Annotated in this window: 50 protein-coding genes (1 of these 50 running past the window's edge); 46 read left to right on the plus strand and 4 right to left on the minus strand. The window is 46.0% G+C overall.

All coding sequences use genetic code 11. The annotated features are described in order from the left end of the window. The 44 genes from flaG to ACED46_RS04995 all read left to right on the plus strand — a co-directional run. Positions 1 to 47: the final stretch of a flagellar protein FlaG gene (gene flaG, locus ACED46_RS04780; RefSeq protein WP_017066380.1), read on the plus strand. Its footprint begins 379 nt before the window's first position; only the last 47 of its 426 coding nucleotides appear in the window; its start codon lies off the left edge, out of view; its stop codon occupies positions 45 to 47. Between the two features lie 22 nt (positions 48 to 69). After that, a complete protein-coding gene (gene fliD / locus ACED46_RS04785; protein WP_017066379.1) occupies positions 70 to 2097 on the plus strand; it encodes a flagellar filament capping protein FliD in 2028 nt (675 codons plus the stop codon). A gap of 3 nt (positions 2098 to 2100) precedes the next feature. Next, positions 2101 to 2406 (plus strand): flagellar protein FliT, encoded by a 306-nt coding sequence (locus ACED46_RS04790; RefSeq protein ID WP_017060688.1) that lies wholly within the window; start codon positions 2101 to 2103, stop codon positions 2404 to 2406. Positions 2407 to 2418: 12 nt separating this feature from the next. Then, entirely contained in the window at positions 2419 to 2829 is a 411-nt protein-coding gene (gene fliS / locus ACED46_RS04795) for a flagellar export chaperone FliS (RefSeq protein ID WP_004736194.1), read from the plus strand. A 228-nt stretch (positions 2830 to 3057) separates the two neighbouring features. Further along, positions 3058 to 4524 (plus strand): sigma-54 dependent transcriptional regulator, encoded by a 1467-nt coding sequence (locus tag ACED46_RS04800; RefSeq protein ID WP_017064122.1) that lies wholly within the window; start codon positions 3058 to 3060, stop codon positions 4522 to 4524. A gap of 184 nt (positions 4525 to 4708) precedes the next feature. After that, positions 4709 to 5749, plus strand: coding sequence for a PAS domain-containing sensor histidine kinase (locus tag ACED46_RS04805; RefSeq protein ID WP_371720995.1), 1041 nt, complete (start codon positions 4709 to 4711; stop codon positions 5747 to 5749). A gap of 33 nt (positions 5750 to 5782) precedes the next feature. Further along, entirely contained in the window at positions 5783 to 7192 is a 1410-nt protein-coding gene (locus tag ACED46_RS04810; RefSeq protein ID WP_017064121.1) for a sigma-54 dependent transcriptional regulator, read from the plus strand. Positions 7193 to 7324: 132 nt separating this feature from the next. Beyond that, the gene (gene fliE, locus ACED46_RS04815; protein WP_017060684.1) at positions 7325 to 7636 is read left to right on the plus strand and encodes a flagellar hook-basal body complex protein FliE; all 312 of its coding nucleotides are present in this window, start codon (positions 7325 to 7327) and stop codon (positions 7634 to 7636) included. Positions 7637 to 7652: 16 nt separating this feature from the next. After that, the gene (gene fliF, locus ACED46_RS04820) at positions 7653 to 9395 is read left to right on the plus strand and encodes a flagellar basal-body MS-ring/collar protein FliF (protein ID WP_017060683.1); all 1743 of its coding nucleotides are present in this window, start codon (positions 7653 to 7655) and stop codon (positions 9393 to 9395) included. Next, complete coding sequence (gene fliG / locus ACED46_RS04825) at positions 9388 to 10449, plus strand: flagellar motor switch protein FliG (protein WP_017060682.1); 1062 nt, start codon at positions 9388 to 9390, stop codon at positions 10447 to 10449. Before fliF ends, fliG begins: the two co-directional genes overlap by 8 nt. Before the next feature lie 124 nt (positions 10450 to 10573). Next, entirely contained in the window at positions 10574 to 11374 is an 801-nt protein-coding gene (gene fliH / locus ACED46_RS04830; protein WP_017060681.1) for a flagellar assembly protein FliH, read from the plus strand. Next, on the plus strand, positions 11374 to 12693 hold the full coding sequence (fliI, locus tag ACED46_RS04835) for a flagellar protein export ATPase FliI (RefSeq protein WP_017060680.1): 1320 nt from the start codon (positions 11374 to 11376) through the stop codon (positions 12691 to 12693). The genes fliH and fliI overlap by 1 nt, the downstream gene beginning before the upstream one ends. Positions 12694 to 12712: 19 nt before the next feature. Then, a complete protein-coding gene (fliJ, locus tag ACED46_RS04840; protein ID WP_017060679.1) occupies positions 12713 to 13150 on the plus strand; it encodes a flagellar export protein FliJ in 438 nt (145 codons plus the stop codon). 182 nt (positions 13151 to 13332) lie between these two features. Further along, positions 13333 to 15420, plus strand: a complete 2088-nt coding sequence (locus tag ACED46_RS04845) for a flagellar hook-length control protein FliK (protein ID WP_371720996.1) — start codon at positions 13333 to 13335, stop codon at positions 15418 to 15420. A gap of 90 nt (positions 15421 to 15510) precedes the next feature. Further along, positions 15511 to 15999 carry a flagellar basal body-associated protein FliL gene (fliL, locus tag ACED46_RS04850; protein WP_017060677.1) on the plus strand — a complete coding sequence of 163 codons (489 nt, stop codon included), beginning with the start codon at positions 15511 to 15513 and terminating at the stop codon, positions 15997 to 15999. A 7-nt stretch (positions 16000 to 16006) separates the two neighbouring features. After that, on the plus strand, positions 16007 to 17053 hold the full coding sequence (gene fliM, locus ACED46_RS04855) for a flagellar motor switch protein FliM (RefSeq protein WP_017060676.1): 1047 nt from the start codon (positions 16007 to 16009) through the stop codon (positions 17051 to 17053). 29 nt (positions 17054 to 17082) lie between these two features. Then, positions 17083 to 17493: a flagellar motor switch protein FliN gene (gene fliN / locus ACED46_RS04860; protein WP_004739851.1), complete on the plus strand. Its 411-nt coding sequence runs from the start codon at positions 17083 to 17085 to the stop codon at positions 17491 to 17493. Next, positions 17493 to 17933 (plus strand): flagellar biosynthetic protein FliO, encoded by a 441-nt coding sequence (fliO, locus tag ACED46_RS04865; protein WP_017060675.1) that lies wholly within the window; start codon positions 17493 to 17495, stop codon positions 17931 to 17933. Before fliN ends, fliO begins: the two co-directional genes overlap by 1 nt. Continuing rightward, positions 17920 to 18849: a flagellar type III secretion system pore protein FliP gene (fliP, locus tag ACED46_RS04870; protein WP_017064117.1), complete on the plus strand. Its 930-nt coding sequence runs from the start codon at positions 17920 to 17922 to the stop codon at positions 18847 to 18849. Before fliO ends, fliP begins: the two co-directional genes overlap by 14 nt. Positions 18850 to 18860: 11 nt before the next feature. Then, positions 18861 to 19130 (plus strand): flagellar biosynthesis protein FliQ, encoded by a 270-nt coding sequence (gene fliQ, locus ACED46_RS04875; protein ID WP_029235191.1) that lies wholly within the window; start codon positions 18861 to 18863, stop codon positions 19128 to 19130. A 6-nt stretch (positions 19131 to 19136) separates the two neighbouring features. Next, positions 19137 to 19919: a flagellar biosynthetic protein FliR gene (gene fliR / locus ACED46_RS04880; RefSeq protein ID WP_017060672.1), complete on the plus strand. Its 783-nt coding sequence runs from the start codon at positions 19137 to 19139 to the stop codon at positions 19917 to 19919. 9 nt (positions 19920 to 19928) lie between these two features. Next, the gene (flhB, locus tag ACED46_RS04885; protein ID WP_017064116.1) at positions 19929 to 21059 is read left to right on the plus strand and encodes a flagellar biosynthesis protein FlhB; all 1131 of its coding nucleotides are present in this window, start codon (positions 19929 to 19931) and stop codon (positions 21057 to 21059) included. Positions 21060 to 21269: 210 nt separating this feature from the next. Next, positions 21270 to 23372, plus strand: a complete 2103-nt coding sequence (gene flhA / locus ACED46_RS04890) for a flagellar biosynthesis protein FlhA (RefSeq protein WP_371720997.1) — start codon at positions 21270 to 21272, stop codon at positions 23370 to 23372. Between the two features lie 27 nt (positions 23373 to 23399). Continuing rightward, positions 23400 to 24962 (plus strand): flagellar biosynthesis protein FlhF, encoded by a 1563-nt coding sequence (gene flhF / locus ACED46_RS04895; RefSeq protein WP_136979577.1) that lies wholly within the window; start codon positions 23400 to 23402, stop codon positions 24960 to 24962. Positions 24963 to 24975: 13 nt separating this feature from the next. Further along, positions 24976 to 25863: a MinD/ParA family protein gene (locus ACED46_RS04900; protein WP_017060668.1), complete on the plus strand. Its 888-nt coding sequence runs from the start codon at positions 24976 to 24978 to the stop codon at positions 25861 to 25863. Further along, a complete protein-coding gene (locus ACED46_RS04905) occupies positions 25856 to 26590 on the plus strand; it encodes an RNA polymerase sigma factor FliA (protein WP_371720998.1) in 735 nt (244 codons plus the stop codon). Before ACED46_RS04900 ends, ACED46_RS04905 begins: the two co-directional genes overlap by 8 nt. Positions 26591 to 26632: 42 nt before the next feature. Beyond that, positions 26633 to 27001 (plus strand): chemotaxis response regulator CheY, encoded by a 369-nt coding sequence (gene cheY, locus ACED46_RS04910; protein ID WP_016767062.1) that lies wholly within the window; start codon positions 26633 to 26635, stop codon positions 26999 to 27001. Between the two features lie 105 nt (positions 27002 to 27106). After that, positions 27107 to 27838 (plus strand): protein phosphatase CheZ, encoded by a 732-nt coding sequence (locus ACED46_RS04915; RefSeq protein ID WP_017064113.1) that lies wholly within the window; start codon positions 27107 to 27109, stop codon positions 27836 to 27838. Positions 27839 to 27847: 9 nt separating this feature from the next. Further along, positions 27848 to 30040, plus strand: coding sequence for a chemotaxis protein CheA (locus ACED46_RS04920; RefSeq protein WP_017064112.1), 2193 nt, complete (start codon positions 27848 to 27850; stop codon positions 30038 to 30040). Between the two features lie 13 nt (positions 30041 to 30053). Next, complete coding sequence (locus ACED46_RS04925) at positions 30054 to 31178, plus strand: chemotaxis response regulator protein-glutamate methylesterase (protein WP_017060664.1); 1125 nt, start codon at positions 30054 to 30056, stop codon at positions 31176 to 31178. 10 nt (positions 31179 to 31188) lie between these two features. After that, positions 31189 to 31971, plus strand: coding sequence for a ParA family protein (locus tag ACED46_RS04930; protein ID WP_017064111.1), 783 nt, complete (start codon positions 31189 to 31191; stop codon positions 31969 to 31971). After that, positions 31958 to 33076 (plus strand): chemotaxis protein CheW, encoded by a 1119-nt coding sequence (locus ACED46_RS04935; RefSeq protein ID WP_371720999.1) that lies wholly within the window; start codon positions 31958 to 31960, stop codon positions 33074 to 33076. Before ACED46_RS04930 ends, ACED46_RS04935 begins: the two co-directional genes overlap by 14 nt. Before the next feature lie 72 nt (positions 33077 to 33148). Beyond that, complete coding sequence (locus ACED46_RS04940) at positions 33149 to 33643, plus strand: chemotaxis protein CheW (protein ID WP_017064109.1); 495 nt, start codon at positions 33149 to 33151, stop codon at positions 33641 to 33643. After that, positions 33643 to 34155 (plus strand): DUF2802 domain-containing protein, encoded by a 513-nt coding sequence (locus ACED46_RS04945; protein WP_017060660.1) that lies wholly within the window; start codon positions 33643 to 33645, stop codon positions 34153 to 34155. The genes ACED46_RS04940 and ACED46_RS04945 overlap by 1 nt, the downstream gene beginning before the upstream one ends. A gap of 278 nt (positions 34156 to 34433) precedes the next feature. Then, positions 34434 to 35051: a cytochrome c biogenesis heme-transporting ATPase CcmA gene (ccmA, locus tag ACED46_RS04950; RefSeq protein WP_017060659.1), complete on the plus strand. Its 618-nt coding sequence runs from the start codon at positions 34434 to 34436 to the stop codon at positions 35049 to 35051. Between the two features lies 1 nt (position 35052). Continuing rightward, the gene (gene ccmB / locus ACED46_RS04955; protein ID WP_017060658.1) at positions 35053 to 35721 is read left to right on the plus strand and encodes a heme exporter protein CcmB; all 669 of its coding nucleotides are present in this window, start codon (positions 35053 to 35055) and stop codon (positions 35719 to 35721) included. Between the two features lie 148 nt (positions 35722 to 35869). Then, positions 35870 to 36610: a heme ABC transporter permease gene (locus ACED46_RS04960; protein ID WP_102332830.1), complete on the plus strand. Its 741-nt coding sequence runs from the start codon at positions 35870 to 35872 to the stop codon at positions 36608 to 36610. Between the two features lie 14 nt (positions 36611 to 36624). Then, positions 36625 to 36831, plus strand: a complete 207-nt coding sequence (ccmD, locus tag ACED46_RS04965; RefSeq protein ID WP_009848525.1) for a heme exporter protein CcmD — start codon at positions 36625 to 36627, stop codon at positions 36829 to 36831. Then, positions 36828 to 37310 carry a cytochrome c maturation protein CcmE gene (gene ccmE, locus ACED46_RS04970; protein WP_008218324.1) on the plus strand — a complete coding sequence of 161 codons (483 nt, stop codon included), beginning with the start codon at positions 36828 to 36830 and terminating at the stop codon, positions 37308 to 37310. The genes ccmD and ccmE overlap by 4 nt, the downstream gene beginning before the upstream one ends. Then, complete coding sequence (locus tag ACED46_RS04975) at positions 37307 to 39277, plus strand: heme lyase CcmF/NrfE family subunit (RefSeq protein ID WP_371721000.1); 1971 nt, start codon at positions 37307 to 37309, stop codon at positions 39275 to 39277. The genes ccmE and ACED46_RS04975 overlap by 4 nt, the downstream gene beginning before the upstream one ends. A gap of 5 nt (positions 39278 to 39282) precedes the next feature. Then, positions 39283 to 39834, plus strand: a complete 552-nt coding sequence (locus ACED46_RS04980; protein WP_017060653.1) for a DsbE family thiol:disulfide interchange protein — start codon at positions 39283 to 39285, stop codon at positions 39832 to 39834. Continuing rightward, complete coding sequence (locus ACED46_RS04985; protein WP_065583667.1) at positions 39831 to 40322, plus strand: cytochrome c-type biogenesis protein; 492 nt, start codon at positions 39831 to 39833, stop codon at positions 40320 to 40322. Before ACED46_RS04980 ends, ACED46_RS04985 begins: the two co-directional genes overlap by 4 nt. Beyond that, positions 40322 to 41542, plus strand: coding sequence for a c-type cytochrome biogenesis protein CcmI (gene ccmI / locus ACED46_RS04990; protein ID WP_371721001.1), 1221 nt, complete (start codon positions 40322 to 40324; stop codon positions 41540 to 41542). Before ACED46_RS04985 ends, ccmI begins: the two co-directional genes overlap by 1 nt. A gap of 124 nt (positions 41543 to 41666) precedes the next feature. Further along, positions 41667 to 42452 (plus strand): VacJ family lipoprotein, encoded by a 786-nt coding sequence (locus ACED46_RS04995; RefSeq protein ID WP_371721002.1) that lies wholly within the window; start codon positions 41667 to 41669, stop codon positions 42450 to 42452. 89 nt (positions 42453 to 42541) lie between these two features. Here the strand turns inward: ACED46_RS04995 and ACED46_RS05000 are convergent, their stop codons facing one another. From ACED46_RS05000 to ACED46_RS05015, 4 genes are all read right to left on the minus strand, one after another. Beyond that, a complete protein-coding gene (locus ACED46_RS05000; RefSeq protein WP_371721003.1) occupies positions 42542 to 43846 on the minus strand; it encodes an outer membrane protein transport protein in 1305 nt (434 codons plus the stop codon). Positions 43847 to 44142: 296 nt separating this feature from the next. Continuing rightward, a complete protein-coding gene (locus ACED46_RS05005) occupies positions 44143 to 45393 on the minus strand; it encodes an outer membrane protein transport protein (protein WP_229649396.1) in 1251 nt (416 codons plus the stop codon). Between the two features lie 297 nt (positions 45394 to 45690). Beyond that, a complete protein-coding gene (locus ACED46_RS05010; RefSeq protein WP_017060647.1) occupies positions 45691 to 46419 on the minus strand; it encodes a DUF3379 domain-containing protein in 729 nt (242 codons plus the stop codon). After that, positions 46412 to 46960, minus strand: a complete 549-nt coding sequence (locus ACED46_RS05015) for a sigma-70 family RNA polymerase sigma factor (RefSeq protein ID WP_017060646.1) — start codon at positions 46958 to 46960, stop codon at positions 46412 to 46414. The genes ACED46_RS05010 and ACED46_RS05015 overlap by 8 nt, the downstream gene beginning before the upstream one ends. A 553-nt stretch (positions 46961 to 47513) precedes the next feature. Here ACED46_RS05015 and fadI point away from each other — a divergent pair. Together fadI and fadJ are read left to right on the plus strand one after the other, a co-directional pair. After that, positions 47514 to 48821, plus strand: coding sequence for an acetyl-CoA C-acyltransferase FadI (fadI, locus tag ACED46_RS05020; RefSeq protein WP_371721004.1), 1308 nt, complete (start codon positions 47514 to 47516; stop codon positions 48819 to 48821). Then, positions 48821 to 51037, plus strand: a complete 2217-nt coding sequence (gene fadJ, locus ACED46_RS05025; RefSeq protein WP_371721005.1) for a fatty acid oxidation complex subunit alpha FadJ — start codon at positions 48821 to 48823, stop codon at positions 51035 to 51037. Before fadI ends, fadJ begins: the two co-directional genes overlap by 1 nt. The last annotated feature ends 216 nt before the right edge of the window (positions 51038 to 51253 follow it).

The raw sequence follows: 51253 nt of genomic DNA on the forward strand, positions 1-51253 counted from the left end.
TAGCAGCCCAAAACTCGAATAGTCGAATATTTGAGGTGAAGGTTTAAGTCGTATTATTGAGGTGATTTAATGAGTTTTGGCCCAATGGGGATTTCGTCTGGCATGGATATCAATTCCATGGTCAGCAAAATTGTTGATTCGGAGCGTGTACCTAAACAGCAACGAATCGACAATGAACGAACGCGAATCGATACCAGCATTAGTGCCTATGGAAGACTCAGAGAATCCCTTGATTCGATGAAAAACCTGATGACAAACTTTCGTCAGGAAAAAGCTTTTGCTGTGCGAACAGTGGAAAGTACCGATGAAGCGCTTGTCTCTGCAACCGCGACTACCGAAGCGATCGCTGGCAAATATGCCATCGATGTGTTGCAGCTTGCCCAAAGCCATAAAGTGGCTTCTGATGTACTGTCAGAGGACATGAAATTTGGCCCAGGTAAGCTGCAGGTTTCGCTTGGTGATGACAGCTTTGACGTGCAAGTTGGCGACAGATCGAGACTTATCGAAGTTGTTCGTGGTATCAACGGTGCAGATAGCAACCCAGGCGTTCGTGCATCTATTATCAACGATGTCGAAGGTCCAAGACTTATTATTGCCTCGAACCAGTCTGGTTCAGATCAGCAGATCAGCATTAATGTTGAGTCAGATGCTGCCAATCCCTTAAAAAAACTCGAATACAAAACGCTTGAAGAACGTGTTAAAGCGCTAGAGAAAGCGCGCGTTGCTGCTCAAGATATTCTAGCTCTAACCCCTGCAGGAAAAGCCGTTGAACTCATCGATGAAGTGATCGCTAGCGATGACCCAAATGCGAATGAAACACTCGATAAAGATGGCAATATCATCCCAGCAGCCCAAACCGATTCTACTTCAGATGTTGACGGAGACTCTAAAAGTCTCAGCTACGGTGAGCAAGCAGCCGCCGACGGCCAAGCCGCCCTAGACGCAGCTCAAGCGGCAAAGTCTGTGATGCCTGAAGATAATATCCCTGGCTGGACTGAAACCGCGTCAGGTACGCTTTTAGATTCTTACTACACACCAGAACTTGAGCTTGATGAAAAAGCGATAGAGAAGGCACCCGATGTGCCGGGGTGGTCAAATGCTGCCTCAGGTACTCTGACCGATTCATACGTGACACCGAAAGAAGCCCAACAAAAGCTTGAGGCTGAGCAAGCGCGTATCGAAGAGAAGATTTCACAAGAAAAAGCGGAGTTGGCTGAGAAAGTTCAAAAAGGCGAACTCACCGCAGAGCAAGCCAAGAAAATTGAGCGTGCCAAATTAGAACCCGAAGAGCGCGAGCTCTTAGAGAAGGTCGATAAAGCGCAAGCAGATCTTGAACAAGCACAGCAATCTTTTGATACCTATAGTGGAATGACTGAAGTTCAGGCTGGCCAAGATTCTATGGTTGTCCTAGATGGTGTTGCTCAACTCTCTAGTAATAACAATGTGATTGAAGATGCCATTGAAGGTATTGATATTACGGTGAAAGGAAAAACGCCAAAAGATAAGCCGCCGGCAGAAATTGGTGTGGAGTACGACCGTAACAGTGTTCGCCAAGATATCGAATCCTTTGTGAGCTCTTATAACCAGTTCTATCAAGTGTCGAAAGACCTCGCGGGTGTTGATCCAACGACTGGTCAAAAAGGCCCGCTCTCTGGTGACAGTACAGTGCGTAACGCCGACTCCCGATTGAAAGGGGTGTTCTCATCAAGTATCGAAGGTGCGCCAGACAATCTAAAGTCTTTGACTGAATTCGGTATCACCACCACAAGACAAGGCTCGCTAGAAATCAACTACGATATGCTTGACCGTCAACTCAACAATAACTTTGATAAGTTGGGTGAGTTCTTTGGTGGCAACAACGGTTTCGCCAAAAAAGTGGAAGATGCGATTCAAGGTATCACAGGTATCACGGGTTCAATCCGTACTAGAGAAAAGAGCTTGGTCGAGCAAAACTACCGTTTGGTTGATGACCAAAGCGCGCTCGACCGCCGCATGGACAGCCTAGAGAGCCGTACCCACTCTAAGTTCACAGCCATGCAAGATGCGACCAGTAAGATGCAATCTCAGCTGGGCAGTATGATGAATGCGTTGGGCTAATAGATGAATAGCCAGCTACAAGAGCTTTGTGAACTCGATCAACTAATTATCTCTAAACTGGAATTTAGTGAAATTAATGCTGAAGAAATAACGCAGCTTGTCGATAACAGAGAACAGTTATTGCAAAACGTGCTTCAAATAATCGACTCACATCCCGACGTTAAGCAAAGTTCTGAATGGTTTGAAGCCATTACCAGAACCAGAAAGTTAGTCGAATTGATGCAGTCTGAGACGAGTCGAGTAGGTAAGACCCTACATAAATACCGTCACGGCGCTAAATCAGTTCAACAATACAAAAAGTTTTTATAGAAGAGGTTTACTATGCGCGGTTCTTTACAGGCATATAAAAAGGTATCAGTGGATAGTCAGCTAACGGCTGCCTCACCGCATAAGATTGTACAAATGCTAATGGCCGGTGCTATCGAGCGTTTGATTCAAGGCAAAGCGGCAATGCAAGCAGGCAACATCCCAGTGAAAGGTGAGCGACTTGGTAAGGCTCTAGATATCATTATTAGCCTACGTAGTTGCCTATCTATGGACGATGGTGGCGATATTGCGAAAAACCTAGATCAACTTTATGAGTTCATGATCACGCAAATTTCTGCGGCAAATCACAAAAATGACCCACAGCCTATTGATGATGTTATCGATATTATTCGCGAAATTAAGAGCGCTTGGGACCAAATTCCGAACGAATATCACAACTTGACGTCCGCTGACGTAGGTATTTAAAGAAAAATTGCAGTTTTAACCAATCTCATATCCCTTGATTGGTTGGTTGCCTTATTTTTTTAATCAAATAAAATAGAAGCCATTAGATAGCCTAATGGCTTTTTTCGTTGCTGATTTCCTAAATTTGTCCACGTAGACCATAATCATTGATACATCTCACTGTTTTATAGACTACGTTGCTCACCGTTTTTCCGCATCGCACCAAAATAAAGGCAATAATTCCTACTTATGCAAGGTTTGGCAAAACTGCTTGTCGTCGACGATAACGCTCAAGATCGTCACAATTTAAGCACAATATTAGAGTTTGTAGGAGAGAGCTGCGAAGTAATCAGCTCTGAACAAGCACGTAAAGTTGACTGGTCACTACAGTGGGCCGGCTGCATTATTGGTACCATTAAAGGTAAAGGCTTCAACGCATTACTGAATGAGAAGCTTGTTCACGCCAATCACATCCCTTTACTGGTGATTGGCAAAAACAATCACCCGGTTGACGAGTTGACTAACTATGTTGGTGAGCTTGAACTTCCTCTTAACTACCCGCAATTAAGTGATGCATTAAGACACTGTAAAGACTTCTTAGGCCGCAAAGGTGTTCAAGTTGTGTCTTCGGCACGCAAGAACACCCTGTTTCGCAGCCTAGTAGGACAAAGTGCTGGCATTCAAGAAGTACGTCACTTAATTGAACAAGTCTCTTCTACGGAAGCGAACGTGCTGATTCTTGGTGAATCTGGTACAGGCAAAGAAGTCGTAGCGCGTAACATTCACTATCACTCTAAACGTCGTTCAGGGCCTTTTGTTCCTGTAAACTGTGGCGCGATTCCACCTGATTTGCTTGAAAGTGAACTGTTTGGTCATGAGAAGGGCGCATTTACTGGGGCGATTACCGCACGTAAAGGCCGTTTTGAATTGGCTGAAGGTGGCACACTGTTTCTTGATGAAATTGGCGATATGCCGATGGCGATGCAAGTTAAGCTGCTACGAGTACTGCAAGAGCGATGCTTTGAGCGTGTAGGTGGCAATAGCACCATACAAGCTGATGTTAGAGTGATTGCGGCAACCCACCGCAACCTTGAAGATATGATCGACGATGATTCGTTCCGTGAAGATCTTTACTACCGCTTAAATGTATTCCCGATTGAAATGCCGGCGCTTCAAGATCGTAAAGAAGATATTCCACTGTTGCTTCAAGAGCTGATGACTCGAATGGAAGCGGAAGGCAGCATGCCTATCTGTTTCACGGCTCGTGCTATCAACTCTTTGATGGAGCATTACTGGCCAGGTAACGTTCGTGAACTAGCGAACCTGGTTGAACGAATGGTTATCTTGTATCCAAACAGCTTGGTTGATGTGAATCACCTGCCAACTAAATATCGATACAGCGATATCCCTGAGTTCCAGCCAGAGTTTAATAGCTTTGGATCTGAAGAGGAGCAAGAGCGTGATGCACTTGCTGACTTATTCTCAGAAGATTTCAGTTTTGATCAGCAAGATGATATTGCCGACAATGCTAATGCGCCTCAAGAGTTACCGCCAGAAGGGGTTAACTTGAAAGAGCTACTCGCGGATATGGAAGTGAATATGATCAATCAAGCGTTGGAAGCGCAGGGCGGCATTGTTGCTCGTGCTGCTGACATGCTTGGAATGCGTAGAACCACTCTGGTTGAAAAAATGCGTAAATATAACTTGCAGCGATAGTGTCCAGTTTTCGATGAAAACGAAAAACTAGCACACACTTTTTAGCTATTTGGTAACTCTAGCTAAGTGAACAGATAAACCATAGTCGAGTTGTTGCTTGCTTAACTATGTGATAAATATAGCAAATAGCCTGACTCGTGTTGTACGTCTCAGGCTGTTTTAGTATTTGAGGCAAATTTTTGACATGCGCGTATCTAACGAACCAGAAAATCAATCACACCTAGATTCTGTTGAACAGCAGGTTGAGCGCTATAAGCAAGTACTCGACGTGATGCCAGCAGGGGTTATCTTGTTAGATACACACGGCGAAGTGAGAGAAGCGAACCCTGAAGCGCATCGTATTCTTGGTGTTGAGTTGGTTGGCGAGAAGTGGTTTTCAGTGATTCAAAGTGCCTTTGACCCAAAAGACGATGACGGTCATGAGATCTCATTGAAGAACGGGCGAAAAGTGCGTTTGGCGATTTCAGCCTCTACCACGGGTCAGCTGATTTTGATTACCGATCTGACCGAGACCCGACTATTGCAGTCTCGCGTGAGTGATCTTCAGCGTTTGTCTTCATTAGGTAGAATGGTGGCCTCGCTTGCCCATCAAGTGCGAACGCCGCTTTCAAGTGCGATGCTGTATGCATCAAACCTTGCCGCGCCAAATCTGCCGCCGGCAACAAAAACGCGTTTTCAATCTAAGCTTATGGATAGATTGCATGACTTAGAGAAGCAAGTGAACGACATGCTGTTGTTTGCCAAAGGTGGTGACAACAAAGTCGTTAAGCCATTTACTGTGGCTGAATTGATCACTGAATTTCACCCTATGGTGGAAGCGGCATTGAAAACTAACCAGATTGATTATTGCCAAGAAGTTGAGGGCGAACAGACTCAAATGTTCGGCAACGCCAATGCTATCGCCTCAGCGTTAAGCAACCTAGTGTTGAACGCGGTTCAAATTGCGGGTAAGGAATCGCAGATCGATGTGTTTTTTAGGCCCGTAAATGGCGAGCTTAAGATATCAGTGCAAGACAGTGGCCCCGGCGTACCGAAAGAGCTTCAAGGTAAAATAATGGAACCCTTCTTTACCACTCGTTCACAAGGTACAGGTCTAGGCTTAGCGGTTGTACAAATGGTATGTCGAGCACATGAAGGCCGACTGGAATTGATATCAGAAGAAGGCGACGGCGCATGCTTTACCATGTATCTACCGCTTGAAAGAAGTGCTTCTTCTGAAGACTAATAAGTTTTAACTGAATTTACACTGGAGAATCCTATGGCTCAAAGCAAAGTGTTAATCGTCGAAGATGATGAAGGTCTACGCGAAGCCCTTGTCGACACACTCGCGCTTGCTGGCTATGAATGGCTGGAAGCGGATTGTGCGGAAGATGCTCTGGTCAAATTAAAATCGAACTCCGTTGATATTGTCGTATCTGACGTGCAGATGGCGGGCATGGGTGGCTTGGCACTATTGAGAAACATTAAGCAGCATTGGCCAAATTTGCCGGTATTGCTAATGACAGCGTACGCCAACATCGAAGATGCCGTTGCTGCAATGAAAGAGGGCGCTATCGACTATATGGCAAAGCCATTTGCGCCAGAAGTGCTGCTCAACATGGTCAGCCGTTATGCGCCTGTAAAGTCGGATGACAACGGCGACGCTATCGTTGCTGATGAAAAAAGTATCAAGCTAATGATGCTGGCTGATAAAGTTGCGAAAACCGATGCCAACGTCATGGTGTTGGGCCCGAGTGGTTCTGGTAAAGAGGTGATGTCTCGCTACATTCACAATGCTTCTAGCCGTAAAGACGGTCCATTTGTTGCGATTAACTGTGCCGCTATTCCAGATAACATGTTGGAAGCGACCCTGTTTGGTTATGAAAAAGGCGCATTTACTGGCGCTATTCAAGCTTGCCCGGGGAAATTCGAGCAAGCGCAGGGCGGTACAATTCTGTTGGATGAGATCAGTGAAATGGATCTTAGCCTACAAGCCAAACTACTGCGTGTTTTGCAAGAGCGCGAAGTTGAGCGATTAGGTAGTCGTAAGAGCATCAAATTGGATGTTCGTGTATTAGCGACCAGTAACCGAGACCTTAAACAGTATGTTTCTGAAGGGAATTTCCGTGAGGATTTATACTACCGCCTGAATGTATTCCCAATTTCTTGGCCACCACTGTGTGAGCGAAAAGGTGATATTGAGCCTTTAGCTAAGCACTTAGTTGAGCGTCATTGCACCAAACTTGGTATGCCTGTACCGGTTATGTCAGCGCAAGCGATCAGTAAACTCGTCAATTATCCGTGGCCGGGCAATGTTCGCGAATTAGACAATGTGGTACAGCGTGCGTTAATATTGAGCGAACAAGAGAACATCTCTGGTGAGCACATTCTTCTTGAAGGTGTCGATTGGCAAGACGCAAGCAGCCTACAACAAATCGTTGAAGGCACTGACGTAGCTGCGCCAGAAATCAAGCCGATTGCCGAAGCAAACCCAATCAATAAAATCGCGGCTAGCAGCGAAGGGTTAGGTAATGAGCTTAGAGATCAAGAGTATGCGATCATTCTTGAAACCCTGATTGCATGTAATGGTCGACGCAAAGATATGGCTGAAAAACTGGGTATTAGCCCTCGTACACTGCGTTACAAGTTGGCTAAAATGCGCGATGCTGGAATAGATATCCCAAACTGAGGATAGATTAGTAGTGTCAGCTTTCTGACTAGTGTAATACGATATCTAGTCAATTTAATGTGTGGCACGCTAATTGCTCTGTCAATAATATAGCTAAATAGATGGTCATAATTTTGACTCCTGAGGTAGTAGATGAGAATAGATGGTTTACAAGGCGAAATGCAGGCGATGATGGTCGAAGCTGCCAGCGCGCGTCCCGCAGCAACGGGGCAAGCGGTCGGTGCAGATTTTGGCAACATGCTGACTAATGCCATCAATAATGTGAACTCATTACAAAAGACCTCAGGTGATCTTCAAGCTCGTTTTGATAGTGGCGACCAAAGCGTATCCCTATCGGACGTGATGATTGCTCGTAATAAATCTAGTGTGGCTTTTGAGGCGACGATCCAAATTAGAAATAAATTGGTCGAATCGTACAAAGAGCTGATGAATATGCCGGTATAAGTTAGGTAGTTAAATAGTGGCAGATAATAGTCAAACAACAGATTTAACCGTAAGCGATAGCAACGACCATGCACTTATTGCAGGCTCTGAGCTAGACGGAGAAGGGCAAAATCCCGATCTAGGTGAACGCAGTTCATCGAAGTTCGATATGGCTGTCGGTGATCTTGATTTACTTCGTCAGGTCGTCTTAGTCCTTTCTATCTCTATTTGTGTAGCGCTGATTGTGATGCTGTTTTTCTGGGTAAAAGAGCCAGAAATGCGTCCATTAGGGGCTTACGAAACAGAAGAATTGATCCCCGTTCTTGATTACTTAGATCTGCAAAAGATCGATTACACGCTTGAAGGCAATACCATCTCAGTACCGGCGAGTGAGTACAACTCATTAAAGCTTAATATGGTACGAGCGGGTTTGAATCAAGAGCGAAACGCGGGTGATGACATCCTCATGCAAGACATGGGTTTTGGTGTATCACAACGTTTAGAACAAGAACGCCTTAAATTAAGCCGCGAAAGACAACTTGCCAAAGCCATTGAGCAGATGAAACAGGTGCGTAAAGCTCAGGTTTTATTGGCCCTGCCGAAGCAGAGTGTTTTTGTACGTCATAATCAAGAAGCCTCTGCTTCTGTATTCCTAACTCTAAAAACAGGTACTAACCTCAAGCAGCAAGAAGTTGATTCTGTTGTGGATATGGTGGCAAGTGCCGTTCCGGGAATGAAAACCTCACGTATTACGGTGACCGATCAGCATGGCCGATTGTTGAGCTCAGGCTCTCAAGACCCTATGTCAGCGGCGCGTCGTAAAGAACACGAGTTAGAGCGCAATCAAGAACAAGCGCTGCGTGAAAAAATTGACTCCATCCTGATTCCTATTCTTGGGTTTGGTAACTACACCGCTCAGGTTGATATCCAGCTCGATTTCAGTGCTGTGGAGCAAACCAGAAAACGTTTTGATCCGAATACACCGGCGACTCGAAGTGAATACACCTTAGAAGATTACAACAATGGAAATACGGTGGCGGGTATTCCGGGTGCGTTGAGTAACCAGCCTCCAGCGGATGCCTCAATTCCACAAGATGTGGCTCAGATGAAAGACGGCGCGATGACAGGTCAAGGCTCTGTTCACAAAGAAGCGACTCGAAACTTTGAGCTAGACACCACCATCAGTCATGAACGTAAACAGAGCGGCACGGTTAATCGTCAGACGGTTTCTGTTGCGATCAAAGACCGCCAATCCTTGAACCCAGATACGGGTGAAGTGGTTCATACGCCAATCCCAGCGAGCGAAATCAATGCGATTCGCCAAGTACTGATTGGTACGGTGGGCTTTGATGAAACTCGTGGTGATTTGCTCAACGTATTAAGCATGCAGTTTGCACCTCAAGTAACAGATGTTGTTGCTGATGTGCCAATCTGGGAGCATCCAAACTTCAATGATTGGGTTCGTTGGTTTGCAAGTGCCTTGGTTATCATTGTGGTGGTGTTGGTACTTGTTCGCCCTGCAATGAAGAAACTGCTTAACCCAGCAGCAGACAACGATGAACAGATGTACGGACCTGATGGCATGCCAATTGGTGCCGACGGCGAAACCAGCTTAATTGGTGGTGATATTGAAGGTGGTGAGCTGTTTGAATTTGGTTCAAGTATCGACTTACCAAACCTTCATAAAGACGAGGACGTGCTGAAAGCAGTACGTGCACTTGTAGCGAATGAACCAGAGCTAGCAGCTCAAGTAGTTAAGAATTGGATGGTAGATGGCTAACGAAATAGTTCCACAACAAACTGAAGGCGGTGAAGTGCTTGATGTCTCTAGCGTGGATATCGGCTCTATCTCAGGCGATGAGCGCGCTGCGATCTTGTTGCTCAGTTTAAATGAAGAAGATGCTGCTGGTATTATTCGTCACCTAGAGCCAAAGCAGGTTCAGCGTGTGGGTAGTGCGATGGCGCGAGCTACAGACCTATCCCAAGAGAAAGTAGGCGCTGTGCACCGTGCTTTCTTAGATGATATTCAGAAGTACACCAACATTGGTATGGGCAGCGAAGACTTCATGCGTAATGCGTTAGTTGCTGCTCTGGGTGAAGACAAGGCGAATAACCTTGTTGACCAAATCCTTCTCGGCACAGGTTCGAAAGGTTTGGATTCGCTTAAGTGGATGGATCCTCGTCAGGTGGCGAGCATTATCATCAACGAGCACCCTCAAATTCAAACTATTGTGTTGTCGTACCTCGATGCCGATCAATCGGCTGAGATCCTGTCTCAGTTCCCAGAGCGAGTTCGTCTGGATCTGATGATGCGTATTGCCAACCTTGAAGAAGTTCAACCTTCGGCGCTTGCTGAACTGAATGAAATCATGGAGAAACAGTTCGCGGGTCAAGCGGGTGCTCAAGCTGCCAAAATTGGTGGCCTGAAAGCCGCGGCTGAGATCATGAACTACATGGATAACAACGTGGAAGGCGTCTTGATGGATCAAATCCGTGACCAAGACGAAGACATGGCAACACAGATTCAAGATCTGATGTTTGTCTTTGAAAACCTTATTGAAGTTGATGACCAAGGTGTTCAACGACTACTACGTGATGTTCCACAAGATATTCTACAGAAAGCACTTAAAGGTGCAGATGAAGGTCTACGTGAGAAGATCTTCAAGAACATGTCTAAACGTGCTGCCGATATGATGAGAGACGATATTGAGGCGATGCCGCCAGTCAAAGTCTCTGATGTTGAAGCGGCTCAGAAAGAGATTTTGGGTATCGCGAGGAAGATGGCAGACAGTGGCGAAATTATGCTGTCTGGTGGCGCCGACGAGTTCCTTTAATACAGAAATCTCAAAAGCCCCACACTGTTGGGGCTTTTCTTTATCCAATCTCGAACCACAGATTAACTCAGTTTAACTGCTTGAATTCACAATACAGTTAAGCCACTCATAGATAGGTACTGATATGTCAGGTGATAGAAAACGCGGCTTCCTTCGCCCTGAAGAAGATAATACGGTTGCCCAACCTCAGAAATGGGGGCTGCCTGACTACACCTCTGACGTGAGCAAACAAGCCAAAGAAACCGCTTTTAACTACGACCCTAGTTGGATGCCAACGGTTGAAGAAGCCATTGAAGATGAAGAGCTGGTTCTGACTGAAGAGCAAATCGAGCTGATTAAACAAGGCGCTTATCAGGAAGGGCTGCATCAAGGCCAAGAGGCGGGCTTTAAGCAAGGCTATGAAAAAGGCAAAGAAGAAGGTTTTGCTGCCGGTCACGAAGAAGGCAACGAAGCCGGCAAGCTTGAAGGCGTAACCGCGGGTCAAGAATACATTCAACAGCAAGTGGCCGTCTTCATGGGGTTGGCAAACCAGTTCGCTCAACCATTAGAGCTTATGAACGCTCAGGTGGAGAAACAATTGGTCGACATGGTGCTTACCATGGTCAAAGAAGTGGTTCATGTTGAAGTGCAAACCAACCCACAAATCATATTAGATACCGTTAAAGAATCGGTAGAGTCGTTGCCGATTTCTGGTCACGCAATCACATTGAAACTCAATCCGGAAGATGTGGCGATCATTCGCTCTGCGTATGGCGAGACTGAATTGGACTGCCGTAATTGGACGCTGGTCGCAGAGCCAGCACTCAACCGTGGTGATGTACAAATTGAAGCGGGTGAGTCGAGCGTTAACTACCGCATGGAAGATCGTGTAAAGAACGTTATTCAAAATTTCTGCGGCGCAAATCGTCACCAAGGTCATGAGTAATGCTTGAGTTAGCGAATCGTCTCAGTCAGTACAAAGTCGAGGGGCTAAAATCGCGACCAATTGCCTCTGGTAAATTAGTACGCGTTGTTGGCTTAACGCTTGAAGCGACCGGCTGTAAAGCGCCAATCGGCAGTTTGTGTTTAGTCGAAACCATGTCTGGTCAGATGGAAGCCGAAGTCGTCGGTTTCTCTGGCGATAACCTATTTTTGATGCCGAGTGAGCAAATCACCGGGATCTTACCTGGCGCTCGCGTCACGCCAATGACTACCGAAAGTGGTATCCCTGTTGGAATGGAACTGCTCGGTCGAGTGATCGACGGCGTAGGTAATCCACTCGACGGTTTAGGTCCAATCTATACAGAGCAACGCGCTTCATTTAATGCGGAGCCAATCAACCCGTTAGCTCGTAAACCGATTTCTGAACCACTCGATGTCGGCTTGAAAGCCATTAATGGTTTGCTAACCGTGGGTAAAGGGCAACGTATCGGTCTGTTTGCTGGCTCTGGTGTCGGTAAATCCGTAACTCTGGGCATGATGACTCGAGGCACAACTGCGCAAGTAGTGGTCGTAGGCCTAATCGGTGAGCGTGGACGAGAAGTTAAAGAATTTATTGAAGAGATTCTTGGTGAAGATGGCCGTAAGCGTTCGGTTGTTGTTGCCGCTCCTGCCGACTCATCACCATTGATGCGCTTAAAAGGCTGTCAAACCGCGTTGGCTGTCGCCGAGTACTTCCGCGACCAAGGCTTAGATGTTCTGCTACTCATGGATTCATTGACCCGTTTTGCTCAAGCTCAGCGTGAAATTGCTCTGTCTGTGGGTGAGCCGCCAGCAACCAAGGGCTATCCGCCATCAGTCTTCGCTAAGCTTCCTGCGCTGGTGGAACGAGCAGGTAACGGCAATGATGAACAAGGTTCTATCACGGCTTTCTTTACCGTGTTAACCGAAGGCGATGACTTACAAGATCCGATTGCGGATGCGTCGCGAGCAATTCTCGATGGTCACGTTGTGTTATCTCGTGAGATGGCCGATGCCGGTCACTACCCAGCGATTGACGTTGAGAAATCCGTCAGTCGTGTTATGCCGCAAATCACCACTGAAGAACATGTCTTGATGTCGAAAGCGGTAAGGCAAGTGCTGTCTATCTGCCGTAAAAACCAAGATTTGGTGTCGATTGGTGCTTACAAGCCAGGAACGGATCCAGCAATCGATAGTGCCTTCACGTTGAAACCAAAACTGGATGAGTACTTGCAGCAGAAGATGAAAGAGACCGTCCCATACGACATGTGCGTCAACATGTTGAAACATGTATTGGGTGGCTAACGGGTGAATAAGGTTAGCCATGGATAACGCATTAGAATTTTTGCTCGATCAAGCCAAAGATCAAGAGAACCAAGCGGTACTTGCGCTCAACAAAGCGAACTCTGAGCTGCAAGGCTACTATGAGCAGGTTGCGCAGATTGAAAAGTATCGACTGGATTACTGTCAGCAGCTCGTTGACCGCGGCAAGGCAGGCTTAACGGCGAGCCAATATGGTCACTTGAACCGCTTCTTAACTCAGTTGGATGAAACATTATCCAAACAGAGAGAAGCCGAGCACCACTTTAAAAATCAAGTCGACAACTGCCAAAGCTACTGGATGGAGTTACGCAAAAAACGTAAATCCTACGAGTGGTTGATGGAGAAAAAGCAGAAAGAGAAAGCAAAGCTGCAAGATCGAAGAGAACAAAAGCAAATGGATGAGTTTTCGACTCTGTTATACAGCCGAAAGAAGATGTGATCCTAAGCCACGAATGACGTCAGTGCTGTTCTCTATATTGTGAAAACCGAACTTATAGGCATGTTTCTTGCTCCGTTTTATATAAAATTGCGCGTTATGCCCACCAAAGGCATGAAAAGCATCCGACTTTCTTTTTGTTGCCTGATTCATGGCAGCAAAGCTAGTAGATAGAGCTTGTATATATGAATGTTAGTCTTTCCTCAAATTCAGCGACCAACAAAATGTCATCGTTGTTGGACACCGGTTCTGCCTCTTCCAAGGTAGAAGAAACCGACGACTCTAAAGGTTTCTTTGAGTCCTTTAAAGAAGCGCTCGGCTTTGAAGAAAGTGACAGTAAAGTCGCAGCAAAAGACACAGAAAGCACTGCGAAACCTGATACTAAACAGACATCTACCGAAGGTGAAGCGTCAGCCGAAGCGAGCGAAGCGCAAAGCAAGCAAGCAGCTTCAGAAGTAGAAGGCGAGAAAGCTGCTGATAAAACATCAGCAGAGGCTGCGTCTGGATCTGAGGCTCAGCTCAAAGCCAATTCGGGCACTGATAGCACTGTCGCTGATAAGACTGTTGCAGATAAGGCAGATGGTAAAGATGCGCAGGATACGACTAACGAGTCTAAAGAACATATTGCTCAATCCCAAACTCAGGGTCCATCAGCGGTAGATGGTGCTACGCAGGCATCGCAAGCCAATGCAGCGATGAGCGAAGGCAATAAATTGCTTGGTCAATTGGATGAGGCAAACAAAACCCTAAATCAAGCGCCAAACGGCAAAGGCTTGCCTCAGCAAGGTCAGGTAGAACAAGCCCAAGGTAATATCACCGGTGCTTCTGTTGCAGGAGTTTCCGTTACGGATAAGGCGATACAACAAGCTAAGGCTGCAAATCAGGAGAAGAGCCTTGAAGTCGATTCTGAAATCGCTGTACTTACCGGAGGTAAGGGTGTTTCTCAGCTAACTGATACTGAAATTCGACAGTTGATGGATAAAGGCGTCACTCCAGAACAAATTGAAGCCAGTATGAGCCGAGAGCTGAGCCAAAAGAATGCAGCTAGTGCGGTTGCTGCCGAGCAGAGCCAAGCATTGTCAGCCGTGGATATTGAACTGGCAAAGCAAGTAGATGCCCATACCAAAGCGCTAAACCAATTGAATGGACAAATCGAATCAGAGCAGTCTGTTGTCGATAGCTTGCTTGATAAGCAACAAAGTGGCGCTAAGTTGACGGTTGATGAGCAAGCCGCTTTGGCTAAAGCGACCTCTAACCTAGACCTGTTGAATCAACAGCTCGCTAACGTTCAACAACAAGTAACAGCTTTGCTAAGTCAAGCTCCGGCTGCGAACAGTGCGTCTGGTGAACCCACTGCTATCGATTGGGATAATACGGATTCAAGTGAAACTAAAGCCTTAGCTGCGGCAGCATCAACAGCAGCTGTAGCGACGGCTACACAACAAGTGTCAGCGCAGGCCGCTTCTCAATCAGCAAACAATGCTCTTACGGACAAGGCGGCAATGCTGCACGCCAATAATGCACATGCAGCCCAACAGGCCGCAGCTCAACAAGCTAATGTGGCTTCACCTCAGCAGCAAGCAACGTTGGATCCAGCTTTAACCGCGCAAGGAATGGCGATGAATGCAACGCCAGCTGCCACAAAAGCAGGCTCGACTGATACGCTTCTTAAAGCGGGCGCAGGTGCAGCAGCACTGTCTGGTTTGGGTAAAGCGGGTGCTAAAGAAGATTCTAAAGATTCGACCTTTGCTCAGCAGATCGCTTCTGCGGCTGGTGCACAAGGTACGGCAACGGTGGGTTCAGCACCTACGCGAGCTGAAATTCAAGCTGCTCAACAAGCGCCCTTACAGCTCACCAAAGAGCTAGCCAATGAGCAAGTGGCTGAAAAAGTACAAATGATGATGTCTAAGAACCTTAAGAACTTGGACATTCGTCTCGACCCACCAGAATTGGGCCAAATGAAAATCCGCATGACCATGAATAATGACGTGGCAAACGTGCACTTTACGGTGAGTAATCAGCAAGCGAGAGATGTGATTGAACAAACCTTACCTCGCTTGAGAGAGATGCTTGCTCAGCAAGGTCTGCAGCTTGCCGATTCGTCTGTTCAACAACAGAACTCCGGTCAGGGACAAGATAGATACAACAATGGTGAGCAACAATCCGGCGCTAACCGCACAAATGATACGCAAGGTGATGAAAACCTTGATAGTGACAGCAATCTTGAATTGAATGTCGCATCAAAGCGTGATGGAATTAGTTATTATGCCTAATATCAGGCTAAGAACGCTTGGTTAATAGAAAAAACCAGTTAATAAAAAGAACCATCAGTTAATCGCAAGAACAGGAAGTTAGAGTAAGATATGGCCGAAGAACAAGATGCACCTAAAGGGAAGAGCAAGCTCCTTATAATTATTATTGCCGTAGTTGTGTTACTGCTTGGTATAGGTGGTGCGCTGTACTTTTTCTTAGGTTCTGACGATAGCGCCTCTGAATCTCAGTCTCAGCCAGCAACGGCTGTGGTCGCTGCAGAGCCGGTTATGTATGTTAATATTCCTCAGCCCTTCTTGTTTAATGTTACAGGTGACAAAAAAGATCGCCTAGTTCAGATAAAAGCACAGCTCATGGTACGTGGCAGTAAGAATGAAGACCTGGCTCGTTACCACTCTCCACTTGTAGAAAGTACGCTACTGGCCACGTTCGCTTCGGCAACGGTTGATCAATTGCGCTCACCAACAGGCCGCGTGGAACTGCGTAATAAGGCAACAGAAGATATTAAAGCAAGCCTGGCTCAAGCTGTTGGCCAGCCTGTGATTGAAAAAGTGTTATTCACTGACTTCGTAATTCAATAGGTAATTTGTGACCGATTTATTAAGCCAAGACGAAATTGATGCGCTGTTACATGGTGTTGATGATGTTGAAGAAGTTGAAGATGTCTTAGAAACCGAAAATGACAATGCGGTCAATTTCGACTTCTCATCTCAAGATCGAATCGTCCGTGGTCGAATGCCGACCCTTGAACTTATTAACGAGCGCTTCGCACGTCATATGCGTATCAGCTTGTTTAATATGTTACGTAAAACGGCTGAAGTGTCGATCAACGGCGTACAGATGATGAAGTTTGGTGAGTACCAAAACACATTGTATGTACCCACCAGTTTAAACATGGTTCGTTTCCGTCCATTGAAAGGTACGGCACTCATCACCATGGAAGCTCGTCTGGTTTTCATTCTCGTAGAGAACTTTTTTGGCGGTGATGGTCGTTTCCACGCCAAGATTGAAGGTCGTGAATTCACGCCTACTGAAAGACGAATCATTCAGTTACTGCTGAAAATTGTTTTTGAAGATTACAAAGAAGCTTGGTCGCCAGTGATGGGGGTTGAGTTTGAATACTTGGATTCCGAAGTGAACCCAAGTATGGCGAACATTGTGAGCCCAACCGAAGTGATTGTTGTGAGTTCGTTCCACATTGAAGTGGATGGCGGTGGTGGTGACTTCCACGTTGTCATGCCTTACTCCATGGTTGAGCCGATCCGTGAACTGCTTGATGCGGGTGTTCAATCAGACAAGATGGAAACCGATGTTCGTTGGAGTACCGCACTGCGTGATGAGATTATGGATGTGCCCGTCAATTTCCGCGTGAATTTGCTAGAGCAAGATATTTCCCTTCGTGATCTGATGGAGCTGCGCCCTGGTGATGTTATCCCAATGAACATGCCTGAGCACGCAACCATGTTTGTCGAAGAACTGCCGACTTATCGTGTGAAAATGGGCCGTTCTGGTGAGAAGCTTGCAGTACAGATTTCGGAAAAAATTCAAAGACCACATGTGGTTAAAACTGATCTCGCTTTTCTAGGTAAAGACTTATTGTCTGAGCTCGAAAACAGTGATGATGACGACGAATAGTAAAATAGATAAAAGTATAGGAATTGGTAATGGAACCTAGTGAAGATCAAAAGCTAGCAGACGAATGGGCTGCAGCACTTGGTGAAGATCCTTCAGCGCCGTCAATTGATGTTGATGATGTGCTTGCGGCACCACTTGATGAGCTAACCGATTCATCATCTCCGATTTCTGAAGATGAGCGTCGTAAGCTGGATACCATTATGGATATTCCAGTGACTATTTCGATGGAAGTTGGTCGCTCTCAGATCAGTATCCGTAATTTACTTCAGTTGAACCAAGGTTCGGTTGTTGAGCTAGATAGAATTGCTGGTGAGTCACTGGATGTGATGGTAAACGGTACCTTGATTGCTCATGGTGAAGTGGTTGTGGTGAACGACAAGTTTGGTATTCGTTTGACTGACGTTATTAGCCAAACAGAACGAATTAAGAAGCTGCGTTAATGAGCTTTTTGTCTCAAAGACTTGCGGGCTCTTTTCTCGGAATGACAGGTTTGTTACGAGGAATCTTGGGAGTAGGGCTATTAACGGCTCCTTCCATTGCCTTTGCAGCAACACCGCCTTCTCTCGATTTAGCGACCACCTTTGGGTCGCTAATTTTCGTTATAGCCTTCATTTTATTTATTGCTTGGCTACTCAAGCGAATGCAAGTACCTGCGATGTCGAATCAACAAGGTTTGGCGATTGTTAGGCAAATCCCTGTTGGTACTAAAGAGCGTATCGCTATTGTGCAAGCGGGTGATGAACAGTTCTTGGTAGGGATTACCACACAATCGATTCAGCTGATCTCTAAGCTCGATAAACCTCTTACTCAGGAGATGCTGGAAAAAAGTACATTTTCAAGTCAGCTTTCCCAGCTAATAAAAAAAGATGCAAACAAGTAACGGACTTTTGAACTCCTCTTACTTTCACCAAGCCGGAGCTTTCCGAGCGGTGAAAGTGTGGTTGGTTCAGCTTATTCTCCTATGCTCAATCGTATTCAGTGTGTCGGTATTTGCACAAGCTGAAGACGGCACCGTCATTCCTGCGAATACCGCTGGCTCGGAATCGGTCACTATCAGCACGATGGAACAAGACCAAGCCAAATCGACAACCATGACCACGGGCAGCTTGACTGGCAATGGTGGCGGCATACCTGCCTTTACCATGACAACCAATGCCAATGGCGGTGAAGACTACTCGATTAACCTGCAAATTCTCGCGTTAATGACCATGCTTGGCTTCTTGCCGGCGATGGTGATTTTGATGACATCGTTCACTCGTATTGTGGTTGTGATGTCTATCTTGCGTCAGGCGATGGGTCTACAACAAACACCGTCTAACCAAGTCATTATTGGTATCGCGATATTCTTGACCTTCTTCATCATGTCGCCAGTGATTAATCAAGTTAACGAACAAGCAGTTCAGCCTTATCTTAATGAACAGATATCGGCACGACAGGCATTTGATGTTGCCCAAAAACCGATTAAATCCTTCATGCTCAAACAGACTCGAATCAAAGATCTTGAAACCTTTGTTGAGATTTCTGGCGCGGAAGTGACTAACCCTGAAGATGTTTCGATGGCGGTTCTGATTCCAGCATTTATCACATCGGAATTAAAAACGGCTTTCCAAATCGGATTTATGCTGTTCTTGCCTTTCCTAATCATCGACTTGGTGGTGGCATCGGTATTGATGGCTATGGGTATGATGATGTTGTCACCGATGATTGTATCGCTGCCGTTTAAGTTGATGCTGTTTGTTCTTGTTGATGGCTGGAACTTGATACTCTCCACACTCGCCGGCAGTTTTGCCTTGTAGCTGGGGGAATAATGAATCCTGAAATATTCGTAGAGTTGTTCCGAGATGCCCTTTGGATGGTATTAATCATGGTTTGCGCCATCATTATTCCTAGCCTGCTGATCGGTTTGGTTGTGGCTGTTTTCCAAGCTGCGACCTCAATCAACGAACAAACCCTGAGTTTCCTGCCGCGTTTGATCGTAACTTTGTTGGCGCTGATGCTATTCGCACACTGGATGACCCAGATGATGATGGAGTTCTTTTTTGAGCTCATCGAACGCTTGCCGCAAGTTCTGTATTAAACCGATATGGAATACCCAACGAGCCTTGTACTAGAGTGGTTAGCCAATTATTTTTGGCCATACACTCGCATCTCAGCGATGCTGATGGTGATGACGGTAACAGGGGCACGCTTCGTGTCGCCGCGTATTCGTCTGTATTTAGGCTTGGCGATCACTTTTGCGGTGATGCCTGCGATTCCGGCCGTTCCCAAAGAGATTGAACTTCTGTCCTTTCAAGGCTTCCTGACTGTCTTCGAGCAAATTGTGATTGGCGTGGCCATGGGTTTTGTTACCCAGTTCATGATTCAAACCTTTGTTATGCTGGGTCAGATCCTCGGTATGCAATCGAGCTTGGGTTTTGCATCAATGGTCGACCCGGCTAACGGGCAAAATACGCCGGTACTTGGTCAGCTGTTCATGCTGCTAGCGACCATGTTTTTTTTGGCGACCGATGGTCACTTGAAAATGCTGCAGCTGGTGGTGTTTAGTTTTAAGACCTTGCCGATTGGCAGTGGCTCTCTAACCTCTGTGGATTTTCGAGAGCTCGCGTTGTGGCTCGGCATCATGTTCAAAACGGCATTAGCGATGTCATTGTCGGGGATTATTGCGCTGCTAACGATTAACCTTTCTTTTGGTGTAATGACGCGTGCGGCACCTCAATTAAACATCTTTTCTTTGGGTTTTGCATTTGCGCTACTCGTGGGTCTGTTACTTTGTTGGTACATCCTTGGCGGCTTGTATAGTCACTATGAGCTATTCTGGATGCAGGGCGAACAACAGATATGTCGTCTAATCCGGTTAGATTGCTAGGAGACTGAAATGGCAGAGTCAGACGGTCAAGAACGCACAGAAGACGCCACGCCCAAACGCTTGCAACAGGCCAAAGAGAAAGGGCAGGTTGCAAGGTCAAAAGAGCTAGCGTCAGCATCGGTATTAATTGTCGGTGCGATTGCTTTAATGTGGTTTGGCGAATCGATGGCGAAGGCTTTGTTCGAGGCGATGCAACGCCTGTTCTCTTTGAGTCGCGACGAGATCTTTGACACTAACAAACTCCTAGAAATCGCTGGTGGTGCACTGGTGAACCTGCTGTTCCCGCTGTTTTTGATACTGATAACTTTGTTTGTTGCTGCCGTCATCGGCGCTGCGGGTGTCGGTGGGATTAACTTCTCAATGCAAGCGGCGATGCCAAAGGCGTCTAAGCTCAACCCACTCAGTGGTATCAAGCGTATGTTTGGCCTGCAAAGTTGGGTTGAACTGCTCAAGTCTATTCTTAAAGTAGCGCTCGTATCGGGGATGGCGATTTATCTGATTCAAGCCTCTCAGCATGATTTAATGCAGCTGAGCATGGACGTCTATCCACAAAACATCTTCCATGCCTTGGATATCTTGCTCAACTTTATTCTGTTGATCAGTTGTTCTTTGTTGATTGTTGTGGCGATTGATATCCCATTCCAGATTTGGCAACACGCTGATCAGCTGAAGATGACTAAGCAAGAGGTGAAAGACGAATTCAAAGACACCGAGGGTAAGCCTGAGGTGAAAGGTCGAATTCGCATGTTGCAAAGGGAGGCGGCTCAGCGTCGTATGATGGCCGATGTGCCGCAAGCGGACGTGATAGTCACCAACCCAGAGCACTTCTCAGTGGCGCTGCGCTACAAGCAGAATCAAGACAAAGCACCAATTGTGGTTGCTAAAGGTGTCGACCACATGGCGATGAAGATCCGAGAGATTGCGCGTGAAAATGACATCTATATCGTTCCAGCGCCGCCATTGGCGAGGGCGCTTTATCATACCACTGAGCTAGAACAACAAATTCCTGACGGTCTGTTTACAGCAGTTGCACAAGTGCTTGCATATGTTTTCCAGCTTAAACAGTACCGAAAACGAGGTGGTGAGCGACCAAAGCTGCAAGATTCTAATATGCCGATCCCACCTGATTTACGTCATTAGATCAATTGCTTGAGCTCTGCGTGATGAACCCTGATAATAGCGAGCTAGCTAATCTTCCTTTTATAGAGGTGATGGCGATAATTTGACGTGAGATGTTGGTACAGTGTTTGCTGTAGTAGCCTGAACATTATAAGCCCATAGCAAACAGCCCTGACTAAGACCTAATCCACTTGTTCAGAGAGCTACAACATAGCGAAACTGTCTAGATTTATGAAATTCTCCCTGCCTTTTGTGGACAAGCTACCTAAAATCCCTAACCGTGCCATGCCTGCGATTGGTGCACCTATTATGGTACTTGCAACGCTTGCTATGGTGGTGTTGCCCATTCCAGCTTTCTTGTTGGATATGTTCTTCACCTTCAACATTGCACTGTCTATGGTTGTGCTACTGGTCTCGGTATATACCCGCAGGCCTTTAGACTTCGCTGCATTCCCGACCGTCCTGCTGATTGCGACTCTACTTCGATTGGCCTTGAACGTTGCTTCGACACGTGTGGTATTGCTCCATGGTCACGAAGGTGGCGACGCGGCAGGTAACGTGATTGAAGCCTTCGGTAACGTGGTTATCGGTGGTAACTACGCGGTTGGTTTAGTGGTGTTCTTGATTCTTATGATCATCAACTTCATGGTTGTAACCAAAGGTGCGGGTCGTATCTCGGAAGTAAGCGCGCGTTTCACGTTAGACGCCTTACCGGGTAAACAGATGGCAATCGATGCCGACTTGAACGCAGGTTTGATCGACCAAGACCAAGCGCGTCTGAGACGTTTTGAAGTCACCAAAGAAGCTGACTTCTACGGTTCGATGGACGGTGCTTCTAAGTTTGTTAAAGGCGATGCGATCGCTGGTATCTTAATCTTATTCATCAACATCATTGGTGGCTTGAGCATTGGTATGGCTCAGTTTGATCTTGGTTTTGGTGAAGCAATCGAAATCTACACGCTACTGACTATCGGTGATGGTCTGGTTGCACAAATTCCATCTCTATTACTGTCTATTGCAGCTGCGATGATGGTAACGCGCCAAAATACTGATGAAGATATGGGTGAGCAACTTGTCTTCCAGATGTTCGACAATCCAAAAGCCTTGATGATCACCGCCGCCATCCTTGGCATCATGGGTATTGTTCCGGGTATGCCACATTTCTCGTTCTTGAGCCTTGCCATCGTTGCAGGCGCGGGGGCGTATTACATCGATAAAAAGAACAAGAAGAAGAAGGCGGAAGAGCCTAACCTTCCGGCGACAGTTGAAGCGAATGGAGAAGTAGGCTCTCAGAAGGAGCTCTCTTGGGATGATGTTCAACCTGTCGATATTATTGGTTTAGAAGTGGGTTACCGTTTAATTCCTTTGGTTGATAGAGACCAAGGTGGTGAATTGCTTGAACGCGTTAAAGGTGTGCGTAAAAAGCTGTCTCAAGACTTTGGTTTCTTGATCCCAGCGGTACACATTCGCGATAACCTAGAACTGACACCAAACAGCTACCGTATTACCCTGATGGGTGTTGCTGTGGGTGAAGCTGAGATTAAGCCAGACATGGAGCTCGCGATTAACCCGGGCCAAGTCTATGGCATGATCGATGGCGAGCCGACGATTGACCCTGCCTTTGGCCTTGAAGCGGTTTGGATTCGTGAAGAGCAGCGTGAACACGCACAAGCTCTAGGTTATACCGTTGTAGATTCTTCTACAGTACTGGCGACACACCTTAGCCAGCTGCTAACCAACAACGCATCGCAGCTCATTGGCCACGAAGAAGTTCAGAACTTACTTGAGATGCTCAGCCGCTCAACACCTAAGCTGGTGGAAGGTTTTGTACCGGATCAATTGCAGTTGGGTGTGGTTGTGAAAGTACTACAGAACCTGCTGAATGAAGCGATTCCAATTCGTGATATTCGAACCATAGTCCAAACTTTGTCGGAGTATTCAGGTAAGAGTCAAGAACCTGACATACTTACTGCGGCGGTTCGTATCTCATTGAAACGACTAATTGTTCAAGAAATCAATGGTATAGAACCAGAATTGCCAGTGATAACTTTGATTCCTGAGCTGGAACAAATCTTGCATCAAACCATGCAGGCATCCGGCGGAGAATCTGCTGGTATTGAACCTGGTTTAGCCGAACGTTTACAGACCTCCCTCAGCCACGCTACACAAGAGCAAGAGCTGAAAGGTGAGCCCGCGGTACTATTGACCTCTGGCGTGTTGCGTTCGACTCTGGCTAAGTTCGTGAAGAACACGATCCCAAGCTTACGAGTCTTGTCTTACCAAGAAATACCGGACGAAAAGCAGATACGTATCGTACAAGCTGTTGGTAATTAAGCCGCCTAATTAGAACGGACAATCGAATTGAAAATTAAACGATTTTTTGCAAAAGATATGCGAACGGCTCTGCTCCAAGTTAAAGAAGAACTTGGTTCAGAAGCGGTGATCATGTCTAACAAAAAGGTCGCAGGTGGCGTGGAAATTGTTGCCGCTATTGATGGCGAATCCAGCCCGTCGACAGCGAGCCAGAGACTAAATAAACCTCAGCAGCCTGCCCAAAGCCAATATACGCAAATGGCCGCGCCCGCAACTCCTGCAGGGCGACGTCAACTAGACGATGACAAGGTTAGCCTGCAGTCGAATGCTGAAGGTGGACGCTCAATGACCAAGCGCTTTGCGAATATGCTAAAGCAATACAGTCATGGCGCCGATGATGAGCCACAACATCGTGCTGGAAATGAAGATTCATTGTCAGCATTGCTCAATCGTCAATCAAGCACGGGTCATAAGCCTCATAGTCATCAGACTCAAAGCAATTTGCAGTCTCATGGCCATCAGCAATCTCACGGTAACCAACAGTCTCACGGAAATCTTGATTCTGCATTTGCTCGTGAAACGGGTTTGTCTAAGTTGATTGCTGAAGACCGCAGAGTAGAGCGCCCGACACCTCGCTTGGATCCTACCCGTTATGATCGTGGTCGAGAGAACACTCAGTCCAAAGGTTCTGATACTGAAATGGAAACGATGCGCGAAGAGATGACCTCAATTCGTCGTCTGTTAGAGCATCAAGTTTCTGGGTTGATGTGGCAAGAAGTTGAGCGCCGTGAACCACTGAGAGCCATGCTTATTAAGCGCCTTGAACGTATGGGTGTATCTGCAGAGCTTGCTGATCAAATGGCTTGCTACATTCCTGAAGATACTAAACCTGCACGTGCATGGAAGGCTCTGTTAGCTCTGGTTGCTGACCAAATCTCCGTTACACAAAAAGATATTTTAAAACGCGGCGGTATTGTGGCTCTACTTGGCCCAACCGGCGTGGGTAAAACAACGACTGTTGCAAAGCTAGCTGCACGTGCTGCCATGGAATATGGCGCTGATAACGTCGCACTAGTGACAACTGACACATATCGTATAGGTGCACATGAGCAGTTATCGATCTACGGCCGAATTATGGGTTGTCCTGTAAGAGTTGCTAAAGATTCTAGCGAACTGGCCGATGTAATATATCAGTTACGTAATCGTCGCCTGATTCTGGTCGATACTGCAGGCATGGGACAACGAGATGTTCGCCTATCTGAGCAGTTAGACACATTGATGCAAGAGAGTGGTTCCGTTATCAATAGCTACCTTGTGTTGCCTGCAACCGCGCAACGCAAAGTGCTGCAAGAAACAATTGAACACTTTAGAAGAATCCCGTTGTCGGGATGCATCATGACTAAGCTGGATGAATCCCTAAGTCTAGGTGAATTCATCAGTGTCGTAATACAAAATGCATTACCAGTTGCTTACATAGCAAATGGTCAACGAGTTCCTGAAGATATCGTTATAGCTCAGCCAAAGTACATGATTGCTAAGGCTAATGAGCTATTAGAAAAATCTACAGAGAATGAACCTCATTACTGGAATAGCGATTCTGAAGGGCTCTAGGCGGCGGATAAATATGAATGAAAATATGATACATGACCAAGCTAGCGGCCTCCGTCGCTTAACCAAGCCTTCACTCACAAAAGTTATCGCTGTAACCGGTGGTAAGGGAGGCGTTGGTAAATCTAATGTGACGTTAGGTATGGCTATTTGCATGGCGCGCCAAGGCAAAAAAGTCATGGTGCTAGATGCCGATTTAGGACTAGCGAACGTCGATATCATGCTAGGTATTCGTTCTAAACGAAACCTTGGGCATGTGTTGGCTGGCGAATGTGAACTTAAGGATGCGATTGTCGAAGGGCCGCACGGAATTAAAATTATTCCAGCGACATCGGGCACTCAAAGCATGACTGAACTTTCACACGCACAGCATGCTGGTTTGATTCGCGCATTCGGTTCGCTTGAAGACGAGATGGATATCTTGTTGGTTGATACCGCAGCCGGTATTTCGGACATGGTGATCAGCTTCTCAAGAGCGGCGCAAGACGTGGTTGTCGTGGTATGTGATGAACCTACCTCGATCACGGATGCATATGCTTTGATTAAGCTTTTAAGCAGAGAACACCAAGTTCAGCGATTCAAAGTTGTTGCAAATATGGTCAGAAGCTACCGCGAAGGCCGAGAATTATTTGCAAAGTTGACTTTGGTCACAGAGCGCTTCTTGAATGTGAGCCTCGAACTCGTAGCATGTATTCCTTTAGATGATAAAGTACGTCAATCAGTCAAGAGACAGAAAATCGTAGTCGATGCGTTTCCTCGCTCTCCAGCTGCATTGGCAATCAGCTCTTTGGCTAACAAAGCCTTGACCTGGCCAATACCAAAAACACCGAGCGGACACTTGGAGTTCTTTGTTGAAAGGCTGCTGAATCGTACTGAATTTATAGAGGAACCATTTGGTGAATAAAGCGCTTACTTACGACCAACACGCTAATCACAATAGCCAACAGGCTTTTTTTGAGAAGTACTCTGTGTTGGTTAAACGTATCGCTCATCACTTGTTGGGGCGATTACCGCCTAATGTATTGGTTGATGACTTAATTCAAGCTGGCATGATCGGCTTGATTGAAGCGCAACAAAACTATGATGGTACCAAAGGCGCAAGCTTTGAGACGTATGCTGGTATTCGGATTCGCGGGGCAATGTTGGATGACATTCGCCGTGGGGACTGGGTGCCGAGATCGGTTCATAAGAACAATCGAGAAATCAGCAGTGCAATTGCGGAATTAGAGGGTATCCTCAACCGCGACCCGAGTGATGCCGAAGTGGCAAAACACATGGGGCTTAGTTTAGAGCAGTATCACAGTGCTTTAACTGATATTAATTGCTCAAGACTGGTTGGAATTGAAGATTTAGGCGTCTCAGATGATGTAATATCTCCGAATGGAGACTCTCAAGATAATACGCCTTTTCAAGGGGTTGCTGATGAGTCATTCCGCCAAGCTTTGATCGATTCGATAAAACAACTTCCGGAAAGGGAAGGCCTTGTGCTTTCGCTTTATTACGACGAAGAACTCAATTTAAAAGAGATTGGGGAAGTGTTAGGTGTCAGCGAATCTCGTGTCAGCCAAATACTGAGCCAATCTATGCAGCGTTTACGCACTAAGTTAAGTGCTTGGACACAGAACGACTAACAACACTGATCCTATTCAGTGGAGGCTAATTTGAACAAAAACATGAAAATTCTCATTGTTGATGATTTTTCAACGATGCGCCGAATTGTTAAAAACCTACTTCGCGATTTAGGTTTCAACAACACTCAAGAAGCAGATGATGGCTTGACCGCGTTACCTATGCTGAAAAAAGGCGAATTTGATTTCGTGGTAACTGACTGGAACATGCCAGGCATGCAAGGGATTGACCTGCTTAAACACATTCGCGCAGACGCAGAACTTAAGCACCTTCCAGTGCTTATGATCACAGCTGAAGCGAAGCGTGAGCAGATCATCGAAGCTGCGCAAGCGGGTGTTAATGGTTACATTGTGAAGCCTTTCACTGCTGCAACGCTGAAAGAGAAACTTGATAAGATTTTTGATCGCTTATAAGCATCAATAAATTTAGGCACTTCTAGGTAAACACTGACTGATAAGTTATCTGTTTATCTCGATAGCCTAAGCGCACAAAGTATGCGGAGTAAGGCCGAATTCAGGATGATTTCATTAGAACAAGCAAAAAAATTAGTAGAGCTGCTTGAGAACGATGAGCAGCAAAATGCTGATTCTCTTGTGAGAAGCATTTATGAAGATAACTTTAGTCTTCAAGACAATCCAATGCTTCAAGAAATAGGAAGTCTGACACGCGACCTCCACGACTCTTTGACTCAATTCAATTTCGATGAACGCATCAGCGTTATCGCAAATGACGAAATCCCTGATGCAAGGGATCGCCTTCAGTATGTCATTGATAAAACGGAAGTTGCGGCAAATAAGACGATGGACGCTGTCGATCGCTGTATGCCAATCGCAGACAACCTACACGAGTGTTTACTTCAAGTAAGGCCTCAATGGAATGAACTGATGCATGGCCGCATTGAGCTGGCACAATTTAAAGCTTTATGTCACCGCATTGATGGATTGCTTGTCCAAGTAGAAGGCGACAGTACTGAACTACGCGGACAATTGACTGAAATCTTGATGGCTCAGGATTTCCAAGATTTAACTGGGCAGATAATCAGCAAAGTTATTACCTTGGTGAATGAGGTGGAAGGACGTTTGGTCGAGATTCTCACGGTATTCGGTGCGAATCAAAAAGAGCCAACTCCAGAGTCAGAGAAGAAAGCATCGATTGCGCCTGAAGGTCCAATTATGAACCCAGAAGAGCGCGAAGACGCTGTCGCATCTCAAGATGAAGTCGACGATTTGTTATCCAGTCTTGGATTTTAAAGGTAACGTATGAGCTACGATTTAGACGAAGATATTCTTCAGGACTTTTTAGTCGAAGCAGGAGAGATCCTTGAACTCCTATCAGAACAACTGGTAGAGCTTGAGAATAACCCTGACGACAAAGACCTATTAAATGCTATTTTCCGTGGTTTCCATACAGTAAAAGGTGGTGCTGGTTTCCTAGCATTAACTGAGCTGGTGGATACTTGTCATGGTGCTGAGAATGTGTTCGACATTCTGCGAAACGGCCAACGCAGCGTAACATCAGGTTTGATGGATACCATGCTGCAGGCGCTAGATACAGTCAATGTACAGTTTCGCGCCGTGCAAGATCAGGAACCTTTAGTGCCAGCCGACCAATCTTTATTGGATGAACTTCACCGTCTCTGTAAACCAGAGTCTGCGGATGAAGTGGCACCAGTAGAAGCGCCTGCACCTATTATCCCTGAACCTGTTGTTGCAGCGCCTGAGCCTGTTATTGCTCCGGAACCTACTGCTGAAAGCTCAAACATCAATGCATCTTCAGTCGATGATATCTCTGAAGATGAGTTTGAACGCTTGCTTGATGAGCTTCACGGTAAAGGTGGTTCACCAACAGCGCCTTCTGCACCAACACCGCCGCCAGCACCCGCTGCACCTCAGTCTGTTGCTGACAGTGGTGATATTACTGATGACGAATTTGAAAAGTTATTAGATGAATTGCACGGTGCGGGTAAGAGCCCGACAGCGGCAAGTTCAACGCCTCCTCCACCGCCAACGCCGCCAGCAGCACCTGTTTCGGCGATGTCTGAAGGCGATGATCTGATGACTGACGAAGAGTTCGAGAAGTTACTTGACCAACTACATGGCTCAGGTAATGGACCTTCGATTGAAGAATTGGATGCCGCGACTAAGCCAGCAGAAGTTAAGGCAGTAGCACCTCAAGCTGCGCCTAAACCTGCTGCGCCAGTTGCCGTTAAAGCTGAGCCAAAACCGAGCGCTCCAGCAAAAGCTGAAGTTAAAGTGCCGGCTAAGAAGCAACAAGCTGAAGCGACAGTTCGTGTTGATACATCAACACTGGACACCATCATGAACATGGTGGGTGAACTGGTATTGGTGCGTAACCGACTAGTCAGCCTAGGCCTCAACAGCAACGACGAAGAAATGTCGAAAGCTGTCTCTAACTTAGATGTTGTTACTGCAGACCTTCAAGGTGCGGTAATGAAGACTCGTATGCAGCCGATCAAGAAAGTATTTGGTCGCTTCCCACGAGTTGTCCGTGACCTTGCTCGTAGCTTGAAGAAAGACATCGTTCTTGAAATGCGTGGCGAAGAAACGGACCTTGATAAAAACTTAGTAGAAGCACTTGCTGATCCCCTGATTCACTTGGTGAGAAACTCTGTCGATCATGGTATTGAAATGCCAAACGACCGTGTTGCTGCGGGTAAATCACAAACGGGTAAAGTGATTCTGTCTGCCTCTCAAGAAGGTGACCACATTGAACTGGCTATCGTTGATGACGGTGGCGGTATGGACCCTGATAAGCTTCGTGCTATCGCGGTTAAACGTGGCCTGATGGATGAAGATGCAGCGTCTCGCTTATCAAATAAAGAGTGTTTTAACCTGATTTTTGCTCCTGGCTTCTCAAGCAAAGAGCAGATCTCGGATATCTCTGGTCGTGGTGTGGGTATGGACGTTGTGAAAACAGCGATCAACACACTGAACGGCTCTATTGATATTGATTCAGAAATGGGACAGGGCACCAAGATCACCATCAAGGTTCCACTAACCCTAGCGATTCTACCAACCTTGATGGTCGGTGTTGCCGGTCATCCATTTGCATTGCCATTGGCTTCTGTAAACGAGATCTTCCACCTAGATTTAAGCCGCACAAACGTGGTTGATGGCCAGCTGACGATTATCGTTCGCGATAAGTCTATTCCGTTGTTCTACTTGCAAAACTGGCTTGCTCCTAAAGCGGGTATTGTTGAGCTGCGTAAAGGGCACGGCCATGTTGTTATCGTACAACTTGGTAGCCAACGTGTTGGTTTTGTTGTCGATACGCTTATCGGTCAAGAAGAAGTCGTGATCAAGCCGCTTGATAAGCTTCTGCAAGGCACGCCAGGAATGGCAGGTGCGACAATTACAAGTGACGGACACATTGCATTGATTCTAGATGTGCCGGACTTGTTGAAGCAGTACGCAGCTGCGTCAAGAATTTAATTTAAGGATAAATATGGCGATTAAAGTATTAGTCGTTGATGATTCGAGTTTCTTTCGTCGTCGCGTTAGCGAGATCATCAACTCAGAGGCTCGCCTAGAAGTCATTGATGTAGCAGTAAACGGTAAAGAAGCCGTTGAAAAAGCGAAACAGCTAAGACCTGACGTAATCACGATGGATATTGAAATGCCTGTCATGGACGGTATCACTGCCGTTCGTGAAATCATGGCCGCGTCTCCAACGCCTATTTTGATGTTTTCATCGTTAACGCATGATGGAGCGAGAGCAACGTTAGATGCGTTAGATGCAGGTGCTCTCGACTTCCTTCCTAAGAAGTTTGAAGACATTGCACGTAACCGCGACGATGCAGTTGCATTGCTTCAACAGCGTGTGATTCAGATTGCAGCGAAGCGTGCGTTTATGCGCCGTGCTCCTATTGCGCCGAGAGCGACTGCGACGACTGCAACATCTACGCCATTGCGCCAACCGATTTCAACAGCAGCTTCGACTTCGACAGCGAAGCCTGCGGTTGCATCAACGGCGAAATTCAGAGCGTCAGGTAAGAAGTATCAATTAACAGCAATTGGTACGTCGACTGGCGGCCCTGTTGCTCTACAGAAGATTTTGACTCGCATCCCTGCTAACTATCCACACCCAATTGTGTTAGTTCAGCATATGCCAGCAACATTCACTGCTGCTTTTGCGAGCCGATTGAACACCTTGTGTAAGATTGAAGTTCGCGAAGCGCAAGACGGTGATGTGTTAAAACCTGGCGTGGCGTATCTTGCTCCGGGTGGTAAACAGATGATGGTGGATGGCCGCGCAGGGTCTGCACGTCTAAGAATTATCGATGGCGGCGACCGCATGAACTACAAGCCTTGTGTGGATGTCACATTCGGCTCTGCAGCGAAGATCTACGGCGACAAAGTGTTGTCTATGATCCTGACTGGTATGGGCGCAGATGGTCGAGAAGGTTCGCGTATGTTGAAAACTGCGGGCTCGACAATTTGGGCACAAGACGAAGATAGCTGTGTTGTATATGGTATGCCTCAAGCTGTAGCAAAAGCTGGCATTTCTACTGAAGACCTCCCTCTAGACCGTATCGCGGAAAGGATCTTGGTCGAAGTTGGGTTAGCTTAGGTAAATCGAAATGATTGTTTGGAGTGTTGCAAACCAAAAAGGTGGTGTTGGTAAAACGACCACGACCGTGACTCTAGCAGGTTTACTTGCGTTGAAGGGGCACCGTGTTCTGTTGGTTGATACTGACCCACATGCATCACTGACCACCTATCTGGGTTACGATTCAGATACGGTGGAATCGAGCCTGTTTGATCTGTTCCAGCTGCGTGAATTTAACGCGCAGACGGTAAGACCTTTGCTTTTACAAACGGAAGTCGAAGGTATCGATATTATCCCTGCGCATATGTCTTTGGCGACATTAGACCGTGTAATGGGAAATCGAAGCGGCATGGGGTTGATCTTGAAGCGTGCTTTGGCCGCTTTAAAAGATGACTACGACTATGTGTTGATCGATTGCCCGCCAATTCTTGGTGTGATGATGGTCAATGCATTGGCTGCAAGCGATCGTATATTGATTCCGGTACAGACGGAATTTTTGGCGATGAAGGGCTTAGAGCGCATGATTCGCACTTTGACCATTATGCAGAAGTCGCGCAAAACACCGTTTAAGGTGACGATTGTCCCGACGATGTACGACAAGCGAACCAAAGCCTCACTGCAAACATTAACGCAGCTCAAAGATGATTACCCAAACCAAGTTTGGACGTCTGCTGTGCCGATTGATACCAAGTTTCGAGATGCGAGCCTAAAGCGCTTGCCAGCCTCTCATTTTGCATCGGGTAGCCGTGGTGTATTTGCTTATAAACAGTTGCTTATTTATCTCGAAAGGTTGGCGATAAATGAGCGCGAATAAAGAATCAACAATGGCGCAGCCAAGTATCTCTAGTGAACAAGCACTGGATGATTACTTTACTGCGTTATTAGGCGATGAAAGCTTTGAATCTGACGATTTTTTTGTTGACGAGTCGAGCGACGAATCACAATCTGAAGAGCCAGAGCCAGAGCCAGAGCCAGAGCCAGAGCCAGAGCCAGAGCCAGAGCCAGAGCCAGAGCGCCAATTTTCGAGTCACCACTCAAGCTACGCAGAAATACGCGCGGCTGAGTTTGAGGTTCCTAACCTTGAGGATGTTCAGAAACTACTGAGTCGTTTAGAGGCGACCAATGTTGTTGATGAACTGAACCTTGATGAGTTGATGGATCAGAACACCCGGAAAATCGCCCAGCAAGCTGACATGCAAATGTTTGATGCTGCGGTTGAGTCTGTTCAAGTGTTTGAAGAGCCAGAGATTCAAGATTGGAATCTTCCAGAACCCGATTTATCAATTGTTGTAGAGCCACCTGTTGAATCGCAGCAAATTGAAGAGTTACAAGCTGAATCGCTGGAGACGGAACAAGTAGAAGTTAAGGCTGTTGAGCCTGAACTTGACGTTCCTGATCCCGAGACAGTTATTGAACCCGAAACTCAAGCCGGAGGTGCTGACCAGTTTACCTCTTGGGAAAGTACGGTTCGCAAAGAAGACTTTCAAGTTTTGTATTTTGATGTAAACGGCGTGACCTTTGCGGTGCCACTTGATGAGCTTGGCGGCATCCATCGCCTTGAAGAGTTAAGTCATATCATTGGTAAGCCAGCTTGGTATTTAGGTTTACAAACCAACCGTGATAGTCAGCTAGATGTGGTCGACACCGCAAAATGGGTGATGTCTGAGAAACTATCAGGTGACGAATACAAAGAAAACTATCAATATATAGTGATGCTTGGAGAAAGCTTGTGGGGCCTTGCGGGCACAGAGCTCAAAGGCACCGAGCTACTTAATACAGACAAAGTACGTTGGCGAGAAATGGCAGGGAAACGCCCATGGCTCGCTGGTATGGTAAAAGAAAAAATGTGTGCTTTGATTCATGTTGAAGCATTAATCGCCATGCTAAACGCAGGGCTAGATGTAAAAGCATTAAGCTAGTAATAAGCATTGGGCTAACAATAAGCATCAAGTTAATAATAGTGGTCGGTAACGACGGCAAGAGGATTATCTATGTCTCATATGAGTGAAGTTGAAGTAAGAAAAGAGCAAACGAATGATGAAGTACTTCAATGGGTGACTTTCCAGCTAGAAGAAGAAACTTACGGCATCAACGTAATGCAAGTACGTGAAGTACTACGTTACAGCGAAATTGCTCCAGTACCGGGTGCTCCAGATTACGTTCTAGGTATTATTAACCTACGTGGTAACGTTGTTACTGTTATCGACACTCGTTCTCGCTTTGGTTTGATGCAAGGTGAAATCACAGACAACACTCGTATCATCGTTATTGAATCTGAGCGTCAAGTAATTGGCATTCTAGTAGATAGCGTTGCTGAAGTGGTTTACCTGCGTTCTTCTGAAATCGACACAACGCCAAGTGTTGGTACTGATGAAAGTGCTAAGTTCATCCAAGGTGTAAGTAACCGAGATGGCAAGCTACTTATCTTAGTAGATCTAAACAAACTACTAAGCGAAGACGAATGGGATGAGATGGCTCACCTGTAATGTTTGAAGCGCTTCCTTTAAGCCCTGTCGCTCTGATATCAGGCGTTGGGGTTTTTACGTTATTTATCCTGATTTTGATTAGCAAAGTAAAACGTGCGATTCAAAAGCAGCTCGATCAGTCACGCCTGCAAGTTCGTAACTTGGACAAAGAGCTTCAAAAATCGAGTAAGCAATTACTTGAGGTTCGCTCTGTTGTGGTTGGCCTTGGCCAGAAAGTGACTGAACAACAAGATCTTATCAAACATTTGAATGAACGTATTGTTGAGCTGGAACATGCGGATACCGATGGACGTTTGTACACACGTGCAACGAAAATGGTTCAGCTTGGCGCTGGGATTAACGAGTTAATTGAAGAATGTGAATTACCCAAAGCAGAAGCTGAGCTGATGATGTCTCTGCAGAACAAGCTTGCTGGTAAAGAGAAAATTCCTTCATTACGAAGCGACCCTTCATCGTACGATCAGCAACCCGATGCCTCTCGCGATCGCAGAGACCCGCCTCGACGTCGTTAAATTGAGCGCTTAATTCGTATTGAGCAATTGATGTTTATTACGTATTCCTCTTAAAAGAAGCTTCGGCTTCTTTTTTTATGCCTGTCCGATCTATATAGAACGATGTTTATAAGTGCTTGTATCTACGACAATATCTTGTTTGTTGATGAAAATGTGTAAATTGTGATGAGGTGGTAACAGTTTCTTACCGACTTTGTTCTATCGAAAACGCCTAGTCCTGTTTTGTCACCATGTTGGTGTGCTACTATAGCGCTCTCATTACTCGACTAAATTTACCTATGCTAGAAGTCTCAAATTTAACTGCTATTCGTGACGACAGGATTCTGTTTGAATCGTTGTCTTTTCAATTGAAACCAGGTGAGCTGGTTCAAGTTGAAGGTCGTAACGGTACCGGGAAAACGACACTCCTTAGGATTATTACTGGCTTAGGCGATCGCGATGACGGCACTATCTCTTGGGACGGTGAGTCTATTGAATCGAGTCGAGATGTTTATCATCAAAATTTACTTTTTCTTGGTCACCAAACAGGCGTAAAGCGCGAGCTTAGTGCTTATGAGAATTTGAGCTTTTATCAGTCGATTCACAGTGGCGGTACCAGCAAAGAAGAGCTTTATCACGCGCTGGCTCAAGTCGGGCTTGCGGGCAGAGAAGACGTACCTGCGGGGCAACTTTCAGCAGGCCAACAACGCCGAGTTGCGTTGGCTCGCCTTTGGTTGAGCAAGCAAATGTTGTGGATTCTTGATGAGCCGCTGACTGCCATTGATAAGCAGGGCGTGAAAGTTCTCGAATCTCTTTTTTCTCAGCATGCAGACAACGGTGGCATTGTGTTGTTAACCACACACCAAGATATGTTTGCTGATAGCCCGAAACTAAGAAAAATAAAGTTGGGTGAGTAATATGATCTCTTCAATGACCACGATTATCCGACGCGAACTGCTTATCGCGTTTCGACGTCAAGCGGATATCTTTAACCCTTTGTGGTTCTTCATCATTGTTATCACGCTTTTCCCTTTGAGTATTGGCCCAGAGCCAAACCTACTTGCGCGTATTGCTGCGGGTATTGTTTGGGTGGCCGCTTTGCTCTCTGCATTGCTCTCTTTAGAGCGTCTTTTCCGTGATGATTTTCAAGATGGTGCCCTTGAACAGATGATGCTGATGCCAATCCCGTTGCAGTTGGTAGTATTGTCCAAAGTCATAGCACACTGGTTGTTGACCGGGTTACCATTGATTTTAATCAGCCCATTATTGGCTGTTTTGTTGTCTTTAGATTTTGATACATGGCTCTCAGTTGTGTTGACCTTGCTGGTAGGAACACCCGCATTGAGTTTTATTGGTGCGATTGGTGTTGCGTTAACCGTTGGGTTACAGAAGGGCGGAGTCCTGTTAAGCCTGTTAATCTTGCCGCTTTACATCCCCATTTTAATCTTCGCGACGTCAGCAATTGACGCTGCGGCTTTGGGCGTTGCATACAACGGTCAATTGGCGGTGCTTGGGGCAATGTTAATGGGTGCGATGACTATGACGCCTTTTGCGATCAGTGCCGCACTTAGAGTAAGTGTGAACTGATTGGGGTTCCGTTATCGTATAGCCAATGTGAACCAAATGTGTCGATTGGACTCATAGAGTCAATAAAACTGAAAGCAAGACAAATAAAATTATTATAATTATAGCTTTAATAGCTGTAAGCAATATGAAGTAAGAGTGAGATTACAACATGTGGAAATGGCTCCATCCCTATGCCAAAGCAGAAACCTCTTATCAGCTTGCTGGTAAACTTTTGCCATGGTTTTCGATCCTAGCGCTATTGTGTCTATCCGTCGGTACCGTGTGGGGGCTTGCATTTGCGCCTTCTGATTACCAACAAGGCGATAGCTTCCGTATCATCTACATCCATGTTCCGTCTGCAATCTGGTCGATGGGCGTTTACATGTCGATGGCGATTGCTGCCTTTATCGGTTTGGTATGGCAGGTAAGGCTATCAGACATGGCCGCACTGGCGATGGCACCGATTGGCGCTGTGTTTACCTTCATTGCGTTACTAACTGGCGCAGTTTGGGGTAAACCAATGTGGGGTGCTTGGTGGGTTTGGGATGCGCGTTTAACCTCAGAGCTGATTCTTCTATTCCTATACTTGGGTGTGATCGCACTACACCACGCTTTTGACGACCAAAAAACAGCAGCGAAAGCGGCGGGTATCTTGGCTATCGTAGGCGTGATTAACCTCCCTATCATTCACTTCTCTGTAGAGTGGTGGAATACACTTCATCAAGGCGCGACCATTACTAAGTTCGCAAAACCTTCGATCTCAAGTGACATGCTATGGCCGCTTCTTCTTAACATCTTCGGCTTCGCCTTTTTCTTTGGTGCTGTGACTATGGTTCGTTTCCGTAACGAAATCATCAGTAAAGAGAGTCACCGTCCATGGGTTCGCAAGCTTGCGGCCGAAAAAGCGTAGTAGGGTAGGTAATTATGTATTTTGAATCTTTGAGTGATTTCTTTGCCATGGGGGGCTACGCCTCATATGTATGGAGTGCATTTGGAATCACATTTCTCGCGATGATCATTTTACTGGTCGTAAGCGTTCGTCGTGGTAAGCAATTACTAAATGAAGTACAAGCTAAGATTGATCGTCAGGCTCGTATCGATGCAGCAAAAAATATGGAGAACACTCTATGAACCCAAGACGTAAAAAGAGGCTGGGCATTGTCTTAGCGATCTTTTTTGGTATCAGTGCGACTGTTGGATTGATGGTTTACGCACTTAACCAGAACATGGATCTGTTCTACACACCAACTGAGCTGGTCAACGGCAAAGATGGTAAGAAACCTGAAGTTGGTCAACGCCTACGTATTGGTGGCATGGTCGTAGTCGGCTCTGTAAGCCGTGACAATGAATCACTACGTGTAAGCTTCGATTTGGCGGATGTAGGCCCTAAAGTAACAATTCTATACGATGGTATCCTTCCTGATCTTTTCCGTGAAGGCCAAGGTATTGTTGCTCAGGGTGTCCTTAAAGATGCGACGACAATCGAAGCGTTTGAGGTGTTGGCAAAGCACGATGAAGAGTACATGCCTTCTGAAGTTGCGGAAGCAATGAAGAAAACCCATGAGCCTTTGCAATACACGACTGAACAAAAAGAAGGAAATGCTCAATGATAGCCGAGATCGGCCATTTTGCGATGATCCTGTCCTTGGGACTTGCATTGCTGCTAAGCGTGCTCCCATTGTATGGAGCCGCTCGAAATAACACATTATTGATGAACAGCGCACGACCGTTGTCGTGGGGTATGTTCGGATTCTTAGCGATTTCGTTCTTTATCTTGTGTTACGCGTTTTACACAAATGATTTTACGATTCAATACGTAGCAAGTAACTCAAACAGCCAACTACCTTGGTACTACCGAATTACGGCGGTTTGGGGTGCGCACGAAGGTTCATTACTGCTTTGGGTTCTTATCCAAGCGGGTTGGACTGTAGCAGTAGCGACATTCAGTCGTGGTATGCCTCAAGAGTCTGTGGCTCGCGTTTTGGCTATCATGGGTCTGATTACTGTCGGCTTTTTGCTGTTCATTATCGTGACGTCTAACCCGTTCTTACGTACATTGCCTTTCTTCCCTGTTGATGGCCGTGACCTGAACCCACTACTGCAAGATCCGGGTTTGATTATTCACCCGCCAATGCTTTACATGGGTTATGTAGGTTTCTCTGTTGCGTTCTCTTTCGCAATCGCTTCTCTAATGAGTGGTCGTCTTGATACGGCATGGGCTCGTTGGTCGCGTCCTTGGACAATCGCAGCTTGGTTATTCCTAACGGTAGGTATCGCACTAGGTTCATGGTGGGCTTACTACGAACTTGGCTGGGGTGGCTGGTGGTTCTGGGATCCAGTAGAAAACGCTTCATTCATGCCTTGGTTGGCTGGTACTGCTCTAATGCACTCACTAGCGGTAACTGAAAAGCGTGGCACATTTAAAGCTTGGACAGTACTGCTGGCTATCTCTGCATTCTCGCTAAGCTTACTGGGGACATTCTTAGTTCGTTCGGGCATCTTGGTATCGGTTCACGCATTCGCGTCAGATCCTGCTCGTGGTATGTTTATTCTAGGTTTCCTAGTCTTTGTTATCGGTGGTTCACTGCTGTTGTTTGCTATTAAAGGCGCATCGGTTCGTGTTCGCGGTAACTTCGATCTGGTTTCTCGTGAAAACGCCCTGCTTGGTAACAACATCTTACTGATTGCAGCGCTTGTCGTTGTGTTAGTAGGTACGCTACTGCCATTAGTTCACAAACAGTTAGGCTTGGGCTCGGTATCTATCGGTGCACCATTCTTTGATATGTTGTTCTTCTGGTTAATGATCCCGTTCTCGTTCCTGCTTGGTATCGGTCCTCTGATCCGATGGAAACGTGACAACCTGTCTAAGCTTGTTAAACCAATGCTGATTTCAGGTGCATTCTCACTTGGCTTGAGTGCGCTAATGGTTGCTCTACTGGCTGACCGCTTCAGTGGTACTGCGTTTGCTGGTTGGGTAATGGCGTTCTGGATCATCTTCATGCACGGCTTTGAGCTGCATGAGCGTGCGACTCACCGTCATACATTCTTGAAAGGTCTAACTAAGCTACCTCGTAGCCACTGGGCAATGATGTGTGGTCACATAGGTTTAGCCGTGACAGTGATTGGTATCGCGATGGTGCAAAACTACAGCATCGAACGTGATGTACGTCTGGCGCCAGGTGAAAGCTACCAGCTTGAAGAATACAGCTTCCTGTTTACAGGGGTTCGTGACAAAGATGGTCCTAACTACGATGGTTACATTGCTGACTTTGAAATTACTAAAGAAGGCAAATACATCAACACGCTTCACGCTGAAAAACGTTTCTACACCACAGCTAAGTCTATGATGACAGAAGCAGCGATTGACCGTGGCGTAACGCGCGACCTTTACATTGCAATGGGTGAACGTTTAGACGACAACAAATCTTGGGCTGTACGTATCTACTACAAACCATTTGTACGTTGGATCTGGGCAGGTTCTTTGATTATGTCGATTGGTGGCGCTATTGCTATCAGTGACCGTCGTTACCGTTTCCGTAAGCCAACCAAAAAGTCGGCTGAAGAGCAGGAGGCTTAATTCGAATGAACAAGAAGATTTTATTCATTCCATTGATTGCGTTCATGGTTCTAGCTGGAATCTTTGCAACGCAATTAATGCGCAACCAGTCGGGCGATGACCCAACTAAGCTAGAATCCGTATTGATTGGTAAGCCTGTTCCTGAGTTTGGTCTAGAAGACTTAGAACAACCAGGTAAGTTTCATGATCAAGCGATCTTTAAAGGCGAGCCACTGCTTCTTAACGTGTGGGCGACTTGGTGTCCTACTTGTTATGCAGAGCACTCTTACCTGAACAAGCTTGCGGATCAAGGCGTTAAGATTATTGGTCTTAACTACAAAGATGATCGCAACAAAGCGGTTGGTTGGCTAAAAGAGTTGGGTAACCCGTACCTAATTAGCCTGTTTGATGGTAATGGCATGCTAGGCCTTGACCTTGGCGTGTATGGCGCGCCTGAAACTTTCCTAATCGATGCTAACGGCGTAGTTCGCTACCGCCATGTTGGTGACGTGAACCCAACCAACTGGGCATCGACGCTTGAGCCGATGTATCAAGAGTTGTTGGAGGAATCGAAATGATTAGAAAGGCATTGATTACTCTATTCGCTACGTTCGCAATTTCAGCGACTGTTTCTGCTGCGCCTATCGAGTTCCATGAATTTGATACCGTAGATCAAGAACAGCAGTTTAAAGAGTTGAGTAATACGCTACGTTGCCCTAAATGTCAGAACAACACGATTGGTGATTCGAATGCTGAGCTAGCGGTCGACTTACGCCAAAAAGTGTACGAGATGACAAAAGACGGCAAGTCTGAGCAAGAAATTATTGATTACATGATTGCTCGTTACGGTAACTTTGTAACGTACAACCCGCCACTGACCTTAGCTACATCGATCCTTTGGATTGGTCCGTTTGCGGTTGTTGTGTTTGGATTTGGTTTGATTATTTTACGAAGCAGAAAGTCAAAATCAAAAGCAGCAGTAGAGTCAGATAAAGACTGGGATGCAGACAAAGAAGCTCGCTTAAAAGCGTTACTCGATGAAGAGAACGACGGAGATAAGAAGTAATGACTCTATTTTGGATTTCTACCATTATCCTTTCGCTAGCGGCAATTTTCTTAATTGTTCTGCCTTTCATTAACAAGAAGGCAAACAATGACGAGATGCTTCGCGACGAGTTGAATAAAGCGTTCTATAAAGACCGTCTTGTCGAGTTAGAAGTAGAAGCAGAGGAAGGTCTTGTTGATAACCAACAAGAACTGATCGCTGATTTGAAACAGTCTCTGCTTGATGATGTTCCTGCACAAGAAGAGGTGAAGAAAACTCAAATCTCTACGCTTGGTGTGGTTGTACCGTCGATCATTCTTGTCGTCGTTGTGACTTATGGTTTGTACTTTAAGTTCGGTGCACTGGACAAAGTTCAGCACTGGCAAGAAGTGAGCTCGAACCTTCCTGAATTGTCTAAAAAGCTAATGTCATCGGAAGGTGGTGCACTAACGGATGATGAACTGGAAGATTTGACTCTGGCGCTTCGTACTCGTCTGCATTACCAACCAAAAGATTCAACAGGTTGGTTACTACTCGGTCGTATTGCACTGGCTAACCGTGATGCTGAAACAGCAAAAGATTCTATGGAGCGAGCTTACAAGCTTGAACCTAAGAATGAAGATGTTCAGTTAGGTTTCGCACAAGCACTGATGCTTTCACCTGATGAAGCGGATCAAAACCAAGCTCGTTTGATTTTGAGCCGTTTGATTCAAAACGATTACGTCGACCTTCGTGTGTTCTCACTGCTAGCGTTCGATGCATTTGAGCGTCAAGACTACCCGGGTGCTGTGAAGTACTGGAGCATCATGCAACAGATGATTGGTCCACAAGACAGTCGCTATGAAATGCTTTCGCGCAGTATTGAAAGTGCTCAGAAGAAAATGGGCGACACTATGGGTGTCGACCAAGGTAAGACTGTTGCTGTAACGCTCGATCTATCTGCAGACGTGAATGCTGACCCTAACTCAGTGTTAATTGTGTCAGTACACAGAGCTGATGGTTCTCCAATGCCTATCGCAGCGGCACGCTACCCACTAGGGACTTTCCCTCGTACGGTTGTGCTAGATGACGGCAACAGCATGCTGGAAGGGCAAGAGCTGTCTAGCCTTGAAACACTGATGGTTAGAGCTAGGCTTGATACAGACGGCAACGTTTCAACTCGCGAAGGTGATTGGTACGGTGAAAGTGAAGTGGTTGAATTGGGCGCTCCAGTTACCATTGATATCAATAAGCAATATTAATCATCACTTTGCATAGGTGTTATCTATTCCGATTTGCAGATAAACGGTATAGACTTAGCCAAACAATTGAGGCCAGCGATTGCTGGCCTTTTTTATTATTTGAATTCCTTATGGAAAAGGTGATATGTCTGTCAGTGTTTTAAGACTCTCGAGTTTACTTTTTATCGCAAGCTTAACGGTTGGGTGTTCAAGCGCGCCGGACGAAAGTGTTGACGATGATAACCTCGAAACCTCTGATTACGTCGAAGAGTCCCACTCCAATGATCCTTTTGAAGGTTTCAACCGAGCGATGTGGGATATCAACTACGAATATCTAGATCCTTACTTAGTTCGCCCTGTTTCCCTCGCTTATGTTGACTACACCCCTGTGCCAGTGCGTTCTGGTATCTCCAATTTCCTAGCCAACTTAGACGAACCATCAAGCATGGTGAATAACCTTATTATGGGCAATGGTGAAAAAGCACTCGACCATTTCAATCGTTTTTGGATTAACTCAACGATTGGTTTGTTAGGCTTAATCGATATTGCTAGCGAAGCTGGGATCACCAAGTACGATGATAAGTCGTTCTCTGATGCGATTGGTCATTACGGGGTAGGAAATGGTCCGTACTTCATGGTGCCGGGTTATGGTCCACTAACAACTCGAGAAGTGACTGAAACCGTCGATGGTATGTATGTGCCTCTGTCGTTCTTGAATTTCTGGGCTAGCTTAGGCAAGTGGGCATTTGAAGGCATGGAAACACGTGCTCAGTTAGTATCACAAGAAGCGCTGTTGGATAGCTCTCCTGATCCATATGCATTAACGCGTGATGTTTACATTCAACGTCGTGACTTTAAAGCCGAGATCGAGCCTGAAGAGGTCGACCTTGAAGAAGAAGATTTGATCGATGGTTATCTAGAAGATTACTAGAAACATGATTTAGAAAATCGATAAAAGACAGGCTCGATGTTGATGCAACATCGAGCCTTTTTAATGCTTTCTACTTTTAGGGAGGTAGATTAGAAGCGGTAGTTAGCTTGGATACCTACTAGCCAGATGCTACCTGTTACTTCACCTTCGAAGTCACCACCAAATGGTGCAGAACTTGCGTCATCTTCAACCATTTTTGCGTCTTTAGCTAGAATGTAAGTGAAGCCAGCATCTAGAGTTAGTTGCTCAGACCATTGATATCCAGCACCAATGCTTAACCAAGTGCGGTCTGTTTCTGGGATCGTTGCCGTACGGTGCTCATCGCTTACCGCTGAAGTATCGTATGCGATACCAGAGCGTAGAGCTAACTTAGGCGTCATTTGGTAAGTAGTACCAAGAGCAAAGCGGTAGTTATCTTCCCAGTTCTCTTGCTTGATATCTTGAGTTCGAGCAGGACCGAATTCAGGGATGTCAGCTACTAGTTCTTTAAAGCTGCTCCAGTTAGTCCAGTTAACGCTCGCATGTACAGCGACCTTATCTGATAGTTGATGGAAGCTTGCTAGCTCGGCGGTAGCTGGCAATGCAAGTTGCATTGAGCCGTTATATTTTGACTTCACAGGAGTACCTAAAGCGCCAGCAACAGCATCAAAAGCGACACCATTTGCGTGGCCTTCAAGCGTTAGGTCTACTTCTGACTTGTAGGTAAAACCAAGGCGGTTGTTTTCATTGATCTGCCAAGCGGTACCAACTTGCCAGCCCCACGCTGTGTCATCACCTTCCATGTATTTTAAAGCTGTACCTTGAGGCATAGGAACTAGAGAGTTAACTGTAGATACCGCTCCAAAGTTACCTTCAGCCATGATGTAACGAATACCACCACCAATAGATACGCTTTCAAGTACTTGGTAAGCCGCGTTTAGGTTTAGCTCCATCGTAGTAACACTTGCTTCGTTACCGTGGTTTGCGCCACCAAAGTCTTTACCTAGGTCTGTTTCCATACCGTAGTTAGTGCCAGCAGCAAAGCCTAATGCGAACTTGTCGTTGTACTTATGAGAAACATAAAAGTTTGGGATTACTGCACTGTGCGCAAAATCGCTAGAATTTGACGAAGTAGATTGTCCCATCATGGACGTAGAAGTACCCTCGATATCGATGTTAGGGTCAACATAGATAGCACCAACAGAAACCTGAGTACCTTCTAGGTAAGTCAGCATGGCAGGGTTACGCCATTGTGCGTCTGCGCCGTCAGCCATTGCAGCTTCACCAGCGTATGCGCGGCCAAGGCCTGTTGCTGAGTATTCTGCTAGTTGAAAACCTGCCGCGTGAGTGACGGTAGAAGTCGAAAGTAGTCCAACTGCCACTGCAGCAGATAGAAGAGTCTTATTCATTTTCATTATTATGTTCGCTGAATCATAAGTATTTAGTGGCGTGATTCTACGTTTAGAGTCATTACTTTAAAAATGAAATTCGAATAAAACAGTGTTTTAGGGATTTAATGAGTAAATGTGTTTAATTATTAGAGAAATAATCTAAATGTTTCTGCTGTGTTGCGAAGTTTGAGCGTACACTTGTAGTCATATATTGACCTTGCAGGCTACAGTTGTAAGCTTAAATTGATGTAGGTCAGTGGTTTAGGCAATAAAAAAGGGTCGCATTATGCGACCCTTTAGGATTAATAACCTAGCTAATATTAGAAGCTGCGGCTGTACTGCAGGCCTAGTAGGATCGCATCGGCGTGAGTAGTTGCTGAAACAGATGTGCCTAGAGGTGTACTTTCATTTACGTTTTTAACGTCTTCACCTAATAGGTAAGTGAAGCCAAAGTCTACGTTAGATGCAGTATCGATGTGGTATGTGAAACCAGCTGAGAACCATTGACGGTCAGAATCAGGTACTGATACTGATTTTAGGTCATCTTGTGCAGCGATGTCATACATGTAACCAGCACGTAGATCCCAGTCGTTGTTTAGGTAGTAAGTAGTACCAACAGAGATGTGACCGGCATTTTTCCACTCGTAAGCGGCATCAGGTGTTGTTGCTGTACCACCGAACTCAATTTTATCGAATGCTTTCCAACCAACCCACTGCAGAGAGTAGTGCACAGCAAACTTGGTATCTTCAAGTTTGTGGTAACCAGAGAATTCTGCCATATCTGGTAGAGGAAGTTTGATCTCCTGACCTTTACTATCTTCTGCTGTGATTTCAGGGCTGTAGCGGTAAGATAAGCCGAAGCGATTGTTTTCGTCTAGCTCATAAACAGTACCTACGTTGAAGCCAACGCCCCAACCATCAGCTCCGTCGATATCAACTAAGCTCAAGCCATTAAATGGACTGTTCGGATTTGCTGATAGGTTACTACTTGTCGTACGTTTAAGCGTACCTTTACCGTAGATAATATCAAGACCAGCACCGAAGCTCCATTGGTCGTTCAAGCGGTATGAACCAGCAAGGCCGAAGTTAAGGCTCATGATATCTGTTTCACCACCAAATTCTGAAGCAGCAAAATCGCTACCAAAGTCTGTAGATGTACCGAAATTCGAGTAAGCATTTACACCCCAAGCAAACTTTTCATTTACTGGAACGATAAGGTGGATGTTCGGTGCAACTGATGTACCGCCTGCGTCATCGTAGTTTGATGAGGTTGGAGTACTAATTGGGTTCATTGCTGAAGTGTATGTTGCATCAGATACTTTAATGTCTGTAGTGATTGTTTCAAAACCAAGAGATAACTCAGTTTTATCAAACATTGACATTGCAGCTGGGTTACGAGCCATTACTGACGCGTTATCTGCGATTACAGCATCACCAGCGAAAGCACGGCCAAGGCCGGTTGCTGATTGTGCGTTAAGTTGGAAACCTGCTGCCATCGCTTGCGAAGACGCCAGTGTAATTGTTACTGCTAAAAGAGACTTTTTAAACAGACGCGTGTTGTTGGTAGTCATTCATTTATTCCTTTATATATCCGCCTCTACAGGGCGATTAATTTGAGCAATTGCTCAATGGTGGCTGATCCTATTCGCAAGTATACGATATACAAATCCGACCATTGGGAATTTTGAGTGGAAAATTATGGAAATGACGCCTATCTGGCACGAAAATGGTGTGAAATGCTGTTTTTTAGAGTTTTAACTCTAGAGGCATTGGTGGTGTGAATGGTTTCGTGGTTTATTTATAAATAAAGCCCAGCAATATCAGTAATATAATTGCTGGGCCTTTTGTGACGGGGCTTTAAGAGCGAATTAGCTCATTGGTTTGATCATTTTTGTCAGCTTTTCGGCGATTTTGGAAACATCCTCACCATTTTCACCCACAAGGATTAAGCTGCTGCCATCTACGGGTGTTACCGAGCCGGACATGCCTTTTTCATCAAAATCGATAGGTTTGTCTGTTGGAATACCGGTTAAAAACAGTGTTACTTTGCCTTTTGCGCCTTGGAAGACCATATGTACTGCGTTGGATTTACCAAAGCCACAGTGGTTTAGGTAATAAACATGGTAAGGGAAAGCGTCATCAAACTGAAAAGCAAATGGGTTCATTTTTGCGTTGATCTGCTGCGATGTAACCTGTTCATCGATGCTACTAACAAAGCTCTTCTCATCAACAACATGCTTCATCGCTGTATCAACTAAACTAGCTTGCGCAGGTGAAACGAATGCATTTCCCCAATTCACTTGGCCAACTAATAAACCTGCAACGAATGCTACTGAGGCGGCCATTGCCATTGCTCGTCTCGCAAACGTTGGCCTTACTACTTTGCTTTCTTCGCTTGAGGTCTGATTGAACAGAATACGATCAGCAAGATCGTCTGGCACATCCACATTCATCGCAGAGTGGATCTGTTTATCAAGCGCTAGTACATCGTCTAAGAAGTTACTATTGGCTTCGCTATTCGCGGTCGCATCAACAATATCTTGTGTACGTTGTTTAGGTTCCGACAATACACGACGACGAAATTCCAAATCATCCATTATGTTGCCCCCTCTCTGCCTCTTCTGTATCCAACAGCTCTTTCAACTGATTTCGAGCTCTGAATAAACGTGTCATCACCGTGTTTTTGTTGAGATCGAGAATATCGGCAATCTCATCACCACTAAAACCACCAATCACTTGCAAGAAGAGAGGTTCACGGTAATCAATTTCAAGTTTCATGATCTGGGCTTGCAACCACTGATGCTGATGGTGCGGGTCATCACTGACACTAGCATCGTTACCGTGATCGTCGATATCAACCAGATCAAACTGTTTGCGTTCAAAACGTCGAGCGTTCTCGCGTCTCAAGATGGTAATCAGCCAAGATTTGGCGGCTTTTTCATCTTGAAGGCTATCGAGTGACTTCCATGCACGAAGGCAAGTTTCTTGAACTAAGTCTTCGGCAATGCTTTTGTCTTTGCATAACCAATAGGCGTAGCGAAAGAGGTCACGATGATAGGCGCGCACAAGTGCTTCGTATTTTCTTTGTTTGTCCATATCAGAGTTGACCGGACGCTTGGCTGTTTTCTTTCCAAACATTTTTATTATTGACACACGAGCCTCCATAATTGCTCTGCGTATAGCTGTCCTCTATACGTTGTGCTTCGTTTTTATATTTTTAGAGCTAACGATCGGCAGGAAATCGTAAAATCACATTAAAATTGATCTACTTCAAAATCTAAGGCCTCGAACTCGTTATAGTACACCTTGTCGTCTAGTTAGTCATTCGTGGCTAGCATGTTGAGCAAGACGACACTTCCTTTTGAAGGCTGACTTTACTTTCTCCTAATCAGGAAACTGATTATTTCAATTGGCGCTAAGTTAATTGCTTTATATACATTCCGACCACACAGCTTTGTGTGGTTTTTTTTTGCCTCAAGAAAAACCATTCCCTACACAGCGATAACAGTCTTTGCTTACAATAGTTTAGTCTCTTACGGCAACCTTTCCCCCAAAAAGGTTCGCCTGAATGCGCAGTTATATTTTCAAACAGTGAGATACTCGTATCACGTTTATTTAAACGCTCGTTTGATTTAATTAACAACTTCTTTACAATGCTTCAGGTCAGACCTCTTAACTTTAAGGAGAAACCATGGGCAAACAGGAAGTCAAAACGCGTTCTGGAGAACGTGTTGCCGTTGTCGCTGGATTACGAACCCCATTCGCTCGTCAGAGCACAGAATTTAGCCAAGTGCCTGCGGTCGACTTAGGCAAAATGGTTGTGAGTGAAATGCTTGCAAGAACGGATGTCGATCCTGCGCTTATCGAACAAGTTGTGTTCGGCCAAGTAGTGCAAATGCCAGAAGCGCCGAACATTGCGCGTGAAATCGTGTTGGGCACAGGCATGAACATCAATACCGATGCCTACAGTGTCACACGAGCATGTGCGACCAGCTTCCAAGCGGCAGTTAACGTGACCGAAAGCATTATGGCTGGCACGATTGATGTCGGTATTGCGGGCGGTGCGGACTCTTCTTCTGTATTGCCTATCGGTGTTTCGAAAAAGTTAGCGGCAAATCTATTAGCGCTGAGTAAAACGAAAACTATGGGTCAAAAGCTGAAGATTCTTAAAACGCTTTCCGTAAAAGATTTGATGCCAGTACCACCTGCAGTTGCAGAGTACTCGACCGGTTTATCCATGGGACAAACAGCTGAGCAAATGGCTAAGACGCATGGTATTACTCGCGAAGCTCAAGACGCACTTGCTCACCGTTCTCACTCTTTGGCTTCTCAGGCATGGAAAGAAGGCAAGATTAAAGACGAAGTGATGACTGCATTCCCGGCGCCTTACAAAAAGTATCTAGCGGAAGACAACAACATTCGCCACGACTCAACGGTTGAAGGTTACGCTAAGCTGCGTCCTGCTTTTGATAGAAAGTACGGCAGTGTAACGGCAGCCAATGCTACGCCTCTTACCGATGGCGGTGCAGCAGTGATGTTGATGCGCGAAGGTAAAGCGAAAGAACTAGGCTTAGAAGTGCTTGGTTATATTCGTGGTTATGCGTTCTCAGCGATTGGTGTTGAAACAGATATGTTGATGGGCCCGACTTACGCGACCTCACAAGTATTAAAGAACACCGGTTTAGAGTTGTCAGACCTTACACTGATCGAGATGCATGAAGCATTCGCTGCCCAAGTTTTGGCTAACGTTAAAATGTTCGCGAGCGATGAGTTTGCACAGAAGAATCTTGGCCGCGACAAAGCGATCGGTGAGATTGATATGGAGAAGTTCAACGTGCTGGGTAGCTCGATTGCTTACGGACATCCGTTTGCAGCGACTGGCGCGCGCATGATGACTCAAACATTACGTGAACTGAAACGTCGCGGTGGCGGCTTGGCATTGAACACAGCTTGTGCGGCTGGTGGTTTAGGTGCAGCAATGATCTTGGAGGTAGAATAATGTCTACGACTCTTGATGCAACAACAGAAAAAGAAACAGTCGCTCAACCAGATTCAACCTCTGCGACTGAATCAACCAAAAAGAAAGCGACAGCATTTACTCTCAATATCGATGAGCAAGATATTGCTTGGTTAGCGATTGATGTACCAAACGAGAAAATGAACACGCTGCAAGCGGCTTTTGCTGAAGAAATGAAAGCCATCTTCGAGCAACTCAAAGAAAAGCAAAGCCGAGTTAAGGGCCTAATCGTTCATTCTCTTAAGCCAGATAACTTTATCGCTGGTGCTGATGTAAGAATGCTTGATGCGTGTAAAACGGCTGACGAAGCACAGTCTCTGGCTCGCCAAGGGCAGGAGATGTTCCAAACGCTTTCTGAACTACCGTACCCAGTAGTCGCAGCGATTCACGGCCCATGTTTAGGTGGTGGTTTAGAGCTTGCACTGGCGTGTGATTACCGTGTATGTACCGATTCAGATAAGACTCGCGTTGGTCTGCCAGAAGTACAGTTAGGTCTGTTACCAGGCTCTGGCGGTACACAGCGTCTACCTCGCCTTATTGGTTTGCTGCCATCTCTTGACCTAATCCTTACGGGTAAGCAACTGCGCGCTAAGAAAGCGAAATCGCTCGGTGTTGTCGATGCTTGTGTGCCTGAAACTATCCTGCTTGAAGTCGCTAAAAGCTTTGTTGAAAAGAATACGGGCAGTAAAAAAGGTAAGCGCCTTGCGTCGAAAAGCCAAGCGTCGACCAAAGAAAAGCTGATTTCACGTAACGGCCTTGGTCGTAAAGTGATTTTTGAACAAGCTTCTAAGAAGACCAATCAGAAAACACGCGGCAATTACCCAGCAGCGGATGCGATTTTAGACGTGATTCGTTATGGCCTTGAGAACGGCTTTGATAAAGGTCTTCAGTATGAAGCGAAGCGTTTCTCAGAACTGGTTATGACTTCAGAGTCTAAAGCCCTTCGTTCGATTTTCTTTGCAACCACGGAAATGAAAAAAGAACACGGCGCCGACGCAGAACCCAAAGCGGTTAAGCGTGTTGGTGTGCTAGGCGGTGGTCTTATGGGCGCAGGCATCAGCCATGTCAGTGTTGCTAAGGCGAAAGTGCCTGTACGCATTAAAGACCTATCAAATGAAGGTGTACTGAACGCGCTTAACTACAACTTCAAGTTGTTCGATAAGCAGCGTAAGCGTCGCATTCTGAGCCGAGCGGGCCTTGAAAGTAAGATGCCTCAACTGTCTGGTGGTATCGACTTTACGAGCTTTAATCACACCGATGTGGTGATTGAAGCGGTATTTGAAGACCTCGACCTTAAGCAGTCAATGGTTGCGGACATCGAAGCCAATGCCAAGCCAGAGACTATTTTCGCGACGAATACGTCTTCATTGCCGATCCATAAGATTGCGGAGAAGGCGCAGCGACCAGAAAACGTGGTCGGTCTTCACTACTTCAGCCCAGCCGAAAAAATGCCGCTAGTAGAAGTTATCCCTCATGAAACTACGTCAGAAGAGACGATTTCTACGGTTGTTGCATTAGCGAAGAAGCAAGGTAAAACGCCGATTGTTGTGAAAGACACGGCTGGTTTTTATGTGAACCGTATTCTTGCTCCGTACATGAACGAAGCAGCGCATTTACTGCTAGCGAACGAGCCGATTGAAAAGCTCGACAGCACGTTATTGGACTTCGGTTTCCCGGTTGGTCCTATCACTTTATTAGATGAGGTGGGTGTTGATATCGGTGCGAAGATCATTCCGATTTTAGTGAATGAGCTTGGCGATCGTTTCCAAGGTCCTGATGTGTTCGATATTCTTTTGAATGACAATCGTAAAGGCCGCAAGAGTGGTAAAGGTTTCTACACTTACAAAGGCAAGAAGAAGGAAGTGGATAAGTCAGTTTACAAGCTGCTTAAGCTGCAACCAGATCCTAAGTTGAGCGATAACGATATCGCGATGCGCTGTGTGTTACCTATGCTAAACGAAGCGGTTCGTTGTCTAGACGACGGCATTATCCGCAGCCCTCGTGATGGTGATATCGGTGCGATTTTCGGTATCGGTTTCCCGCCATTCCTAGGTGGTCCGTTCCGTTATATGGATCAAATCGGCATTAAGTCACTGGTTGAGATGATGAACGATTTCGCTAAGAAGTACGGTGATCGTTTCGCGCCATGTGATGGCCTACTGACACGTGCTGGATTGGGTGAGTCTTTCTACAAGTAACTCTCTAACTCATTGATTAAGAAGCCCGTATCAAGCAATTGATGCGGGCTTTTCTGTTTTATGAACGAGTGTGAAAGGAATGAGATTCCCGACTCAGTCGTTCCTCCTTCTCGGGAATGATGATTGAGAGATAAAAAGTAAGTTATTGCGTTGATTAGAAAGTAAGCGTCTTTAAATCGACACATTCAATCATCGAAACGAACGTCGTAACCTTTT

The sequence above is a fragment of the Vibrio sp. 1S139 genome, from assembly GCF_041439475.1.
GTDB classification, from domain to species: domain Bacteria; phylum Pseudomonadota; class Gammaproteobacteria; order Enterobacterales; family Vibrionaceae; genus Vibrio; species Vibrio crassostreae_C.

Bases quoted from the DNA above. Each gene is read 5' to 3' on its own strand.
- ACED46_RS04810 (WP_017064121.1), top strand. From the start codon at position 5,783: ATGGCTCAAAGCAAAGTGTTAATCGTCGAAGATGATGAAGGTCTACGC.
- ACED46_RS04945 (WP_017060660.1), top strand. From the start codon at position 33,643: ATGTTTGAAGCGCTTCCTTTAAGCCCTGTCGCTCTGATATCAGGCGTT.
- ACED46_RS05000 (WP_371721003.1), bottom strand. From the start codon at position 43,846: ATGAAAATGAATAAGACTCTTCTATCTGCTGCAGTGGCAGTTGGACTA.
- ACED46_RS04925 (WP_017060664.1), top strand. From the start codon at position 30,054: ATGGCGATTAAAGTATTAGTCGTTGATGATTCGAGTTTCTTTCGTCGT.
- ccmI (WP_371721001.1), top strand. From the start codon at position 40,322: ATGACTCTATTTTGGATTTCTACCATTATCCTTTCGCTAGCGGCAATT.
- ccmA (WP_017060659.1), top strand. From the start codon at position 34,434: ATGCTAGAAGTCTCAAATTTAACTGCTATTCGTGACGACAGGATTCTG.
- fliD (WP_017066379.1), top strand. From the start codon at position 70: ATGAGTTTTGGCCCAATGGGGATTTCGTCTGGCATGGATATCAATTCC.
- ACED46_RS04900 (WP_017060668.1), top strand. From the start codon at position 24,976: ATGAATGAAAATATGATACATGACCAAGCTAGCGGCCTCCGTCGCTTA.
- ACED46_RS04980 (WP_017060653.1), top strand. From the start codon at position 39,283: ATGAACAAGAAGATTTTATTCATTCCATTGATTGCGTTCATGGTTCTA.
- fliO (WP_017060675.1), top strand. From the start codon at position 17,493: ATGAGCTTTTTGTCTCAAAGACTTGCGGGCTCTTTTCTCGGAATGACA.
- fliN (WP_004739851.1), top strand. From the start codon at position 17,083: ATGGAACCTAGTGAAGATCAAAAGCTAGCAGACGAATGGGCTGCAGCA.
- ACED46_RS04935 (WP_371720999.1), top strand. From the start codon at position 31,958: ATGAGCGCGAATAAAGAATCAACAATGGCGCAGCCAAGTATCTCTAGT.
- fliE (WP_017060684.1), top strand. From the start codon at position 7,325: ATGAGAATAGATGGTTTACAAGGCGAAATGCAGGCGATGATGGTCGAA.
- fliP (WP_017064117.1), top strand. From the start codon at position 17,920: ATGCAAACAAGTAACGGACTTTTGAACTCCTCTTACTTTCACCAAGCC.
- flhA (WP_371720997.1), top strand. From the start codon at position 21,270: ATGAAATTCTCCCTGCCTTTTGTGGACAAGCTACCTAAAATCCCTAAC.
- fadI (WP_371721004.1), top strand. From the start codon at position 47,514: ATGGGCAAACAGGAAGTCAAAACGCGTTCTGGAGAACGTGTTGCCGTT.
- ACED46_RS04930 (WP_017064111.1), top strand. From the start codon at position 31,189: ATGATTGTTTGGAGTGTTGCAAACCAAAAAGGTGGTGTTGGTAAAACG.
- ACED46_RS04920 (WP_017064112.1), top strand. From the start codon at position 27,848: ATGAGCTACGATTTAGACGAAGATATTCTTCAGGACTTTTTAGTCGAA.
- cheY (WP_016767062.1), top strand. From the start codon at position 26,633: ATGAAAATTCTCATTGTTGATGATTTTTCAACGATGCGCCGAATTGTT.
- ACED46_RS05005 (WP_229649396.1), bottom strand. From the start codon at position 45,393: ATGACTACCAACAACACGCGTCTGTTTAAAAAGTCTCTTTTAGCAGTA.
- fliG (WP_017060682.1), top strand. From the start codon at position 9,388: ATGGCTAACGAAATAGTTCCACAACAAACTGAAGGCGGTGAAGTGCTT.
- flhB (WP_017064116.1), top strand. From the start codon at position 19,929: ATGGCAGAGTCAGACGGTCAAGAACGCACAGAAGACGCCACGCCCAAA.
- fliH (WP_017060681.1), top strand. From the start codon at position 10,574: ATGTCAGGTGATAGAAAACGCGGCTTCCTTCGCCCTGAAGAAGATAAT.
- fliS (WP_004736194.1), top strand. From the start codon at position 2,419: ATGCGCGGTTCTTTACAGGCATATAAAAAGGTATCAGTGGATAGTCAG.
- fliI (WP_017060680.1), top strand. From the start codon at position 11,374: ATGCTTGAGTTAGCGAATCGTCTCAGTCAGTACAAAGTCGAGGGGCTA.
- fliJ (WP_017060679.1), top strand. From the start codon at position 12,713: ATGGATAACGCATTAGAATTTTTGCTCGATCAAGCCAAAGATCAAGAG.
- ACED46_RS04845 (WP_371720996.1), top strand. From the start codon at position 13,333: ATGAATGTTAGTCTTTCCTCAAATTCAGCGACCAACAAAATGTCATCG.
- ACED46_RS04995 (WP_371721002.1), top strand. From the start codon at position 41,667: ATGTCTGTCAGTGTTTTAAGACTCTCGAGTTTACTTTTTATCGCAAGC.
- fliR (WP_017060672.1), top strand. From the start codon at position 19,137: ATGGAATACCCAACGAGCCTTGTACTAGAGTGGTTAGCCAATTATTTT.
- fliQ (WP_029235191.1), top strand. From the start codon at position 18,861: ATGAATCCTGAAATATTCGTAGAGTTGTTCCGAGATGCCCTTTGGATG.
- ACED46_RS04790 (WP_017060688.1), top strand. From the start codon at position 2,101: ATGAATAGCCAGCTACAAGAGCTTTGTGAACTCGATCAACTAATTATC.
- ACED46_RS04800 (WP_017064122.1), top strand. From the start codon at position 3,058: ATGCAAGGTTTGGCAAAACTGCTTGTCGTCGACGATAACGCTCAAGAT.
- ACED46_RS05010 (WP_017060647.1), bottom strand. From the start codon at position 46,419: ATGGATGATTTGGAATTTCGTCGTCGTGTATTGTCGGAACCTAAACAA.
- ccmB (WP_017060658.1), top strand. From the start codon at position 35,053: ATGATCTCTTCAATGACCACGATTATCCGACGCGAACTGCTTATCGCG.
- ACED46_RS04975 (WP_371721000.1), top strand. From the start codon at position 37,307: ATGATAGCCGAGATCGGCCATTTTGCGATGATCCTGTCCTTGGGACTT.
- ACED46_RS04940 (WP_017064109.1), top strand. From the start codon at position 33,149: ATGTCTCATATGAGTGAAGTTGAAGTAAGAAAAGAGCAAACGAATGAT.
- ACED46_RS04960 (WP_102332830.1), top strand. From the start codon at position 35,870: ATGTGGAAATGGCTCCATCCCTATGCCAAAGCAGAAACCTCTTATCAG.
- ACED46_RS04915 (WP_017064113.1), top strand. From the start codon at position 27,107: ATGATTTCATTAGAACAAGCAAAAAAATTAGTAGAGCTGCTTGAGAAC.
- ACED46_RS04805 (WP_371720995.1), top strand. From the start codon at position 4,709: ATGCGCGTATCTAACGAACCAGAAAATCAATCACACCTAGATTCTGTT.
- fliL (WP_017060677.1), top strand. From the start codon at position 15,511: ATGGCCGAAGAACAAGATGCACCTAAAGGGAAGAGCAAGCTCCTTATA.
- ACED46_RS05015 (WP_017060646.1), bottom strand. From the start codon at position 46,960: ATGTTTGGAAAGAAAACAGCCAAGCGTCCGGTCAACTCTGATATGGAC.
- fadJ (WP_371721005.1), top strand. From the start codon at position 48,821: ATGTCTACGACTCTTGATGCAACAACAGAAAAAGAAACAGTCGCTCAA.
- ACED46_RS04985 (WP_065583667.1), top strand. From the start codon at position 39,831: ATGATTAGAAAGGCATTGATTACTCTATTCGCTACGTTCGCAATTTCA.
- ccmD (WP_009848525.1), top strand. From the start codon at position 36,625: ATGTATTTTGAATCTTTGAGTGATTTCTTTGCCATGGGGGGCTACGCC.
- ccmE (WP_008218324.1), top strand. From the start codon at position 36,828: ATGAACCCAAGACGTAAAAAGAGGCTGGGCATTGTCTTAGCGATCTTT.